Annotated in this window: 55 protein-coding genes and 2 pseudogenes (2 of these 57 only partly in view); 10 read left to right on the top strand and 47 right to left on the bottom strand. The window is 45.1% G+C overall.

Annotated elements, in window-relative coordinates; translation table 11 throughout:
* The 3 genes in view from ID165_RS23795 to ID165_RS23785 are tightly spaced (at most 19 nt apart) and all read left to right on the top strand, a layout consistent with a single transcriptional unit that may run on beyond the window.
* A protein-coding gene (locus ID165_RS23795; RefSeq protein WP_144603963.1) for a SusC/RagA family TonB-linked outer membrane protein crosses the window boundary here: on the top strand, positions 1–298 show its end. Its footprint begins 3,401 nt before the window's first position; the window shows 298 of its 3,699 coding nt (coding positions 3,402–3,699); the start codon falls outside the window, past its left edge; its stop codon occupies positions 296–298.
* A 19-nt stretch (positions 299–317) separates the two neighbouring features.
* A complete protein-coding gene (locus ID165_RS23790; protein WP_144603964.1) occupies positions 318–1,679 on the top strand; it encodes a RagB/SusD family nutrient uptake outer membrane protein in 1,362 nt (453 codons plus the stop codon).
* Positions 1,680–1,687: 8 nt separating this feature from the next.
* A complete protein-coding gene (locus ID165_RS23785) occupies positions 1,688–2,515 on the top strand; it encodes a trypsin-like serine protease (RefSeq protein ID WP_144603965.1) in 828 nt (275 codons plus the stop codon).
* On the opposite strand, the gene ID165_RS23780 is transcribed toward ID165_RS23785, so the two are convergent.
* The 8 genes from ID165_RS23780 to ID165_RS23745 all read right to left on the bottom strand — a co-directional run bounded on the left by ID165_RS23780 (position 2,512) and on the right by ID165_RS23745 (position 8,229).
* Positions 2,512–3,552, bottom strand: coding sequence for a hypothetical protein (locus ID165_RS23780; protein ID WP_192347894.1), 1,041 nt, complete (start codon positions 3,550–3,552; stop codon positions 2,512–2,514). The genes ID165_RS23785 and ID165_RS23780 overlap by 4 nt on opposite strands.
* 54 nt (positions 3,553–3,606) lie before the next feature.
* The gene (locus ID165_RS23775; RefSeq protein WP_144603967.1) at positions 3,607–3,822 is read right to left on the bottom strand and encodes a hypothetical protein; all 216 of its coding nucleotides are present in this window, start codon (positions 3,820–3,822) and stop codon (positions 3,607–3,609) included.
* 225 nt (positions 3,823–4,047) lie between these two features.
* A complete protein-coding gene (locus tag ID165_RS23770) occupies positions 4,048–4,488 on the bottom strand; it encodes a MauE/DoxX family redox-associated membrane protein (RefSeq protein ID WP_144603968.1) in 441 nt (146 codons plus the stop codon).
* A 109-nt stretch (positions 4,489–4,597) separates the two neighbouring features.
* Positions 4,598–5,548, bottom strand: a complete 951-nt coding sequence (locus ID165_RS23765) for an AraC family transcriptional regulator (RefSeq protein WP_144603969.1) — start codon at positions 5,546–5,548, stop codon at positions 4,598–4,600.
* An 11-nt stretch (positions 5,549–5,559) separates the two neighbouring features.
* A complete protein-coding gene (locus tag ID165_RS23760; protein WP_144603970.1) occupies positions 5,560–6,357 on the bottom strand; it encodes a sensor histidine kinase in 798 nt (265 codons plus the stop codon).
* On the bottom strand, positions 6,347–7,000 hold the full coding sequence (locus ID165_RS23755) for a hypothetical protein (RefSeq protein WP_144603971.1): 654 nt from the start codon (positions 6,998–7,000) through the stop codon (positions 6,347–6,349). The genes ID165_RS23760 and ID165_RS23755 overlap by 11 nt, the downstream gene beginning before the upstream one ends.
* A 16-nt stretch (positions 7,001–7,016) precedes the next feature.
* Complete coding sequence (locus ID165_RS23750) at positions 7,017–7,520, bottom strand: hypothetical protein (RefSeq protein WP_192347893.1); 504 nt, start codon at positions 7,518–7,520, stop codon at positions 7,017–7,019.
* Between the two features lie 7 nt (positions 7,521–7,527).
* Entirely contained in the window at positions 7,528–8,229 is a 702-nt protein-coding gene (locus ID165_RS23745; RefSeq protein ID WP_144603973.1) for a response regulator transcription factor, read from the bottom strand.
* Positions 8,230–8,592: 363 nt separating this feature from the next.
* Between ID165_RS23745 and ID165_RS23740 the strand changes: the two genes are divergently transcribed.
* Both ID165_RS23740 and ID165_RS23735 read left to right on the top strand, forming a co-directional pair.
* Entirely contained in the window at positions 8,593–9,429 is an 837-nt protein-coding gene (locus ID165_RS23740; protein WP_192347892.1) for an RteC domain-containing protein, read from the top strand.
* A gap of 27 nt (positions 9,430–9,456) precedes the next feature.
* Complete coding sequence (locus ID165_RS23735) at positions 9,457–9,711, top strand: YciI family protein (protein ID WP_144603975.1); 255 nt, start codon at positions 9,457–9,459, stop codon at positions 9,709–9,711.
* A 175-nt stretch (positions 9,712–9,886) separates the two neighbouring features.
* Here the strand turns inward: ID165_RS23735 and ID165_RS23730 are convergent, their stop codons facing one another.
* The 39 genes and pseudogenes from ID165_RS23730 to ID165_RS23550 all read right to left on the bottom strand — a co-directional run bounded on the left by ID165_RS23730 (position 9,887) and on the right by ID165_RS23550 (position 50,140).
* The gene (locus ID165_RS23730; protein WP_192347891.1) at positions 9,887–10,900 is read right to left on the bottom strand and encodes a hypothetical protein; all 1,014 of its coding nucleotides are present in this window, start codon (positions 10,898–10,900) and stop codon (positions 9,887–9,889) included.
* A 289-nt stretch (positions 10,901–11,189) separates the two neighbouring features.
* Positions 11,190–12,035 carry an RteC domain-containing protein gene (locus tag ID165_RS23725; protein ID WP_225586886.1) on the bottom strand — a complete coding sequence of 282 codons (846 nt, stop codon included), beginning with the start codon at positions 12,033–12,035 and terminating at the stop codon, positions 11,190–11,192.
* Positions 12,036–12,112: 77 nt separating this feature from the next.
* A complete protein-coding gene (locus tag ID165_RS23720) occupies positions 12,113–14,176 on the bottom strand; it encodes a copper-translocating P-type ATPase (RefSeq protein WP_192347890.1) in 2,064 nt (687 codons plus the stop codon).
* Positions 14,177–14,194: 18 nt separating this feature from the next.
* The gene (locus tag ID165_RS23715; protein ID WP_192351742.1) at positions 14,195–14,776 is read right to left on the bottom strand and encodes a DUF2911 domain-containing protein; all 582 of its coding nucleotides are present in this window, start codon (positions 14,774–14,776) and stop codon (positions 14,195–14,197) included.
* Positions 14,776–15,489 carry a PepSY domain-containing protein gene (locus ID165_RS23710; RefSeq protein ID WP_192347889.1) on the bottom strand — a complete coding sequence of 238 codons (714 nt, stop codon included), beginning with the start codon at positions 15,487–15,489 and terminating at the stop codon, positions 14,776–14,778. Before ID165_RS23710 ends, ID165_RS23715 begins: the two co-directional genes overlap by 1 nt.
* Positions 15,486–16,799 carry an APC family permease gene (locus tag ID165_RS23705; RefSeq protein WP_192347888.1) on the bottom strand — a complete coding sequence of 438 codons (1,314 nt, stop codon included), beginning with the start codon at positions 16,797–16,799 and terminating at the stop codon, positions 15,486–15,488. Before ID165_RS23705 ends, ID165_RS23710 begins: the two co-directional genes overlap by 4 nt.
* 144 nt (positions 16,800–16,943) lie before the next feature.
* Positions 16,944–17,632 (bottom strand): annotated as a pseudogene (locus tag ID165_RS23700) (VIT family protein).
* 25 nt (positions 17,633–17,657) lie between these two features.
* The gene (locus ID165_RS23695; RefSeq protein WP_192347887.1) at positions 17,658–19,964 is read right to left on the bottom strand and encodes a multicopper oxidase domain-containing protein; all 2,307 of its coding nucleotides are present in this window, start codon (positions 19,962–19,964) and stop codon (positions 17,658–17,660) included.
* 15 nt (positions 19,965–19,979) lie between these two features.
* A complete protein-coding gene (locus tag ID165_RS23690; protein ID WP_192347886.1) occupies positions 19,980–20,423 on the bottom strand; it encodes a hypothetical protein in 444 nt (147 codons plus the stop codon).
* Between the two features lie 44 nt (positions 20,424–20,467).
* Positions 20,468–21,304: a carbonic anhydrase gene (locus ID165_RS23685; RefSeq protein ID WP_192347885.1), complete on the bottom strand. Its 837-nt coding sequence runs from the start codon at positions 21,302–21,304 to the stop codon at positions 20,468–20,470.
* Positions 21,305–21,386: 82 nt separating this feature from the next.
* Positions 21,387–21,962: an AraC family transcriptional regulator gene (locus ID165_RS23680; RefSeq protein ID WP_192347884.1), complete on the bottom strand. Its 576-nt coding sequence runs from the start codon at positions 21,960–21,962 to the stop codon at positions 21,387–21,389.
* Positions 21,963–21,969: 7 nt separating this feature from the next.
* Entirely contained in the window at positions 21,970–22,647 is a 678-nt protein-coding gene (locus ID165_RS23675; RefSeq protein WP_225586884.1) for a class I SAM-dependent methyltransferase, read from the bottom strand.
* A gap of 39 nt (positions 22,648–22,686) precedes the next feature.
* A pseudogene (locus ID165_RS27185) lies at positions 22,687–22,863 on the bottom strand (GDCCVxC domain-containing (seleno)protein); the annotation flags it as partial.
* 19 nt (positions 22,864–22,882) lie between these two features.
* Entirely contained in the window at positions 22,883–23,569 is a 687-nt protein-coding gene (locus tag ID165_RS23670; protein WP_192347883.1) for a hypothetical protein, read from the bottom strand.
* Between the two features lie 19 nt (positions 23,570–23,588).
* Positions 23,589–24,053: a nuclear transport factor 2 family protein gene (locus ID165_RS23665; RefSeq protein ID WP_225586883.1), complete on the bottom strand. Its 465-nt coding sequence runs from the start codon at positions 24,051–24,053 to the stop codon at positions 23,589–23,591.
* A 24-nt stretch (positions 24,054–24,077) separates the two neighbouring features.
* On the bottom strand, positions 24,078–24,515 hold the full coding sequence (locus ID165_RS23660; protein ID WP_192347882.1) for a hypothetical protein: 438 nt from the start codon (positions 24,513–24,515) through the stop codon (positions 24,078–24,080).
* 93 nt (positions 24,516–24,608) lie between these two features.
* The gene (locus ID165_RS23655; RefSeq protein WP_370539767.1) at positions 24,609–24,935 is read right to left on the bottom strand and encodes a 5-fold beta-flower protein; all 327 of its coding nucleotides are present in this window, start codon (positions 24,933–24,935) and stop codon (positions 24,609–24,611) included.
* A 179-nt stretch (positions 24,936–25,114) separates the two neighbouring features.
* On the bottom strand, positions 25,115–25,627 hold the full coding sequence (locus ID165_RS23650) for a DUF3347 domain-containing protein (protein ID WP_184493614.1): 513 nt from the start codon (positions 25,625–25,627) through the stop codon (positions 25,115–25,117).
* A 181-nt stretch (positions 25,628–25,808) separates the two neighbouring features.
* Positions 25,809–27,590, bottom strand: a complete 1,782-nt coding sequence (locus ID165_RS23645) for an efflux RND transporter periplasmic adaptor subunit (RefSeq protein WP_192347880.1) — start codon at positions 27,588–27,590, stop codon at positions 25,809–25,811.
* A 21-nt stretch (positions 27,591–27,611) separates the two neighbouring features.
* Complete coding sequence (locus ID165_RS23640; protein WP_192347879.1) at positions 27,612–29,024, bottom strand: TolC family protein; 1,413 nt, start codon at positions 29,022–29,024, stop codon at positions 27,612–27,614.
* Between the two features lie 10 nt (positions 29,025–29,034).
* Entirely contained in the window at positions 29,035–32,859 is a 3,825-nt protein-coding gene (locus ID165_RS23635) for an efflux RND transporter permease subunit (RefSeq protein WP_192347878.1), read from the bottom strand.
* Positions 32,860–32,965: 106 nt separating this feature from the next.
* Positions 32,966–33,370: a hypothetical protein gene (locus tag ID165_RS23630; RefSeq protein ID WP_192347877.1), complete on the bottom strand. Its 405-nt coding sequence runs from the start codon at positions 33,368–33,370 to the stop codon at positions 32,966–32,968.
* 263 nt (positions 33,371–33,633) lie between these two features.
* Positions 33,634–34,932 carry a hypothetical protein gene (locus ID165_RS23625; protein WP_192347876.1) on the bottom strand — a complete coding sequence of 433 codons (1,299 nt, stop codon included), beginning with the start codon at positions 34,930–34,932 and terminating at the stop codon, positions 33,634–33,636.
* Between the two features lie 172 nt (positions 34,933–35,104).
* Positions 35,105–35,485: a hypothetical protein gene (locus tag ID165_RS23620; protein WP_192347875.1), complete on the bottom strand. Its 381-nt coding sequence runs from the start codon at positions 35,483–35,485 to the stop codon at positions 35,105–35,107.
* Between the two features lie 149 nt (positions 35,486–35,634).
* Positions 35,635–35,847, bottom strand: coding sequence for a GDCCVxC domain-containing (seleno)protein (locus ID165_RS26810; protein ID WP_073094976.1), 213 nt, complete (start codon positions 35,845–35,847; stop codon positions 35,635–35,637).
* Positions 35,848–36,447: a mercuric transport protein MerTP gene (gene merTP / locus ID165_RS23615; RefSeq protein WP_192347874.1), complete on the bottom strand. Its 600-nt coding sequence runs from the start codon at positions 36,445–36,447 to the stop codon at positions 35,848–35,850.
* Between the two features lie 42 nt (positions 36,448–36,489).
* Positions 36,490–36,693, bottom strand: coding sequence for a hypothetical protein (locus ID165_RS23610; RefSeq protein ID WP_192347873.1), 204 nt, complete (start codon positions 36,691–36,693; stop codon positions 36,490–36,492).
* A 34-nt stretch (positions 36,694–36,727) separates the two neighbouring features.
* Positions 36,728–37,117 carry a metal-sensing transcriptional repressor gene (locus ID165_RS23605; RefSeq protein ID WP_192347872.1) on the bottom strand — a complete coding sequence of 130 codons (390 nt, stop codon included), beginning with the start codon at positions 37,115–37,117 and terminating at the stop codon, positions 36,728–36,730.
* Positions 37,114–37,482, bottom strand: coding sequence for a metalloregulator ArsR/SmtB family transcription factor (locus ID165_RS23600; RefSeq protein ID WP_225586882.1), 369 nt, complete (start codon positions 37,480–37,482; stop codon positions 37,114–37,116). Before ID165_RS23600 ends, ID165_RS23605 begins: the two co-directional genes overlap by 4 nt.
* A gap of 80 nt (positions 37,483–37,562) precedes the next feature.
* On the bottom strand, positions 37,563–39,515 hold the full coding sequence (locus ID165_RS23595) for a heavy metal translocating P-type ATPase (protein ID WP_192347870.1): 1,953 nt from the start codon (positions 39,513–39,515) through the stop codon (positions 37,563–37,565).
* A gap of 13 nt (positions 39,516–39,528) precedes the next feature.
* Positions 39,529–40,146: a hypothetical protein gene (locus ID165_RS23590; protein ID WP_077353380.1), complete on the bottom strand. Its 618-nt coding sequence runs from the start codon at positions 40,144–40,146 to the stop codon at positions 39,529–39,531.
* 14 nt (positions 40,147–40,160) lie between these two features.
* Positions 40,161–40,529, bottom strand: coding sequence for a DUF3703 domain-containing protein (locus ID165_RS23585; RefSeq protein WP_192347869.1), 369 nt, complete (start codon positions 40,527–40,529; stop codon positions 40,161–40,163).
* 109 nt (positions 40,530–40,638) lie between these two features.
* Entirely contained in the window at positions 40,639–41,055 is a 417-nt protein-coding gene (locus ID165_RS23580) for a Fur family transcriptional regulator (RefSeq protein ID WP_111390978.1), read from the bottom strand.
* Between the two features lie 14 nt (positions 41,056–41,069).
* The gene (locus ID165_RS23575) at positions 41,070–42,272 is read right to left on the bottom strand and encodes an efflux RND transporter periplasmic adaptor subunit (protein ID WP_192347868.1); all 1,203 of its coding nucleotides are present in this window, start codon (positions 42,270–42,272) and stop codon (positions 41,070–41,072) included.
* Between the two features lie 14 nt (positions 42,273–42,286).
* Positions 42,287–46,663: a CusA/CzcA family heavy metal efflux RND transporter gene (locus ID165_RS23570; protein WP_192347867.1), complete on the bottom strand. Its 4,377-nt coding sequence runs from the start codon at positions 46,661–46,663 to the stop codon at positions 42,287–42,289.
* Positions 46,664–46,810: 147 nt separating this feature from the next.
* Positions 46,811–47,209, bottom strand: coding sequence for a hypothetical protein (locus ID165_RS23565; RefSeq protein WP_192347866.1), 399 nt, complete (start codon positions 47,207–47,209; stop codon positions 46,811–46,813).
* 72 nt (positions 47,210–47,281) lie between these two features.
* On the bottom strand, positions 47,282–48,508 hold the full coding sequence (locus tag ID165_RS23560; RefSeq protein WP_192347865.1) for a hypothetical protein: 1,227 nt from the start codon (positions 48,506–48,508) through the stop codon (positions 47,282–47,284).
* Positions 48,505–48,945: a Rieske (2Fe-2S) protein gene (locus tag ID165_RS23555; protein ID WP_192347864.1), complete on the bottom strand. Its 441-nt coding sequence runs from the start codon at positions 48,943–48,945 to the stop codon at positions 48,505–48,507. Before ID165_RS23555 ends, ID165_RS23560 begins: the two co-directional genes overlap by 4 nt.
* A gap of 10 nt (positions 48,946–48,955) precedes the next feature.
* On the bottom strand, positions 48,956–50,140 hold the full coding sequence (locus ID165_RS23550) for a di-heme oxidoredictase family protein (protein WP_192347863.1): 1,185 nt from the start codon (positions 50,138–50,140) through the stop codon (positions 48,956–48,958).
* 306 nt (positions 50,141–50,446) lie between these two features.
* Between ID165_RS23550 and ID165_RS23545 the strand changes: the two genes are divergently transcribed.
* The 5 genes from ID165_RS23545 to ID165_RS23525 form a co-directional block, all read left to right on the top strand.
* Entirely contained in the window at positions 50,447–50,881 is a 435-nt protein-coding gene (locus ID165_RS23545) for a hypothetical protein (RefSeq protein WP_192347862.1), read from the top strand.
* A 192-nt stretch (positions 50,882–51,073) separates the two neighbouring features.
* Positions 51,074–51,346: a DUF4134 domain-containing protein gene (locus tag ID165_RS23540; protein WP_225587162.1), complete on the top strand. Its 273-nt coding sequence runs from the start codon at positions 51,074–51,076 to the stop codon at positions 51,344–51,346.
* Between the two features lie 32 nt (positions 51,347–51,378).
* Positions 51,379–51,822 (top strand): hypothetical protein, encoded by a 444-nt coding sequence (locus ID165_RS23535; RefSeq protein WP_192347860.1) that lies wholly within the window; start codon positions 51,379–51,381, stop codon positions 51,820–51,822.
* Between the two features lie 56 nt (positions 51,823–51,878).
* Positions 51,879–57,488 (top strand): helicase-related protein, encoded by a 5,610-nt coding sequence (locus tag ID165_RS23530; RefSeq protein WP_192347859.1) that lies wholly within the window; start codon positions 51,879–51,881, stop codon positions 57,486–57,488.
* Positions 57,489–57,506: 18 nt separating this feature from the next.
* Positions 57,507–57,671, top strand: the 5' portion of a protein-coding gene (locus ID165_RS23525) for a DUF4133 domain-containing protein (protein ID WP_192347858.1). It continues 150 nt past the right edge of the window; the window shows 165 of its 315 coding nt (coding positions 1–165); it begins with the start codon at positions 57,507–57,509; its stop codon lies off the right edge, out of view.

Raw genomic sequence — 57,671 nt, 5'->3', positions numbered from 1 at the left:
TTCCCTTCCCATGTTGGCTAACACTGCCAGGAATGATTTTTACCAGTACACAGACATTACAGTTCTTAATGCCTCTCACGCCAGGTTACAAGACATTCGCATTAGCTATCGCTTCCCGTCTGGTTTAACCGCCGGAACCGGGCAAATGCCTGTGGAATTATACCTCTATATGAACAATGTCGGTATTATATGGAGGGCGAACCGGGAAAAGATTGACCCGGACTATGTGCCTGTAAACAATGCTACAGCATTACCATTACCACGCACTATCGCAGCAGGCTTTAGAATAGCTTTCTGATCAACTTAAACCTAATATCATGAAAACTCACAGAATCCTAATATACATGACGGTTATCATTCTGTTCTCCTGTTCCGGGGAATGGCTGGAGGAACGCCCCAACAAGGCATTGGTGGTACCTGAGGATATAGCAGATTATGAATTACTGCTAAACAATCCGAACAACTTTAATTTATTTCCTTCCTTCGGACAAATATCTTCTGACGATTATTACATACCGGACGAGGCTTTTTCTTCAGTGAGTAACCAATTTGAAAGAAATCTATATCTCTGGGTAAAAGAAGATGTATATGCCGGCAGGCCTTCAAATGACTGGTACGTGCTGTACAGAACGGTTTTTGTCGCCAATACAATTATTGGAGGTGTGGAAGAAAATTTCACAGAATCCGAGGCCGAAAACTGGAACCAGATAAAAGGTGCGGCCCATTTTCATAGGGCAAGGGCCTTTCTACAGGCCGCTGATTTATTTGCACCTCCATATAAGTCATCCGAAGCAGCAATTACTCCCGGCATTCCGCTCAGGCTTAATCCGGAAGTTAGCGAGGTTTCAAGCCGGGCAACTATGGAAAGGACATACGATCAGATTGGTGAAGACCTGGAAATTGCCATTGCTCTGCTACCAACAAGTGTTTCTATTAAAACCAGGCCTTCAAAAGCCGCAGCCTATGGATTGGCGGCCAGGTATTACCTGGTATTAGGGGATTATCATTCAGCCTTGGAAGCAGCGAACAATGCCCTGGAAGTTAATAGCACCTTACTGGATTACAACCTGATCAACAGTGGGGGAAACGCTCCTTTCACGAGATTTAATGATGAAGTCTATTTTGATGCTGCACTGGCCAACTATTCTATTTTATCCAGCTCATTTAGCCTGGTGGATACATCACTGTATCAATCTTATGAAGATGGCGATATCAGGAAAGAGGCTTTTTTCAGATTGGGCCCGATGGGCATGATGTTTAAAGGGACTTATAATGGCAATAGAGGGCCCGGAAGCTTGTTTGGTGGCATCACCACCGCTGAAATGTACCTGGTAAAAGCCGAATGTGAGATAAGGACCGGAAACCTTGAATCCGGAATAGCTGTACTAAACGCTTTGGTTGTCAACCGTTACCGGTATGAAGAATTCAAGCCTTTAAAAGCAGAAACCGTCAAAGATGCCATTCTGATGGTCATAGATCAAAGAAGAAAAGAGCTGGCGTTCCGAGGCCTTCGTTTCTCCGATTTACGCAGGTTCAACCAGGAGCCTGATTTTGCAGTATCCATTTTCAGGTATTTTGAAGATCAGGTATATGAATTACCCCCCAATGACTTCCGGTACACCTTACCTATCCCCGATGAAGTTATTTCAGCAACAGATATGGTTCAAAATCCAAGATAATCGTACTTATGAAAAAATACCTTTTATTACTTTGCCTGCCTTTGGTTATGGCAGGTATATTCAGAGATGATGTAAATGAGCGGGAGTATTTAAAACTTGCTAAAGAGCCTCAATTCGATTGTGTGGGGCGTATTGTAAGCTCAACAGGAAAAAGAGGTGGTTCCTGTACCCTGATAAAAGAAGATTATGTCTTGACAGCGGGGCATATTGCACTTTTCAAGGATGAAAAGGTCAGAAGCGGTGAAACCGAAATTTTCATAGAATTTAATGAAGAGAAATACGCCGTAGCTGAAATTTTTATACACCCTTACTTTCATATAGACTCCATCAGGACGGATTTAGCGGTACTCAGGCTTTGCCACCCCGTGAAAGGCATCGCCATTCCAAAATTAAATCAAAGTTTACAAGAAGTAGGAAACATCGGTTACGGGGTCGGGTTCGGAGCGTCCGGCCCTGCTAAACCAAGAGGGCTGGTTGAGTTTTATGATAAGAAAATCGCCGGAATGAACATGATTGATACCCTTAGCGAAAACAGGGACCCTGATACAGGAGCCTTTCTGGCATTCTGGACAGATTTTGACAGTCCCCATGATCCGGATTCTTGTAATATTATGGGAGACAAAGAGCCCTTACCTCTCGAATACACACCTACCGGAGGGGACAGCGGCGGAGGCATGTTTATTATTAAAAATGATGAGTACCTACTGGCGGGTGTTTGTAGTTCTTCAGGATATGACAAGCTCAGGGCTGAAGACAGGTACGGTACATCTGCGGGCTGGATGAGGGTATCCGTCTATTACGACTGGATACAAAGTATCATTAACCCGGGCGCTTAATGTACAAGTCTATACATGATGATCTTTGTTCTGGTGCAGGCCAGGAGCAGGTCGGAGTGGATCAATATTTTCCTGATCCTTTCACCTTTATCCTGCTTCAGATAAAAGCTACCTTTGTATTGACCTGTAGTCAGGGCATAGGTGTCAATTGGGAGCATTCCTGAACCGGATGCCAGGCTGTCGTTAGAAGCATAAATATTGGAACCGATATATAGTGTCCCTTTAAAAGCTGTAGTCATGGAAGTTACTCTTTCCGGCACTCCTTCATAGGTATATGCGCTTCCTGTTTTAGTGACCCGGGCGCCTATACCTTCCCTTTGGTCAATTGTCTTGGCTGCATATTTTAATTTCAGGTTAGTATCCAGGGAAAGAAACCCATTTTGATAAAGAAAGGCATAAGTTATGGTCGAGGTATAAGGGTCATAGGAAAATACGCCATCCTGTAATAAGCCGGCATCCTGGTAATCATCGTGAAAACTGTATTCCTGAAGGGCGGCTCCGTCCTTCAGGTTAATTTTCTGTAGTGTTTGGGTTTTACCCGCCCCGCTGATCCCCCGGGCAATCAAAATGTCATTTTTGAGTAACAGGGTACGAGAAATGGCATTAGGTAAAGTTACCTCATGGCAAATTGGCTCATTGTTAATAAGGACATGGTTAAAGTCGTTATGGGCCTTAGTCGCGATGAAGAACATTTCACCCTCGAGGTAATGTGAATGGAATTTATTGGTACTGAAATATGGATTCACTGTTGCGCAATCAATTATCTCTATCGAATCTCCTTGAAAGGGAGCTTTTATGAATTTACCCGGTTTCGATGTCCTGAGGTATATCCCCGTGCTGTCACACCCAGAAATATCAAAAATATCCTCAGTTACATCATGTTGAAACAACAACTCAGGGTAGGCCTTTGCAGGATACCTGGTAAAAGCTTCAACGGGCTCAGCACTCAATTTCATTTTCAGCAGGAAATAAAAGATGAGAAAGAACAACAGGCAACCTATTGTAGCAATTGCAAATAATTTTGTGGATCTGGTCATAAAAAAATAATAGCGGTGCTTCGGATTTCCGAAGCACCGCAGTGAAAAAAATAATTAAGGACGCAGGTCCCCTTGTTGGTAGTCCACAACCTGTCCACCTACTATAACCGCACAGCAGATTTCGTCAGGATTGAAGTCGCATAATGTTTGACTGGTACAAGGATCTGTAGGTCCTGCAACCACAGGGCTGGTTGCCACAGCAGTTCCGATACCCATTAGCAATGCGAATACCATCAAAGAAAAACGGGATTTTAAAGCAGTCTTTTTCATACTTAAAAGTTTAGAATGTTTGAAAATAAATACTACCCTTGGTTTCTATTTTAAAACTTCAGAGCGGTTAAACCATGCCTGCTTATATTTTCAGTCAGAAGATGGCAGGAAGTTCATCAGTGACTGGTTTTCATCTTTTAGAAGGATCGCGTAGTTACTGGGCAGCACCCGCCCTGGGTTACTCTTCCATTAAGATGAAATATGTTTTTATAGTGCTAAGCACTTCTATTCCTTTTTCCTGTTTAAAAAAAATTCTTTGTTAATAAGTGTCATTCGGATACCCCAAACGGACAAGCCTATAAAGAAGAGGTTAAATATTATATGGCTGTCCCAGGATAACCCTTCCAGTATCCCTCCACAACTACAAGGAACATAACTGCTATGCCGGGTGATTACAAATAAGTATATAGTGAAAGCAGACATCAGGAGAAATGAGCCGATTAAACCCATCAACCTGAATACCGGAACCGTGAGTAAAACAGCCAGGATAATTTCCACGCCAGGAACCAAAACTGCAAGTAAAGCTGCATTGTCTCCAAGTACAGGGGATTTTGTCAACTGGACGCTGAAAACCTCGAAGTCGAGTAATTTGCTCACAGCGGCATAGATCCAAAGAAGGATATACAAGGCTACGATTACTTCAATTATTCTATTACGGACAGGCATACAATTTTTTTAAGTTGCTATTGCAAATCTAAATCCAGCCTTTTCCAGCCCGTATTGCCATTCCTCTCAAAATCAGATGGCCATTCCTGTATTTTTCATGTGTCCATTTTTAGCAATTAAACGACTTCCTGAATTCAGTTGGTGTTGAACCAGTATGCTTTTTGAAGACCTTTAAAAAACCGGATAAGTCCTCAAACCCCAATGCCAAGGCTATAGTGCCAATCCTGGAATTTGATTTCAACAAATACTCCTTTGCTATTTCCACCCGCTTATGCTGAATAAATTGATAAGGGCTCATACCCAATTGCTGTTTAAATAGGCGGTGTACTTCACTTTTACTTTTATGACAGTACCTCGCCAGTAATTCAATGTTCAACGGCTGGTCAATATGGCTTACTATGAACTTTACAAGTATGGAAATATCGTCTTTGATTTCATGATGTTTCCGAAGGTATCTTAACAGAAGCCTTCCGGCAATATGGCTGAAGTGCCTTTGAGAAGCCGCTGTATCTTTTTCAGACCAAAGTAATTCCATCAGGTCCGCCCGGTCATCCTGTGTTATTTGGCCTGCTATGTAAAGTGATATTTGAGATTTTTTTGGAACAATACTAGCCAGCAATTGCTTTAATCTCAGTTTGTTCCCGATGATTGTTTTGAGGTAGTCAGGATCAAAGTTAAGGTGTATGTTATGATAGGTTCCGGGGATAAATGAAACCGGATGTCTCAACCGGGAAATATAAAAAAGCCTGTAATTCCCTTCTTCCACAGGATCTCCACGAAACCCCGGGATTTTGCCGGATGGGTTGCCTTTAATCATAAAATTCAGTAGGATAGTTGGTCGTAAATTTTCCAATATCAGATTGCAGGCTTCATGGATAAAAAAATGATGCTGCCATACCACGATATCCTTTTCCCCGATATACTGGGACAGTATCCACCCAAACTTCCCTTTAGTTATATAGGCCTTGGCCGAAGGCAGTAGCAGGTACCTGCTTTCCTGGGGCAGGTCCATATGCTTCGCCTCAAACACTTCACCAGGTGAACCAATATAAAATAGCATAGTGTGGATGTTTACGTCATTGGACTTTTCAGTTTTTTAGTGGGTTGTATATTCAATTCCCGGGTATTGAATAAGATTTCGCACCCCTCACCCATATGGGTAATTATCTGAAGTTCGCCTTTCAGGGAATTGGCCCTGCTCATCATATTTTTAAGCCCGTTTCGCTCCAAGGCTAAAGCTTCATTGAGTTCAAACCCTTTTCCATTATCTCGAATGATTAATGTAAACTCCACTAACGACACATGAAGACTGATATCAATCCGTTTGGCTGAAGCATGTTTTAATATATTATGCACTGCTTCCTGGGCAATCCGGTATACGACTAATTCCTTATTGGGGTCCGCAGGCTTGCCGCTTCCCGTAATATCCAGGTTCACTTCGATCTCTCCCGAGTTCCGAATATGCTCGATATCCTCCTGGATCTTAAAGTATAAGCCATGCCTCTTGATATACTCACTGTTCAGGGAGTTACTGATATTATGGGTATAGAACAGGACTTTTTCAGAAAGCTGGCCTGCGGAGAAGAGCAGTTGTTCCCGTTCTACTTCATTGGTTACTTTCCTGGCCCTTTGAATCGTCATATTCAACAGGTAAGTCAATTGACCGATATTATCATGGACTTCTTTTGCAATCTGGCTCATAGTACGTTCTCCTTCCTCCAGGTTGGCCGCTAATAATTGCTCTCGCTCCAGGTAATAGTTGTTTAGCCTTTTTCGGGCAGCAACAACAATTCCTATAGCCATCATGACGAATGCCGTAAAGAGGATACTTAAACCTACGGCAAGTGCTAATATTCCTTTACTTTCCATAAGTTGGGTTTAACCGGTTATAAAAAATAAATACCAATGTGAAGCCGAGGTTGGCCAGCACCCCACATATCCATATATATACCGCCAGCAAATACACGCTTCCGCTTAATAGGTCTGCTAAAAAATCATAAAGGGAAAAATTGACTAAAGTCAGGCTGTTAAACAGTACCAGGATCAGCACCAGCCAGAAATGTACTGATCTGTAGGTGTTGACGTAGCCTTCTTTCAGCAATAGCTCTGTGTATAGGAGAATACCTAACAATAACACCAGCACTGCCTGGTAAGTAAGATAGAAGGTGTTGGTTTTCCCCAGTGGTTCGAAATAAAGTGCATTCACTATGCCGAGTATGATGCTGGCTACTGCCAGGTAAATACCCAGGTGTATTTTCCTGAAGCAGTAAATACTAAAATTAAAGTACAGGCAAATCAAGGCCATTTGCAGCCAACCTGATACATTGTAAATAGCCAGATTGTTTTGATAGCGAATGGCCGAAAAAGTTGCCACGCATTCCACAGCAAACACAAACCCCAGCAGAACAGAAAATATTCTGCTGGGTAAATCCAGAGTCTTCCACCTGAGAAGGCTTATCCCAAAAGGCAACAATGAAAACAACAAGACAAAAACGATACCTGCATAATACATAAAAGCTTCAGTTGGTCTAATTAGTTGGAAAAGTAGGTGAACCCGCAGCACCCGGCGGGCAAATCGGGGGACAAAAAGTGGCCTTATTTAAAGCAGTGCTACCTGGATAAAGAATGTAATCCCCATCCTCATCATACCCAGCTATGATGATGGTCAATGCACCGGTCTGATACCCGGCATTTACCCCCTGGTTTCCACTATTGATATAATCCAATGAATGCGCGAACATCAGTTTAACATGGGTGATATCCCCGCTACTTGCCATATCATTGAGGTAGTACCGCAATGGTTCGGCATCAAAAATCAGGGATTGGATCTTGGTTGTATCGGTGCTGGCATTGATGCTTGTGAGGTAACTGTTGATCATTTTATTCGCCGAATCCAATGGGATGGCTGACTCTGTCGGAAATGCAGATTGTAAATTACCTGACGCATTGCTCCCGGTAGAGGAATCACTTTGAGCAGGTTCGCAAGCCATCAGAAAAATGGTAACACCTAAAAAAATCTTGTACTTGTTCATATATACTTCAGTTTTTGGTTTTAATGATTGGTACAAAGTCGTCCCGGTCTATATGAATATCCAGGCAATAGATGCCTGTTTGAACGGCATACATGACCAGGCCGGGCCTGCTTTTTAAGTTGAGTTTATTACATACCCGTTCACGGTAGCTTTCTACTGTTTTATAGGTGGTTTCCATTTGCTCTGCTATTTCGTTATAGCTTAGTTCGGAACAACAAAGGCGGATAAATTCCAATTCTCTTGGGGATAGGTTTTGTGATTTCAGCGATTTGGAATGTGCAAGGTGAAATACCGCACTGTCCGCCCATTCTGAATAGTAATAGCCGTCCTGGTAAATGGCATACAATGCGGTTTTGATCTCCTCGATTTCACAGGTTTTCTTCAAAAACCCATTGGCTCCTGCCAGGATCATCCGGATAATATAATTAGTGTAGTTGTAGGTACTAAGAGCCAGCACTTTGATTTCAGGCCACTTTCGTTTCAATTGCCCGGTCAGGGTAAACCCATCCATAGAAGGCATTGCGATATCGACAATACAGATATCCGCTTGCTGCTCCGCTTTCGCTAATTCTTCTAAGAGTTCTTTCCCATCCCCGGCTGAGGTCACCACCTTAAATCCACCCAGGCTTTCTAAAAGTGAAATAGTTCCTCTCCTCGTAACCGCATGATCATCGGCTAAAGCAATTTTTATTACTTGAGTTTCTGTCATTGTGTAAAAGTAAATCACCCGAACTAAGCAAAGTAGGGGTAAATCACCCACAAAAATTTGTGGGTGATTTACCCCTACTTTTTTTGAAAAAATTTACAGGTCAGGGATTTGGCAAAAAATCAACCCGAAAAAAAGCAGGATGACATTAATAGTAATATTTTTACTATAGCATCCTTCCTATCCCGGAGGTGTTCCTGGTAATTCGCTGCCGCTATACACTACCTCAAGTTGAGTTTTTATACTTCACCCTGAAAAATCCATACCCTGTCGTTTCCTGCTGGCTGGCATAAGGTAAGTTCTACTATGCGCTGATAAATTTGACCATGCCAAACATCAGGCATTTACTCACCAAAACCATGTGTGATGAAAGAGTTTGCGGAAAGGTTACTAGATGAAATGCACAGGGAGTTAAGCCAGTTAGCGCTTAACACCACTCATGAGCTTCAAAGGACTGAACAGTCCTTCCAGATTGCCGAATCAGCGATGCAGCAATTGAAAGCTTACATGAAAGACTATGAATTTCAGAGCGTCCAGGAGGAAATCCTGTTCTTCAAGGAAATCAAACCACAGTTTCAGCGGGAATTGATTTACTACTGCGAGCTGATGTATATAGATGCCAACAAGCCGGTTGGCTCCAAAAAATGCATGATCAAATACTATCACCAGGTAATGGAGCAGATCCAGGCTTTCTTCGGAAGAAACCACTTGTTGTATACTTACTACCGCATGGGACGTTCGGACCAGGACGAACTTTTATATGTCCGGGAAACAGACTGTGTCCCTTTGATCCCGGATTATTCCCTGGATTTTGACAGCAGCTTCACTACTATCAACAGCAGTAAACTTGGTAAGATTATGGCCTTTGAACGGGTATGCGAATACCTAACCCAAACTATCCAGGCACTTGAATACGGAGTCCCTGTCATTCCAGAACAAAAATCTAAGCACCTTTGGACGGAATCCAAGGCCGCCCTGATTGAACTCGCCTATGCTTTACATTCCAGGGGAGCAGTAAATAATGGTAAATGTGACGTGAAAGCGATTATCAATTCACTGGAGCAGCTGTTCAATGTCGAAGTCGGGAATTTCTACCGTACCTTCCAGAGTATGCGTATCCGCAAAAAGAACAGGACCTCTTTTTTGGACAATCTGAAGTTAAGCCTGGAAAAACGTATGGATGAGACGGATTTGGAGTATTGAAACAGGGAGATTGCTTATCTTTAGTTGATGAAATACTTCATACTTACATATACCACTGTTGAGGATTACATAGAACGAAGAATGCCTTTCAGGGATGTTCACCTGGGTCTTGCTGCTGAATTTCAGCAAATGGGGGTGTTGATCATGGCCGGGGCTCTTAACCCTGCGGATAAAGCGGTTTTGGTTTTCCAATGTGACGATGAGTCGCTGGTAGAAGAATTTGTTTCAAGAGACCCCTATGTTAAAAACGGGTTGATTACCACTTGGGAAATCAGGGAGTAGAAGGTGGTTGTGGGAGGATAAAAAAGTATTTTATACAATATTGAACAAATTTTAATTATCCGATACATTCACTTCTCTCTTGCTTAATCTTATCAAATTTTGATTGAACAGCGAAGGTGTTACCGTTTGGTGAGTTTTATTCACAAGTCAAACCGAAGTTGGGAAAGATTTTTTCTTAAATGGGCTCTTTTTCAAATAATCCCCATGTTTTCCATAATGCTCCATAAGCGCACACGTGAGGATCGTTCCACCTTTTCCATGGTGCGGAATTACACCTTTGATCCACATTGACATTCGTCATGCAATAATGCTTCAAATCACACTTCTTTGTTCCGTATTCAAACAGGTTGAATATTTCCATAATTGCAGCAAGCCTGTCAGGTTGAATGTTTTTTTGAGCAATAGCTTGTGGAGGGTGAAACCAAGCATCACCATTGATATTCATCATTAAGGGTGTACCTAATTTGCTGAATACCTCAATGAACTTGGCTGAAGGCATAGTGGCTTGGCGAAACATCTCTAAAAACAAACCCGAGCTCTTCAGCCTTATTGATTCACCTTGTGATAAAATCTCATCTACCCAATTTTTTTCCGCCAAGTACACATCAGTAGTAAAGTAGCCACCTAATAGTTCTTTTGCTTTTTTAATCTGAGACTGAAAAATCTCAAACAGTGACTTTGAATCAGCCGATACATTGCGTAGAACAAAATCATATACATCTTTGGCATTTTCAGGCAAGTATTTTTGTGTCTTCATGATTTCGAGTATTGAAACAAAAGCTTCTCCGGAATGCATTGACATTAGAGATGCTTCACATAAAGCCAGTACGTTTTCCAAATTAGAGGCAAACTGAGGGTGAATGTGTGAAGCAACATATTCTGCTGCTTTATATGGCCATGATGGGTGATTGGTTACTCCAAAAAACTTTTCTTGCAAAATGTGAGCAATATTCTCCAAGATGCAAATCCCCCCAAATTGGAAGGTTTCGTTTGAACCGTTTAAGGTAAGATTTACTCTAATTTCCTTAGCATACTTCGAGAATGGGTCGGGAAGAAAAATATTAGAATCATGAATGGCCACAGAAAGAATATTAAGGTCCTGAACGCCAACTCTCAGATTCCCAGTTCCAAGGTATAGATTCTGTAGTTCGGCATTCAACTTTGAGTTAGCTCCACTTTGATCGATCAAAGGGATTTTTACTTTGATAAATTGATCTGTGGGAGTTCTAAATTGCTCATTATAGTACCTAAGGCGATTGGCAATAATCGAAGCATTTGTAACACCGAAGGTGGTGGTTAAATCCTGGAGAAAATGAATGTATTCATGGAAAAACGTAGATAAATGAGCCTTGCTAAGCCTATTGAGATCAGACAAATCACAATCAGCGTTCACTGTCAGTTTTAAAAAAGAGGGATTGTAGTAGCCTCTTGTCGTTTCGAGCTTATTGTCCATCTCTGAATATAATGAATTGATTGTGTTATTTCTCATCAGCTTCATCCATTCTACGGATAAGGCTTTCATGAAGTGAATCGAGGAATTTTGTCCTTCCTGTCTTTCTGATGCGGATTTCGAGGAAAGTGCGGTGGTATTGCCCTAAATCAACTCCAAAAGTGTCTTCCAAACATTTGGAAATTTCTTTCAAGTCTGCACTGCCATGGTTAAAGACTCCACGGGCATGGAGTGCGTACATTAGCTCAATCAGAGCTACTTTGGAGTCTGTCCATGTCATTTTCACTTTCGGTTCGACTTGTGATTTCCCGTTATTTAAATCTCTCAAGCTCAGCTTGTTCAACTCATCTTCCAGATAGACATTGAGCAAATCATTGGCAAGGATATTGGAAACCTTGAAATCGTGGCTAGTAGAGAAATCTGGATCGGTTTCAAAGAAGAAAGAGTCAAGCGTTAGTCTTATGTCCTGTTTGCCTCTGACAAAATATTTGTGATCCAGATAATTACTGTGGGTACGAAAGTAGCGGTAAAATTCCAAGTTGTTGTCGAAGTACCGTTTGAGCTTATCTAACTCATTTTGATAGTATTTACGTTTTACCTTGATTCCTCCGTTAGGTTTGTTGGTTTCAATATTGAATACGCTGAGGTGGTAGATGAGCTTACTAACGAATTTCGGTTTGATCTCCTTGAAAAAGTAGATTTCATCGGTTTGTGAACACAACCGATCACCCTTCAAATCATCTCTCAACTGATTAATTGCCTGAAGGGCTATTTGAAAGCTTTGCTCTGATTTTTTGAGAATGTTGTCCTCTTCCAGATCAATCATTCGAAGCTTATCTTCTAATTCTCCATATTTTAATAAATACTCCTCCAAATTTGAATTATAGAAAGTTTCTTATTTCGCATAGTATCTTAATAAAATCCCCTTCCACAGCGGAAGGGGGTATGGCCTCAGCTTATCATCTTCCTTTTCAGCAATTGCGCATTAATGGCCACAATGACCGTACTCAGGCTCATGAATACTGCACCTATTGCAGGACTGATCACCAGACCTGGAATAAAGCCTGTGGCCAGCGGCAATGCAATCGCGTTGTAGCCGGTAGCCCAAGCGAGGTTCTGGATCATTTTGTTGTAAGTGGCCCTGCCAAACAGTACCAGGTTGGCAATGTCTTTTGGGTTGCTGTTGACCAATATGATATCGGCTGTCTCGGCAGCCACATCGGTACCGGAACCTACAGCAATGCCCACATTGGCTTGTGCCAATGCAGGGGCATCATTTACCCCATCACCCGTCATAGCCACAAAGTGGCCTTCCTTCTGAAGCTTCTTGATAATCTCTACTTTTTGGTGTGGAAGCACCTCGCTATAGTAGCCATCCAGCCCAAGTTTATCGCTTACTGCTTTGGCCGTTTTCTCATTGTCACCAGTGGCCATATACAGTTTCATACCTTTTTCCCGAAGCGTTTCGATGGCCTTGGAGCTTTCTTCCCTGATCTTATCCGACAGGGCAATGAACCCAATAAGTTTTTCTTCCCTGAGGGCAAACACTATGGTTTCAGCTGCATCAGAGCCAGCTTTTTCTGGTATCTCTATTTTGTTTTCCTTCAGGTACCTTGGGCTGACCACCTTCCAGCTTTTCCCATCGATCTTGCCCTGAATACCCTTGGCCGTCAGCGATTCAAAATTTTCTACCTTTTTCAGTTTTAGTTTTGCCTCTTTCGCTGCTTTCACAATTCCCTGCGCTATGGGATGCTCCGATTGCTGTTCTAGCGAAGCGACAAATGACAAAAGCTCCTCTTTGGCTATGTCATCCGACAGACTCTCATGGCGGGAAACCCCAAACTTTCCTTCGGTCAACGTACCTGTTTTGTCAAACACCATTGCGGTAATCTTCCGGGCATTTTCAAAAGCAGTACGGTTACGGATCAGCAAGCCTTTTCCTGCTGAAACAGCAGTGGAAATGGCTACTACCAGCGGTATGGCCAAACCCAACGCATGTGGACAGGATATAACCATGACGGTCACCATTCGTTCCAATGCAAAATCTAAAGGCTTACCCAAGCTGATCCAGGTAAACAACGTAATAGTACCCGCACCAATGGCGATGAAAGTGAGCCATCTGGCGGCAACATTGGCCAGGTTTTGAGTTTTCGATTTAGCTTTCTGAGCTTCTTCTACCAGCGTGATCACTTTGTTGAGGTAGCTTTCTTTCCCGGTTTTGGACACCTTTACTTTGATCGACTGGCTGCCATTTACCGATCCGCCAATGACCTGGTCGCCTTTGGATTTTTTCACCGGCTTGCTCTCACCGGTGAGCATGCTTTCGTCCAGATGACTTTCTCCATCCACCACTGTGCCGTCCGCAGGTATTTTCTCATTGGCTTTTATCAGGATGATGTCTTCTTTTTTCAGTTCATCCACTTTGATGTCCTTGATTTGGTCTCCCTGTACCAGATGCGCCTCGGAAGGCATCATTTGCACCAGCAATTCAAGTGCCCTTGATGCTCCCATTACAGATTTCATCTCGATCCAATGCCCCAGCAGCATGATGACAATCAGTGTGACCAACTCCCAGAAAAAATCCATCCCTTCCAAGCCAAACACCACAGCCGAGCTGTACACATAAGCCACGGTAATGGCCACTGCAATCAGGGTCATCATGCCGGGGTTTTTGTCTTTCAGCTCGTCCCAAAGTCCTTTGAGAAAAGGCCAGCCCCCATAAAAGAAGACTATGGTGGAAAGCCCAAAAAGGACGTACTGATCACCGAAAAAGGTAAGCTCAAACCCCAGTAATTGCTGGATCATGTGAGATAATGCAAGGATTGGTACGGTGAGCACCAATGAAACCCAAAAACGCTTTTTGAAATCCTCGATCATCATGGCATGGTGGTCATGGTGTTCATGCTGATGGTCTGATTTGTTGTTGGTTTGATGATCTGATAATTGGGACTTTTTAGTCTCGCTACCATGCTCATGATGGTGATGCTTGTGATGATCGTGGTTATGCTTTTCCATGAGTAAAAATTTTAGTGGTTAATCTGTTTTAAAGGGAAGGGAAATACTGAGCTTTTCCCATGACATGCGGATAGCACCCGAGCCTTCACCCTTGTCTTCAATGGTATAAGTTAGCCGTTCTGAAAGCGGCATTTCCGTTTCTGCTGTTACCTCAAACCTGATGACATCATCTGCCTGATCGTAATCATCGGCCAGGTGCTGCTCCCAGTTTTTGTTTAGGATCAATGTCCAACGGTCCTGTCCGGGAATGGTAAAGAATGCATACTTCCCTTTTGGTATCGTAGTTTCTACGACCTGGATTGCTTTGGAAAATTCTATATTGGTGGCACTGTGTGCACCTGTCACCCAAACTTCGCCATAGGGTACCAAACCTCCCCAGATGACCCTTTCCCGCACTGCGGGTGAGTGGTACTTGATGGTAATGTGCGTATCACCCACATTGCCATGCGCTTCCTGAGGGATGCTCTTTTTCGAGTTGTCCGATTGCTCAGTAGGTGCTTTTTCCGGCTGATGGTGTTCGTGACCACCATTTTCACCTTTTTTGTTTTGGCAGGATACGATCAGCAATCCCAGTGCAAGTGTGTAAATCAGTTTGTTCATCATTTATTCTTTTTAAGTTTTGAAGTGGTTTTTAAGAAAGTTTTAGAGGATACTGCGTAAAGTGTAAAGCCTGATAGCACTGTAAATAGGCCAAAGACTGAAAATGCCCTGAGCAGCCAATTGTTAAAGTTGTCCCGCCCGGCATAATCCATGGTGTGGAACATCCAAAGAAAATCGAACCAACGCCAACGGCTGTGGCGTACCCGTTCGAAGTTGCCGTTACGGGCATCTACGTAGGCCGTAAGGTTTTCGGGATGCTCAAAGTGGACAGCCCAGGCTGGTAGCGGCCTGCCACGGTATTCATGATGGTTGTCGGTTTCAGTAATCCATTCTGTTTTCAGGATTTCCAGGTTTTTCACGAGATGGTTCTGTGCGATTTCGGCCGCCTCCGTTTCGGTTATGCCCTTTTTGATTTGCCCGGTCAGGGCATTGTAAAGCAGACTATCGTTGACCCAATAATGCGGTTGGTGATTGATGTAGCGAAGCTCAAGGGATGAAATACCAATCGTTGAATCCAATTGTGCCGGACTGATCAGGTTCCGGGGTGAATGGGTCGTGACATGCTCATGGTGGAACTGGTCTCCATGGATTTCGTCAATATCCGTCCAACTGAAATAGAGGCCGCTGACCGTCCACCCAATAAACTGAATGCCTATAAAAATCCCCAGATACCGGTGTATTTTTCGGATGTAGTAGTTTCTGTTTCGTTTCATTTTTGGGTAGATTTATCTGCTCGACTTAAGAACCATTTTTCACCTGCGAAAACTAGTAGCATCACAGATGCAGAAACAATAAGAACCAAAAGGTCAGATGATGCCTTGATCCATAAGAAAGCTGCCAATACGATGAAATCCAACACCATCGCTGTGAGTACAATTGTTCCATTGGCTTTCACCTCTTTCCTCAAATACTTATATACACCCCAATGAATAATGATGTCCATCACCAAATAAAAAATGGCTCCTATGGAAGCAATTCTGGACAGATCAAAGAAAATAGTCAGGATGATAGCGATAAACACCACATACACCAACATATGCTTCTGTATTCGGCCTGACATGCCCAAATGACTATGTGGAATAAGTTCCATATCTGTAAGCATAGCCGTCATACGAGAGACTGCAAAAATGCTGGCAATCACTCCCGAAATAGTAGCTATTATGGCAATAGCAACGGTAAAATGAAGACCAAAATCTCCAAAAGCAGGTCTGGCAGCTTCAGCAAGGGAGTAATCTTTGGCTTGAATAATTTCAGAGATTGTAAGGCTTGAGTTTACAGCGAAAGCAACCAGAAAATACACCACTGTGCATATCAACAAAGAAATAATAATAGACAGGCCAACATTTTTTTGAGGTTCTGTAATTTCGCCACCACTATTAGTTATTGTAGTGAATCCTTTGTAGGCCAAAATGGAAAGTGCTAAAGCCCCAATATAACTGGTTGCTGAATAATCAGTGTTTTTGATGGCTTGTGGTATCAACCCTTCCAGAGAAAAACCCACTGCCCAGAGAGCTCCTATGGCAAAAATCAGAATTCCGATAATTTTGATAAATGACATGAACTGTGATGACTTTCCTATCAGCTTGTTGCCAGATATGTTAATCAAAAAAGCGCTAACCAAAAGAGCAACACCCAATATGGGAATCCAAAGTTCCTTGTTTTCAACTTCGAACAGTTGTAGGGTATAAGAGCCAAAAGTTCTGGCAACCAGGCTTTCGTTGATTACCATGGATAGTGCCATTAATAATGATGCAGAAGCTGTTATGGTTGATTTACCATAAGCTTTTTTCAAAATCATGGCTATCCCCCCAGCCGAAGGATAAGTATTAGAAACTTTGATGTAGGAGTAAGCACTGAAGGCTGAAATGATGGCTCCCAAAACGAAAATGTAAGGAAACCAGGTCCCTGACAGTTCAGCCACCTGGCCCAATAATGCAAAGATTCCAGCACCGATCATTACACCAGTGCCTAAAGCAATTGATCCTAATAAACTTAAACTTCCTTTTTTATAACTTTCTTCCATAACTTCCTAATTAAAACATGACAGATAATCCGCCCCCTGCTCCGAAGCGGTTGTCATAGCTTGTCATCAGTGAAAAATTCTTAGACAGCATGTATTGTGCACCGGTACTCCATACAATTTCTTCTTTGTAATTTTGGCCAGCCTCTAGGCTGTTAACCCCATTGCAATCGTTCCCCAAAATGTAATCCTTACGATGGCTTTTCCAATGCTTGAGCCTCCTGTTTTAGCAGCTAATGCACCTAAAATTATAAGGAAAATTATTGCAAACGCATATAAATAATATTCCATGTTTTTTAAGGGAAGAAATACTGTTACGAAAAGAGGGAGAACAGCACCTGACGTAAATGCAGCACCTGATGCAAATGCGGCTTGTATGGGTCTAGCCTGACTTATTTCATTCAAACCTAGCTCATCTCTAACATGTGCCCCCAAGGCGTCTTTTCCAGTTAACTCCTGAGCAACCATAAGAGCTGTTTCCTTTTTTAACCCCCTTTTTTCATAAATTTCAGCCAAACGTCTTAACTCAGTTTCGGGCATATCTTTTAACTCCTGCTTTTCACGTTCTATATCTGCTTGCTCAATATCAGTTTGAGAACTCACAGACACGTATTCTCCGGCAGCCATGGATAAGGCTCCTGCAACTAATCCTGCAAGTGTTGCGAGTATAATTGGCGCACGAACTTCACTTGCTGCTGCCACACCAATCGCAAGACTTCCGTGGATAAAATCCCGTCATTGGCACCAATCACTGCTGCTCTCAACCAGTTACTGCGACTAATGAAGTGTGGTGCCAGGTAATTATCTGGTTCTATATTGGTTTTGATGGTTTTCATTTTCAATCCTCTTGGATGGAATATCCTAAAACCTCCAGGTCAATCCACCCCCACCGCCAAAGCGGTTATCGTAAGTACCAGTGAGCGAGAAGTTTCGGGAGACTACATAGTCTATACCTGCGTTCCATACTTGCTCAAAAGCATAGGATTTACCTGCTTCCAGGGTATTCACCGCTCCAAAGTCCGAACGGTATTCATAACGTCCAAATACTGCTACTCTTCTAAATATTAAATACTCTGCAGTAAACCGCACTTGAGGTCGCAACTGATTGTCTATGCTTAGATCTGCATTGATAAAATAGGGTAACAAGTATCGAATACCGACCTGTGCAACAGACTTGAATTGATCTAAGCTTTCCGGGGTTTCGTTTTCCACATTTACACCACCATACACCCTGAAATAATCGCTTAAATATCTTTCGTAAGAAAAGTCTGCTTCAAAGTTTTGATTCCATCCAATTTCTGCACCGAGGTTCCATTGATTCCTGACATTTGAGGAGACCAACTCTAAAGATGACATATGACTGGCGCCATAAGCCGTTCCCCAGGAATAATATTTATTGGTTTCCTTTATAAGGGTAGAAAGAGGATAGCGCTGAAGTTTTGGATCTCTGGGTGTTCCGTAACTAAAAACCCGGGCCATTCCAGCTTCAAGGTGATACAGTATGTGGCAGTGAAAAAACCAATCCCCATATTCATTGGCATCAAATTCGATGGTAATACTTTGCATTGGCGCAACATTCAACGTGTGTTTGAGGGGTGAGTATTCGCCATTTGTGTTAATCACCCGGAAGAAATGTCCGTGCAGGTGCATTGGATGGTTCATCATGGTCAGGTTCGTCATTGTAATGCGTACTACCTCTCCTTTACTGATCTTGATGTTGTCGGCTTCTGCGAGGGGTTTACCATTCATACTCCATATATAACGCCACATGTTTCCATTTAGAGTGAATTTGATTTCACGGACAGGCTTGTCGGTAGCGTAGTTCGTAGGTTCTGCCGACTTTAGAAAATCGTAAGTTTTATCCGGCCCCATACCCGCGCCCACTAAAACGGATTCATCTTTCCCCTGGCTCATTTTCATGCCTCCATGATCCATGCCTGTCATTCCTTTTTGAGTACTATCCATTTTGTTCATAGATGGCATATCCATTCCCTCCATATCATCCTTTTTAGTGCCCTCGGGCATTTTCATGGAATTCATATCACCTTTCATTTGCATGCCATACTTCTTCATTTTCTCCAACCCATCATTCTTTTTAGGGTTAGAAATCATGGCTGGCGCACCCATTTTCATGTCCATTTTTGACATGGCTTTCATGATGCCGACATAGTCAGGTCTTGGCACATCCGGAGCTTTAAGCAATTCGCCTTTGCCCAGATAGGCTGAAGTCTGTCCTGCTCCGTCCATTGAAGAAGCACGAATTTCCAGTTTGCCACTTTCCGGAATGGTTATCAGGTAGTCATAAGTCTCAGCGATTGCAAAAAGCAACTTCTCTTTTTTGACAGGCACCACATCAATTCCATCAGCAGATATCAGAGTTGGATCGCCACCCCCAAATGTTATCCAATAATACGTGGATGCTGAAGCGTTTATCATTCTGACCCTTACCTTTTCTCCGGCCTTAAATTCAGGATACTCTTTTACCTGTGTGCCATTGGTCAAAAATGCTCCGTAGTAAACGTCTGCGATATCTGCTCCGGGCATTCGTTGTTTCCAAAAGTTTAGCTGGGCTCCCAAACCGCCTCTGGCTATGACTTTTCCAAGTGGGGTTACTGTATTCCGCTTGATCGAGTACCACTCATTTCTACGCTTAAGGTTTTTTAATACATGCATCGGATTTTCATCCGTCCAGTCTGAGAAAACCAGTACCAAATCTTTGTCGTATTCAAATTTTGGTTCTTTTGGCTCTATGACAATGGAGCCATAAACACCGAGTTGCTCCTGAAGCCCTGTATGCGAATGGTACCAATAGGTTCCATTGTGCACCAGAGGAAACTCATACTTTTGTGTATGGCCAGGTTCTATCGGAGGTGTTGTCAAATAAGGCACTCCATCGTAGAAGTTGGGCAATATGAGACCGTGCCAGTGTACAGAAGTTTCTTCATCTAGCTCATTCTTAACATAAATGACAGCATAATCACCCTCTTTAAAGCGAAGTGTGGAGCCCGGTATCTGACCATCAATGGCCAAGGCCTTGCGGTCTTTCCCCGTAATATTCAGGGTCTTTTCACTTATTGTGAGATTGTATACTGTGGTATCCGTTTGTGCATGGGTTGATATAATAAATAAAATAACCAATGCGGTACTTAGTAGTATGATTTTTTTCATAATATTAAATGTTTTTTAGATCTTTCTTATCTCTGTATGGCGAATTTCACCGCCTGTAGTACCTGTTTCTTTTCCAAAAAACAAGACAACCAATGCGAATACTAACGTTCCAATATTAAGTATGCTTGAAAAGGTTTTTTGCTTGAAACTTGCCCAAAGGGCGAACAACGACAGCCCTCCTAAGATATAAGATAACAGAGCAAAAGTTTCGGCCATTGTTTCGTGGTTTTCAATATAAATTTCGCTAATACCGCTAATCTTTTCAACTACCTCTTTTGCGCCCTCGCCTGTAATTATAGCTACCATTGCTGTTAAGGCACCCATTATGAATATCAAATGAGCCGTCCGTTTTACGCCTCTTGATTTTGAGATTAGCCCTGTAATCATCACGATTACACCCACAATAGGAAAAATGATAGGTAAATGATTTACGACTAAATGCCAATGTGCTTCATTCATAACTATTAATATTTAAATTTTTTTATTCCAAACAGACAGCCTAATTAATTAAATGTTTTAAAACTCACGATACGCCCATTCAATGGCTGAGCCAGTCGGTAATTGTTTATTGGCATCAGGTCTTTTAATCTGTCAATTTGTTCTGGTGCTAACCCAAGGGGCTCCTTCAATATATACCAGGATACAGATTCTGTGCACGGAGGGGTAGTTAATGAACCTTCATAATGATAGAGGGTTCCTGTTTTCAATGTACTAAGCGGATCCTCAAAATCGCAGAGTGCACTGACTTCCTTCGATTCACCTATATCAATAGGTAAATAGTCAAGCAAAAACCGGAAAGTTTTGCTTGTTTCACCCTGCTTTGCGAATAAGGCTAGTACTACATAACTGTTAGTCTCCGGCTCAAAATGAACCATGTGAATTTCCAAGGGGAATCTAACTCCATCTAAGGTGTGTTCTGAAGGCGAATGGAAATGAAATTGTTTTAGAATGTACTGACGCTCGGCAAGCTTCAATATATTGTTTTCAGATTCAAATTCGTATTCGATAGTATGACCATTATTTATTACATTTTTAACTTCAGTAGCATTTTCATAATGAAAGTCACTAAGGCGGAGATCAAAATCTCCTGCTATTGCCTTAAAAGTGTTGATGTTGATAGGTGATTGTCTGATGCCTCCGCATTCTGATCCTTCTTCAAGTCTGGTCCAAAACTTGGGGCCTGTTTCACCCTGATATGCCCACACATCTGTTTTATTAATAGCCTCTACTTCATTACCCTTTCCTTCAGTACTATTTTTTGTGTCTTTCCGACTACCATTACAACCAAAAATGAACAAGATGACTATGAGCGAAAACAATTTTGGTATTAATCTTTTCATAGTATGAAATTAAGTTACATTATATTATGCAAAACTGTACATATCCATACACTTTTTATTGCCATATTTCCAATATTGTTTATCATATTCTATCAATTGGTACTCGTCTACTTTCACCTAAACTTTTATATTCTTTCAACGTCATGCCTGATTCTTTTTTAAACAGTCGGGACAAGCCCGAAGGATTCTGATAACCCAATTCATAAGATATTTCGCTAAAGCTCAACTTATCATTCTCAATCAGCTCCTTGGCTCGCTCGATCTTCAATAAGATACTGTAGCGCTCTATGCTTTTGCCGAAGGTTTTTGAAAATATTCTGCTCAAAGTATTATAATTTGTGTTGAGTTTTTTTACCAGGTATTCCGATAGGTTCATCTCCTGACTCGTACCCCATAAATAGTTAACGACCCATCTCTTTGTCTGTTCTGCCTGAATGCTTTCTTTGTTCCAGATAATTTCAAACTCGTTTTCATTGATGATTTTCCGGATCAATGATTCATGAATTTTGGCAGAGTTGTATCGAATCAATATTCTGCCAAGTTCGATTTCTACAACTTCAATTGCCATTTCTTTTAATTCCGAGTTTAATACCTTCAAGCAACGACTGCAAATCATTCCTTTTATTTTAAACTCTTGTGAGGTTAAATCCTGTTTCATAATGCTTTTATTTGTCACCGACATAGTAACAGAATGAGCCGATTTTGGTATTTATATGATCAACTTCCTGAACGTCGGAAAATCCAGATTCTTGAATATACTCCGGCAACAACCCTTTGACATTGTCATTGGTGGTTTTAAATCCATCGAGCACCTGAACCAGATAAAAGGCCATTCGCATCATCCTGGACTTAGCCTGACCCCAGTCACCAATGACCAGCTTTCCCCCCGGTTTCAGTACCCGATGAATTTCTTTCAAACTTCTCAATTTTGCCTCCTTATCCAGATGATGGAAGACCAGGCAACTAACTACTTTATCAAAAGAATTTGATTCAAATGGAAATGTGGTTCCATCATATAGATTCAGAGTAATGCTCAAGCTATTTTTTGTCAGTTTATGTTTTGCTATTTCTCTTATTTTCGGATCTATGTCGAGCCCCGTGAAATGACTATTGGGTGCCTTTTTTGCTGCAATCAGCAGATTGGCAGCTGTACCAAAACCAAACTCAAGAATATGTTCTCCATTAGCAGGATTTAAGTGATCGACCAGCAAATTTCTAAACTTACGTTCCGGCATGGTGATGCGTATGGTAGCATCGTACCATGCTGTAAGAAAATCATACCCCAGTGCGGGGATGATTTTCTTCTCAGTTTTATGCACATGATCTTTCATTTTTTCAATCATTTGTTTTTGTTCTAATTTTTCCCAGCTTTGGCTGACCAAGCATTTATGTGAACCAAATGCACAAAAAATGCAACACTGATCACCCTGAACAGTAATCTTACATTCACAGCCCTTACAATAGAAGCTATTTAGCTGCTCGTTATAAGGTATTCTGCGAACCTGCTGCTGGCCGCATACCGGACAGGTAAGTACCGAATCAAAAAACAATCCGGGCATACAGGTGATTTAAAATCAGTTAATGTCCATGTTCCAATTCCAAAAACTTACCTTCCGGCCCTACACCTTCTATGTGTACCAATTGTGCTCCGTAATGTCCTGCCTGTGCCACGGCATAAGCTGCGCTCAATAACACAACTGCCACAATAGCCATAGCCCATCTTTTTGATTGGAAAATGAACAGGTTGATTCCTTGTAACAGCATGCCAATAAACCCAAGATTGATTGTCCAGTCAGCCCAGAAGTCGTGTTGTTCCAAAACGAGCTTGGCATGTTCTGTTAGTCCGTGAGTATGCGGATGGAAGTTTCTGCCAGCTAAGTAGGCAGCTACAAAACCTACCAGCACCATAGCGAATGCTGTCCACGCCAATTCCCTTTTGATGAAATAGATGTTGACGACCGCCAGAATGGCCCCCACAATCAGTAATACGATAGCGAAATGGACAATTAGCGGGTGGATTGTAGGGAAATCGGCCAGGTCTGCGGTGACCTTTTTTTCGTGGTGTGCATCTTGTGCATGTGCATCGTGGCTGTCTGCCTCGCTGATACGGGTGTGGTCTGTATGCTCTTCCCCGGTGGACTGTGCATTCACCACGGTATCCGCCTGTAAGGCGGTACTGTCTTGTTTGCTTTTGTGGCCGTCATGAGCCGATACGGTTGCCGTAGCAAATAGTACCAGTACAACTGCTTTTAGAATATTTTTCATTGTCAAATTATTTAGGTGATTAATGATTGGTCTGTGGTTTTCTTGCTGATGAATGGGTTTGCCATATTTTCCATTGACCGTTTTCTTTTTTCAAAATGCTGGTGGCAACTCCTTTTCGCTCAATAACTGATTTGTCATTGCTTAGCACAATGGTGTATATGTAGGTTTCAGTGGCAAAGGCAAATGGCAAAGCGACTTCAATGGCTACTTCATAGTCACTAAACTTGAAAGATTCGAAATGATGGAGCTCCGGGCCCAGGTGGTTAGCTAGATAGTCCTGATATCGGCCTTCAACTTTGCCTGATTCAACAACAATTGATTGTGATACAAATAAATTACCTATGCCCGTTGTGTCGAGGCTTTCAATGGCCTGTTTGTATGATTCCAGGACTTGTTTTACCTGGTTAATTTCATCCGACTGTTGCGCTTGAGTCTTCACGGCCACTATGGCAGCAAGACCTAAAAAAAGCAGTTTCAATTTCATGGATTTTGGGTTAAAGGATTGTTTTTAGTTTTTCTTAAATGCGTTGTAATTGGCCTCTGATTCAAAGTAGGCAACTGCACCTTGCGGGTTAGTCACTACTATAAATGCTTCTGATTTATCTACCGGATTACCACTAAAAGGGTCGATGGCGATCCTTGCACTTTCTATATTGTTGAGCTTATCCACGCACATTTCGCAGCAACCATAATAGGTTTTGCCATTGACCGGTACCGGGATTTGCGGCTTGCCCATGTAGGCGTCATTCACCATGCATACCAGGCTTGGTTCCACCGGTCGCTCAATTTCATCTGGGCTATAGCCTATAGAAGGCTTTAGCTGCTGATGGTTAATCCAATACACCAATGCTGTGGCTGTCACTAATAATGCCGCAATGGTCAGGTAGACATACACCAGATTCCGGGTAGATGTCTTAGGGTTGTCCTTGTTGGTTTTCTTCTTCATGACTTTTCCGTTTGGTGCCTGATGGAAGAGTGGCGGCAGTGTAGGATGCAAGACTACACCTGCACATGCCACTCTCCAACAGGGCTTTACTTTTTACTTATCTTCCTCTTTTTTCATTTCCTGTTCCAAGAAGAAACAGTGAGCAGCACACGCATGTAGTTTATAGTTTTTGTGTACCGTGCCTTTTTTGTGACCTTCTGGATCCAGAATTTCACATTTATCACCAATCGTTTTGGTGCTCAGAATGAAGACTCCATCGTTGTTGTAATAGCGACCATCTTTTTTGGCTTTGCCAAGGGGATTACCTTCGGCATCATACACTTTGCCGTTTTTGATAAAGCCCAGTTTTTGATTCTGATTGTTGAAAACAATGTCTTCTTTACTGATGTATCCGAGTTTGGTGCCCCGGTCATCCGATATCTCACCTTTTCCATTGATATGTACAAGGCGTTGCTCTGTCTTGCTGTGCTGCCAGCAATATTCCTCCCAGGAATACTATGCTGAAAATAATGTGCTTTTTCATTTCTCATTGATTTGTGCCTGGTGTAAGGATCGGGCTCAGCTTATCGTGAACCCAATCCCTTATGCCAGGACTTGTGTCAGTTAATTGTCTCTTTTACGCTTCCGCACTTCAGCATCTTGTCACCGAAGTAAGGGTTGCGGATCTCCTTTTCGTTGGAGAGCCAATAGCCTCCTGTGTTGCCATTGGCCATTGGGCAGTATTCCAGGTAGAGTTCTCCCATGCTTATATCAGCGCCCTTCACCAAAGTGGCCATCTCATTGCTTAAGGCGGTAAAAGCCTTTCGCTGGTTTTCCAGTGAACCTGCCTGTGCAACTTTGGCCGCCTCTGTATGGACTTTATCACTTCCTTTTACATTGTGAAGAGCTTTCACCAAAGATTCAGAAGCAGATTTTGCTTGCTGAAAATCAGAGGCCACCAAAGCATTCTTCAAATGAATGTAGTGCGTGTAGGAAGATCCCAGCGCCTTGTCTTTGAACATGGGTTCCATCTTTTCACTGCTTGCTTGTGCGCCATGCGCTGCATGGTCGTGTTGTGCGGTTGCTCCCCAGCTTACTAAAGCCAGGCATAGCATGATCATTGTTTTTTTCATTTTTCTATTTGTTTAAAGGTTAAATACTTGGATCAGGACTAAACCAGTGACCAGAAGAATGACTATTCCCCAGGAAATCCAGCTGACCCATTTTTTTATTTTAGATGGAGATCTTTCATCTCCTGTTTTGCAGCAACTTTTCATCGAATTGGAATTTCTAACCTGAATTTATCCGTATTTTTTAGTGATTATGCCCACCGGCTGCCTGCCTGGCAGGCCCGCCTTCTTCAAAGACTTTTTGGCCTTTGAGATACGTCTCTTTCACCTCCCCACAGGAAAGCATGGCCTCACCGAAGTAGGGGTTGAGAATCTCTTCCGTTTCACTGAGCCAAAATGCGCCCTTATTGTCAAATGCCATCGGGCAGAAATCCTTGTACACTTTGTCCTTTTCCAGTCCGAAAGATTCGGTCATCTCCAGCATATTTTCAGAAAGCATTGAGAAGTGTTGCCGCAGGCCATCCAGGCTTTCTTCAGCCTGCATCATTTTAGTTGCTTCTGAAAACTTCTGTTTCAAAGCCATCCAGTGATCGTGTGCCTGGCCTTTCAGCCCGGCCATGTCAATCTGGTCCAAAGCTGCCTCCAACTGTTCCAATGCGGATTGTGTAGCCTTTGGATCATCAGCGACCAAACCATTCTTTACTTTGAAATAAGCATCGGCCAGCGCTGTGATTTGTTCCCTGAAAGCCTGTGGTACGTCCATGGTTTTCACATCCGGACGCATGAGCATACTGTAGTTTCCGGAAAGTTGTGCAGCCGCATCGATGGCAAATACTCCATTGGTCACTATCTCTTCACCCGCTTCCAGTCCGGCTTCCACCAGCCACATTTCGCCCATACGTGGGCCAATGGTGATTTCACGCATTTCGTAGGTAGGGAATTCTGTGTCGGGTACCTTGACATATACAATGGAGCGTTTGCCCGACCAGAGCAAAGCGGTACGGGGTATGGCCAGGGATGATTGTCCTTGTCGAAGTGTGGTTTTAACCTGTGCATTGACAAACATTTCAGGCCGTAGTTCCCCACTTCTGTTATAAGCTTCTGCACGAACAGAAGCCGCCCGTGTATTTGGATTAATCACCGGGTCTATGTAAGTGACCTTTGCTGTGAATGTTTGTCCGGGGATCCCGGCAGCCGTAAAGCTTACTTCATCACCAATTTTTACAAATGGCAGATCGGATTCGTACGCATCGATCATGATCCAGACTCGGCTCAGATCGACCACATCAAACAATACTGATCCGGTACCCACATAGTCGCCCACGGCAATGTTTCGCTGGGTCACTATACCTCCTTTGTCTGCGAGAACATCAAATTGATCCCTTACTTTTCCTGTTTTTTCTATTTCATCGATTTGGTTTTCATTGAGTTTCCAAAGCCTGAGCTTCTCACGTGCAGCAGTATAAAGCTCAGGGTAGGTCTCTTTCGTGGAGGCAGCTTCCAATAATTCCTTTTGGGCTGTAACCAACTCAGGCGAATAAATGGTGGCCAATCGTTCCCCGGTTCTTACCACCTGCCCTGTGAAGTTTACAAAGAGCTGCTCTATTCGCCCGGGAAATTTTGCCGTAACGGAAGCCAACTGGCGTTCATCGGCCTTCACTTTACCGGTAAGGAAAAGCTCACCTTCAGGTGACACTCCTGTAACTCTGGAGGTATGGATATTGGCCATGGCCACCGCTTCAGGGGTCATCTCATGAATCAATGGATTCGAACTGGCTGATGACCGTTTAGTGGAAGCTGGTATCAGGTCCATTCCGCAAATGGGACATTGGCCGGGTTCCGATTGCCTGATCTGCGGGTGCATAGAACAGGTCCAAACCTCATTACCTTCATCATGGTTATGCACGGCTGCTTCCGTCTCCTGATGACCTGAAGATGGTTTTACCATCCAGCCGAGTACGCCTCCCAATGTCAGCGCTACGAGCACGATCAGTAGGAGTTTTTTATTTTTAAATATTTCTTTCATCGTTTTAACTTTTTAGATCAATTAATTCAGTTCTGTTGCTGCCAGGTTTTCCAGCATGGCAATGGTGACGTGCTGATCTACTATTGAAGTGATCAGCTTGAGTTGATAATCGAGCAATTGCTGTTGTACCCGCAGCACTTCCTCGAAATCCCGTCCGTCAGTAGCGTAGCTGGTCATCAGCAGGTTCAGAGTTTGCCTGGCCAGGTCGGTTTGCTCCCGGTACAGCTTTGTCCTTCTGGTTGCATCGTCCAAATCCCGCAAGGCGGTTGACCATCGGGTGGTCAACTGATTGACGGTGTTTTCCCTGCGCTGCTGAACGGCCAATTGTTTCAATTCCGCCTCTTTCTGTAAAGCATTGTACTTTTTCCGATAGATGGGTATAGTCAGCCTCAACATGGGCATCACCATGTCATTGCCGCCCATCGGCATTCCATTTTCTGTCCTTGGACTAAAGGGTATATAGTTGACGCCTGCCCCCAACATAGGCCTGCCTTCCAGCCGAGCCATCTTTTTCTGTGCCTCATAGGCTTCTTCCTCGGCATCCAGCATTTTCAACATGGGATTGTTCTGCGTAATGCTGTCCAGCAAAGCCTGGCGCTCCCAAGAGACTACTGATCCGCTCAATGAATCGGCTATGCTTACCACTTCATTGATATCCCGGTTAAGCAACTGATTGAATTCGGCTTTAATGGGCAGTCGGGAGTCTTCAAGCAAGGCAAGTGTGTTTTCCAGTTCCTTGATCTGAATCCTTACCCTGAGCACATCACTCATGCCTGACCCGCCCCCGTTCATTGATGAGGAAGTACCCATTGAAGAACCACCTTTTGAACTGCTTTTACCGGAAGTGCCACTGGTCATTCCACCCATTGACGATGCTGATGAGGTGGAGGAACCGCTGTTCATGCTTGTAGCTTGCTGCATATTGCTAGGGCCGGAACCGGTTCCTATATCTGCACTCTGAAAACGAATGAGCGCCAGCCGCTCATACTGTTTAAGAATCTCAAGGTTTTCCTCCGTAATGCGGATTTCCTCTTCTAGCCGATACAGTTGATACCAGGTGTTTTTTACCTGATAAAACAAGCGGTATTTGGCATCCTGAAACACTTCGTACTGCGCCAGTGCCATTTTGCTTGCTTCATCCTTTTGGGTTTTCAGCATGCCGAACCAGGGAAACATCTGCATCAACTGGATGTCGGCTTGCTGGTTGCCCATGAACCGCTCCATTGGTTGAAAGAAGAAACCCATGGTCAGTTCAGGATCAGGAAGTGCTCCCACCTGAGGTACTTTTTCCAAAGAGGCCAGATATTCATTGAAGTAGGCTTTTAACTCCGGGTTGTTTTCTGCTGCTACTTTCAGGTATTCATCCAGGCTTTGTGAAAAGCTTGTGGACTGAACTCCTAAAAACAACAGGAATATGATTGCTATTTTTTTCATCTTCCTCTATTTATGATTCAGTAAATACTTCGGGATTGCGTTTAATCTTGCGCTCTGCCCACCAACAGTATAGGACTGGCACCAGCAGAACCGTCATAATTTCGATGATCATGCCCCCGAATGAAGGAATGGCCATGGGTATCATAATGTCGGATCCTCGCCCGGAAGATGTGAGTACAGGTAAGAGGGCCAGTAAAGTGGTGGCGGTGGTCATCATGGCCGGGAGTACCCGCTTTTGACCAGCCTCCAATACAGCTTTGCGAACCTCCTTCACGTTTTCAGGTTCCCGTTTCTCAAAGCTTTGCTTGAGGTAAGTAGCCACCACTACGCCATCATCGGTAGCGATTCCAAACAGTGCTATGAAGCCTACCCAGACGGCCACACTCAGGTTGTAGGTCTTCATCTGGAAGAGTTCTCTCATATTGGTGTCAAAGACCGAAAAATCCATGAACCAACCCTGACTATACAGCCAGAGCATCAAGAACCCACCTGAAAAAGCCATAGCAATGCCTGAGAATACAAATAAGGTGGTAGAGATGGCTCGAAACTGAAAATACAGGATCAGGAAAATGGCCATAAGGCATAGCGGGACTACAATTGCGAGTCGTTTCTCTGCCCGCACCTGGTTTTCGTAGCTTCCCGAAAATTCATAGCGGACACCAGCAGGAATGGTCAGTTCACCTGCATCTATCTTTGATCTCAGGTAGCGTTGCGCATCCTCTACTACGGTAACCTCTGCAAACTCCTTTTTCCTGTCCAATAGCACATAGCCTACAAGGAAGCTGTTCTCCCCACGGATCATTTCGGGCCCGGGGCGATAGGTGATTTTCGCTAATTGACCCAACGGAATGTAGTTGCCTAAGGGCGTGGGCACCTGCATGTTTTCAATGGATGAAGGATCATCACGGTATTCACGGGCATAGCGTACCCTTATCGGAAAGCGCTCCCTTCCTTCCACCGTGGTGCTCAGCTTCATGCCACCGATGGCTGTTTCTATATAGTCTTGCACGTCCCGTACGTTCAATCCGTAGCGGGAAATCTGATCCCGGTCTATGTCAATCTCCAAATAAGGTTTTCCCACAATCCGGTCAGCAAAGACAGCTTCACTTTTTACCGATGGCACTTCTTTCAGGTATTTCTCGAGTTGAAGGCCGAATTCTTCAATGGTCTTCAAATCAGGTCCATACACCTTAATACCCATAGGGGCCCGCATACCCGTTTGCAACATCACCAGGCGTGTCTCAATAGGCTGTAATTTGGGAGAGGAGGTTACGCCCGGAATATTGACGACACCAACAATTTCGTCCCAAATGTCATCCGGTGTTTTGATGTGATCCCGCCACTGGCGGAAATATTCTCCATCATGATCAGGAGTGAGATGCTTTATATCTATTTGCTCAGGGGACATGGTTTCCGGGTCATAAACGTCTCCATTTTGAAGCAGAAACTGACCATCATCATTCACCCGAAAGCGTTGCTTGGTTCCATCGATATCCGAAACATATTCGCTTTTGTAGCTGATGGTATTTTCAAACATGGAGATAGGGGCCGGATCAATGGCCGTTTCCGCACGGCCTGCCTTACCTACCACCATTTCCACTTCGGGAATGGCTGTTACCATCATATCCAGTTTTTGCAGTACCTCACGGTTTACTTCTATGCCGGAGTGCGGCATGGATGTGGGCATCAGGAGAAATGAACCCTCATTGAGAGACGGCATGAACTCTTCGCCTAAGCCCGGAAACACGCCCATCATGGTTTCCCAGCCGGAGGTTTCCCTCAGGTTCCATCCCAGTTTTTCTGTGGTCTTTGGGATGATACCAAAAACCCGGTCAAAGCCCAGCCACACATTCGCACCTATCAGAATAATGATTACAGGAGTAATAAGAAAAAGCCCTTTGTTATCCAGGCACCACATGAGGATTTTAGGATACAGGCGCAGAAATAAGGCAAATGTGCCCAGCACAAAACCCAGTATGGCCGCAATGAACAGGAAGTTGACCAGCAAGCTGTTGGACACACCCAGCGGAACCCATTCGGTGGCCAACAGCCAAGCAACCGCAACCACTGTAACTCCTACCATCATCAGGTCACGGTACTTACCTAATCTTTCAGGAAAATGATGCAGTAGCACATTGATCAAACCAAAACCAAACAGCAACCATCCTGCCCAAGACCAGACGGTGAAGGCTATCACCGGGCCGGCAATGAGTAACAGGTAATTCAGGTACAGACTTGTTTTGCCTTTGCCTTTTTTCATGGAGAATATCCAGTGAGAAAAGGCAGGCATGATGATGAGGGTAAATATCAGAGCAGCAACCAAAGCAAAGGTTTTGGTGTAGGCCAATGGCCCGAAGAGCTTACCCTCAGCTGCCTGCAAGGTGAAAACTGGTAAAAAACTGACAATGGTGGTACTCACTGCGGTAACAATGGCGGAAGCTACCTCTGTAGTGGCATCATAGACAGTTTTTAACTTGGACTGGCCTTCCGGGGCAATTTCCAGGTGCCGCAAAATGTTTTCATTGAGGATAATACCAAGATCGACCATGGTGCCGATGGCAATGGCAATACCGGACAGGGCTACAATGTTGGCATCTACTCCGAAGTATTTCATGAATATGAAGCACATGAGTACCGCCAGTGGCAAAAGCGCTGAAATGAGGATAGATGCCCGCAGGTTGTACACCATCACAATGATCACAATGATGGTAATCAATATTTGCAGGCTGATGGCTTCATACAAGGTACCAAGGGTTTCGTAAATCAAGCCGGTGCGATCATAGAAGGGTACTATCGTTACTTTAGAAACCGTGCCGTCTGCCAGTGTTTTGGACGGAAGTCCATCGGCTATTTTTTCAATTTCCGCTTTTGTCGCATTGATGATTTTCAAGGGGTTGTCACCGTAGCGGGCAATGACCACTCCGCCCACAGCTTCAGCTCCTGACTTATCCAGGATTCCGCTCATGTTGCGGGGCTGTGGGCCAATGTTTACCACGGCCACATCCTTCACCCGAATGGGTACATTATCGGTTACTTTCACCACGGCCTTGTCCAGGTCGGCCAGCTCCTCCACATATCCCAGACCTCTGACGAAGTAATCCACCCGGTTTACTTCAATAGTGTTGGCACCTACATCGATGTTGCTGTTTCTCACTGCCTGCATCACGTCCATGAGCGTAACCCCATGCGCTTTTAAAGCTGCCGGATCGACATCTACCTGGTATTCTTTGACATAGCCACCTACGGAAGCTACTTCGGCCACACCCTCTACAGCAGTAAGCGCATAACGGATGTAATAGTCCTGGATGGTACGAAGTTCGTGCAAGTCCCAACCTCCGGTAGGGTTGCCGTCTTTATCGCGACCTTCCAGCGTGTACCAATACACCTGGCCCAGGGCGGTAGCATCCGGCCCCAGTTTGGGTTGTACATCCGGTGGCAATAGTCCTGACGGAAGTGAGTTCAGTTTTTCCAGTACACGTGAACGGCTCCAGTAAAACTCTATATCTTCATTGAAGATGATATAAATACTGGAAAAGCCGAAGGCTGAACTACTTCGAACGCTTTTTACACCGGGCAAGCCAAGTAGGGCAGTGGTAAGAGGGTAGGTGATCTGATCTTCCACATCCTGTGGAGAACGTCCCATCCATTCAGTGAAAACGATTTGCTGGTTTTCGCCAATGTCCGGGATGGCATCAACCGGAACCGGGTCACGTGGGAGGAAACTTGTCTCCCAGTTAAAAGGAGCAGTGACTATGCCCCAGGCTACAATGAGTAGCAATACGAGAACGGTAACGAGCTTATTCTCGAGAAAGAATTTGATTATGGAATTGAGCATTTTTCATTCAATTTTCTTTAAAACTGGATTGACTTGAGCGCATACAAATGCATGCACTTGTGGCGCAGCAGAATGCTATGCCAAGTGAAAGAATTGAATGAAGAGCTTAAATAAGGAAGGATTGAACGAGCACAGGTATGTCACGCTCAATCAGAGGGGGGGAATAATCGTTATACGAATAATAATCAACAGCAGGAGCGCTGAAAAGAAAGGATACCACAGCGTAGAGAACTGCGATCATTTGAAAATCAGGAACCGCAACTTTGGACACTTGGGTAAGGTCTTCATGTCCTTCCATTACTACAGTCTGGTCTTCGCAACAACCCTTTTTAGTGACCTGCTGATGTTCGCAATCTGGATCATGCTTATCCGTGGCACAAGGTGATTTCTGTGTGGCCATTTCGCAGGGCTCAGCACCTGAAAAAAGTGCAATGTTCTCCAATTGCCCCATGCAAAAATGCAAGCCAAAAGTGAGGCTCGTTGAACTGAGCAACACTAAGGCTGAAAGCATGATGGCCAATATTTTTCTAAAACGCTGCACTATGGTAAAAGTCTAAAGTGAATTTACGAAATTTAGTTTAGAATGTTCGATTTTAATATCAAAAATGATGGTTTGTATTTCAAATACCTCAATATGTAGATGTTTGAGATTTATTTTCCATCTAAAAATTTTGGTCTGTTGATGCTTATTTTTAAAGTCGTTATCTCTTATTCAGGAATGATCAGGAATGAAAAGAACCCCGTGTGGGTGAACTCATCCACACGGGAGTTCCGTCAGAAACTAATCACCGCTTCAACCACGACTCCACTAAATTCAGCCCCGGCAAAACGCCCTGTCCAAGCATTGCCTTCATATTGCTGCTTCATGTACTCAACTTTTGTTAAAACGTTCTTTGAAAGATACCAGCCTCCACCAAAATTGACCCTGCTGATTTCCAAATCTTCTGTGGCACTTTCACGCATTTTACCAGTTACTGTATTATATCTACCCCCAAGATAGAAACGTTCATCAGCTCCAAACCTATACAATACCTCAGCTGCTATTTGTGTGAATGCACCCTCTGTGTCAGCTTGAGGTGTTGTGAATTCATTGCTTCCATCAGCCAGCTCATAAATACCAAAGAACTCCAAGCCTTTGTACTTGATGAATGGGTTAATCTGCAAGGCTGTGAGTTTTGTGAACCTGGCATTGAACTGACCATCACGAGGGCCACCTTCGGTATTGCCATCCACATCCGGTACTGTAAAAAGCACATTGTAATACCTAGAGCCTCCTCGGTCTCCACCATAGAGATATGTGCCAGTTGAGGTACCTTTATTGATGTACCAGGATCCGGTCAATCGTACCCTCAAATCCTCACTCAGTTGTTTGTCGTACCCCAACTTACCGAAGAAAGAAGGCTTATTGTCTGTATTGTCGTTCACAGTTACATTTTGATTTAGCTTGCCATTTGTCAACCCGACCACTGCCAATAAACCATTCTTTTGAATTGTAAGCTCTCCGAATGCCTCAGTGGAGAATGCATCCATAAGATAATTTCCTACAAAAGGGTTGAAAATACCTCTCGCATTGTCCGTTCTCCTGAAATGTGCGTCTCCATAGTTGAACTCATCTAACCCTATGGTGATGCTTGCATATTTCATCACTCCGTCCAGAAACCCGGGTTTAACAAAGTCAAAATTATCCACTCTCATGTATCCGCCCTTAATCCATGCTTCGTTGTGTGCTCTGGAAGAAAGATAGGTTCTGAGGTGCATCCGAACACCTTCCATTACCTGAACGTCAAGGTTGAGGTTAGCTGAAGGCAAATTGAAATCGGAACCAAGCTCAACCAAGGTACCAGCATCATTACTTTGGTTAAGGCCCTGAAATTGCATGGCGAAATCACCCCCTACCCGGACTTTTACTCCGTCAAAAGCAACGGTATCTTCCTTTGAAGGCTCAAATACATTCAGGCCGTTTTTATCGTTTGGCCTGAAATATTGCAAGCCTCGTTGTTGGGCGTATGTGGTATTGATCACTATCAGTGTCAAGGCAATGAATACCAATTGAATTTTATGAAACGTTTTCATGATTTTAACATTTTGTTGAAAGTCTGATTAAAGAAATTTGATGATAGTTTTGTCAGATAGATCGTGTCTAATGCTGTTCGGATATCCCGGAGCAGTTATATTATACTGAACTATTTCCGACATTGCCCAAGGGTTTCGTAACCCCGGCAACTAACTGATAATCAGATGTCAGCTAAAGAAGAAATGACTGGAACAGGATAGAGCGATACCGCCCTGACCAGCCGGGGGGAGCCTTTTTAGGAGTTGTGTAGTTTCTTGACTCGAAAAAATGTGTAGAAGGCAAATGGAAAGATGGCTGAGCCATTGCCGCATGTAAAAAATCAATGACCAGAATGTCAGAATGAGGTGTCCTGAAATCATCGAGAGAGAAGATGGCTTCCTGATCCTCACAGCCATCACAAGGGTTGCTGTGATCGTCACAGCATGGTTCGTAGTGTTTTAGAAAAAGCTCGAAGCTAATCAGTTCGCCCCCGCAAAAGTGCTGAAACACTGCCATCCCTTTGCCAGGGAGGAGCATTGCAATGAGCAGGACGATATATAAGTTGCGCTTCATGAGCCTTTTGATGTAAAATGCCATCTAGTGAAGGGGTATATGTTTGTTATCCCCTTCAATATGACTCGAAAGTACGCAACGGTTATTGAGAGGGCTATGACATTGCACATGTCAAAACATGATGTATGTCACATAAAGCATTGTCTACCCTAGCAACATGCTTGATCAGAATCCAATTGTACTGGTGGACAAGGTGCTGAACCATAGCTGCAATACACGCAGCAATCCCCTTCCTTTGGTTTTAGCACCTGGTGGCAGTTTTCACATTCATAGAAATACTGACAGGCGTCAGTCGGCATAGTTTCTTCTTTCTGATGTCCGCAGTTGGGGCAAGTGATGGTAGATTCTAAGATGATTTCCATTTATTTCTCTGTTTTATTGGTCACTGAATATCCGGTTGAGTTGATGGCTTGTTCAATTTCAAGGACATCCGTTTTGGATTTATCAAATTCTACGATGGCATTGCCCTGGTCGTAGGAGGCGGTTACATTCAGGATGCCGCTGAGCTTATTTACTTCATGCACAACATGCGCTGCACACCCTTGACAAGTCATGCCTTTGATTTGAAAATTTACGGTCTGAATGTCTGACTTATCAACGATGATCACTTGCTTTTCAGATTTAGGGTAGAAAATGTGAGCATAAAGCGGGAACGCCAACATCAGGGCAGCAAAGACCGTGATTATTGAAAGGAACTTTCTTGTTTGCCAAAAGGAGGGCTGAAGGTCCTCCTCACAGGCACATTCTTTTTCCTCTTTGGCCTTTGGTTTGAGTTTCTGATACCAGGCAAAGCCGAATACAACCACTGTGATGCCGACAAAAAAGGGTCTTGCAGGATCGAGCCATGAGAAAGTAGAAGCCAGGCCGGTGGTACCGGCTACCAGTGCCAGCACCGGGGTGATGCAGCAAAGGGAACTTACTAAAGCAGCTAAAAGGCCGCTGGTTAAAAGGGAATTTTTCATATACTTAATTTTCAAAAAAAGAAGGGCTCTGCGCCCTCCCAGTTACTTTTTCTTACAGCAGGCGGGTACTTCCGCCACTTTCAAATCATAAGGACATTCCGGAGTGCCTGCCAAAGGGCAGCTAACTTTTGGACAATCTGGAGTACCTTCCAAAGGACAAGCTTTTGGAGATGAGTTGATCCCGTAAGCAAGGCCACCAATTGCGAGAATACCCGCTGTGGCGAAAATCATGAGTTTACTTTTCATATCAATCTATTTTAATGAAACATCTCTCCAAAGGTCAGTCACGGGGGGAGGGGGTGTCCAAACGTTCGGATAAAAATTTCTTCAATTCTTCTTCCACCATGCGGGCTTCTCGTAGTTTTTCAGGCACTTCTTCGAGTCTAAGCTCTGGAAATAGTTTTCTCAGCTTTTCTATTGTTTCTTCATTACCACAGTTACCAGGGCAGCTCTGGTAAGCTGACGAGATCCTTTCTGCTAGTGCTTTCCTGTAGGCATCATCCAATAACTCGTAAGTAGTCTTAGCAAGCATGGACTGCACAGCTTTTAGCTGCAAAAGGATATTTTCAACCTGGTCCGCATCATCTAATTTGCTAAGGATGTATCCCAGTTGACCAGTTGCTGTTTTTAAGGAAACTTTTATGCTTTGGGTGAGATCATGGGGTATCATAGGGCTGGAATTGAATTTGGGAGATTAAACAAATCGAGCACTGATGAAATGATTCGCTGACTTTGCCCTTCTACTGAATAGAATATGGTTTGTCCGGATTTTTTGGTCGTCACGATCCCAGCATCCTTCAGCTTTTTTAAATGCTGGGAGACGGCCGGCACGGTCATGCTCAGGATGTCTGACAAGTCGCACGGACAAAGTTCATTTTCCTGTTTCAGAAGATATAGGATTTTGAGGCGAACAGCATTACCAGCTAGATTCAGCACATCTGCCAGTTCTAAAAAGCCTTCTTCCTTGCTCTTCAAGTCTTTCCTGCACCTATTGATCTGGTCGCTATCGGCAAAGACACGGATACATGTATTCATAACTTCGTATTTAAGCATTTGCTTAACAAAGCTAAGGAATTATTCTTATTTAAGAAAATGCTTAAATATTTCATCGCGATTTAGTTTCTCTGTATCCTTACCGCATTTAAAATTGCCAACAGCGCCACTCCCACATCAGCAAAGACGGCTTCCCACATGGTGGCCAGGCCTCCGGCTCCCAGTGCCAGCACAATAAGCTTCACTCCAAAGGCCAGGCCTATATTTTGCCATACGATCCGTTTGGTCTGTTTGCCTATCTGAATGGCTGTGGCAATCTTGGAGGGTTGATCTGTTTGGATAACAACATCGGCCGTTTCGATGGCTGCATCGCTTCCCAGCCCGCCCATGGCCATGCCCACATCCGCCAGAGCAAGGACGGGAGCATCGTTGATACCGTCCCCCACAAAAGCGATGACACGGCTGGTATCCTTTTTCAATTCTTCTACTTTTTCTACCTTTTGCTCAGGAAGCAGGTCACCAAAGGCTTTATCTATTCCGAGTGATTTTGCCACTTGTTGGGTCACTGCATTCTTGTCTCCTGACAGCATGATCAGTTCCCGAACTCCTGATTTGTGCAATGCATTGATTGCCTGGGCAGCATCCTCTTTGAGTTCATCTGCTATCACCAGGTAACCGGCATATTTTTGATCCACTGCTACATGGATGACGGTATTGACCTCTCCGACAGCATCGGCACAGGTTACGATCCCTTCCTTGTCCATCAGTTTTTGATTGCCAATCAGCAGATGCTTGCCATTTACTTTTCCTTTCAGGCCGTGTCCGGCTATTTCTTCCTGTTGCTCGGGTTCTGAAATTCCTCCTCCTTGCTTTTTAGTATATTCTGTAATGGCTTTTGCGATGGGATGGGTGGATTTGCTTTCCATTGCTGCTGCGAGACTAAGCCAATCTATTGTGATACCGTCCATGGTCACGGCTTTCTGAACTTCAAACACTCCCTTGGTCAGCGTACCTGTTTTGTCCATTACCACAGTATTGACTTTTGTCATGAGGTCAAGAAAGTTGGAACCCTTGAATAGGATGCCTTTGCGGGAAGCTGCGCCTATCCCTCCGAAATAACCCAGTGGGATAGAAACGACCAACGCACAGGGGCATGAGATCACCAAAAAGATCAAGGCCCGGTAAAGCCATGCTTCAAACACATAGTCTTCCACAAAAAAATAAGGCAGGAAGGCCAAGCCTATGGCCAGAAAGGTGACAATGGGTGTATAGACCCGCGCAAACTTACGGATGAACTGTTCAGTTTTTGCCTTGCGTGAGGTGGCGTTCTGGACTAGTTCAAGGATTCGTGCAATTGAACTTTCATTGAACCGTCTGATAACTTTCAATTCAATCAGCCTATCGAGATTCACCATTCCAGCCAGTACATTTTCTCCTTTGTTGAAGGTCGCAGGTTTGCTTTCGCCGGTCAAGGCGGAGGTATTGAAACTGCCTTTTTCACTGATCATTTCCCCATCGAGGGGTACTTTTTCTCCGGGTTTAACCTGGATGGTTTCCCCAATTTGTACTTCCTCGGGGTGTAAGACCACAGTTTGGCCACCTCTAAAAACCGAAGCCGAATCGGGGCGGATGTCCAACAGGGCTTTGATGTTTCGCTTGGCCCGGTTCACGGCCGCATCCTGAAACAACTCACCGATGGCATAGAAAAGCATCACCGCAACCGCCTCGGGATATTCCCCAATGGCAAACGCCCCCAATGTGGCTATGCCCATGAGGAAAAATTCAGTAAACACATCACCTTTTATGATGGACTTCCAGCCTTTGACCAACACCGGCCATCCCACGGGCAAATAGGCCAGCACATACCAGCCAATGCGAATCCATCCCTGGAAAATTGCAGGCTGTCCCAACTGGTCAGCGGCAATTCCAGCAAGTAGCATGACAAAGCTCACCATACCACTTCCCCAAGTTTGCAGAAAAGTTGGAGAGGTTTTTTCCTCTTCCTTTTTTGGTTTGCCTGGATGCTGGTCAGTGCTGCAGCAGGCTTTATCGTCTAAGTGATTTGTATTAGTCATCGTCCAATCTGTTTTAATCTGTGAAAAAGGAAATGATGCCAGTGAGAATAAGTATGCCACCGGAAATCAGTCCTGCATTATGTTCCAATTTGTGCCAGTTGAATCGGTGCAGCCCTTTTTGGGCCAGGTAAACCCAAAAAGTAATCCCTAACACGGAAACAATGGTGTAGAGCAGTCCCACAGCTAGGATCATTGGAAAGCCATGAGTTCCTGCCATAAGGAAGTAGGCTTCAATTTCCAGGCAGGGCGAAAGAAACATGGTAAATACCAGCAAAGTCACAACCTGCGCTGCTCCTGCTTTTTCCAGCTTTTGTTTTTCAGCAATGTGAAAGTGGTGGTGACGGTGGTGTTGAATGACAAAATATAAGCCGATGGCTATAAGCAATCCAGGAATGACCCAACGGGTGTAAGTGTGTAGGTTTTCAGAAAGTGACAAGCTGAATAAACCCAAAAACACTCCTAACAAAAAGGTACTCAGCGAGTGAGCCAAAGCTGCCATCGCCGCAATGCGAACCGTCTTGATTCCCTCCCATCCAAACTTTTCTTTCAGGGCCAGCACCGGCAGCCAATGGCTGGGAATCAGTCCATGAAGGAGACTGAGCATAATGGTACCGGTGAGTAGAGCGGTCATTCTTTAGGACTATTTTATTTTTTGAACTGATTTATTATTGCCTCCAGATCTGCTGGTATTTCCATAGGCAAGAGAGGCGGAACATTGGCGCCCCCAGTATTCCCTACAGGTATTTTCCCTACAAAGGATTTTACTCCGCCTACAAAGAGCCTGAGAATCTGACCCCGTATTTCCTTCCAGTCTTTGATTTTAAAACCAATCCGAAGCATGAGCCAATGCACTTCAGAGTGCTGGTAAGGATAGGGCTGACCAAGGATGTGGGCCCGCTCCAGATGCTGCCAAGCTTCCTGTAAAAACCACTTCCCCAGTTTATCCCGATATGCATCCAGTTCTTTTTGATAATGTGGCTTTAAGCCATTCGGCGTGGTGATGTTAAATTTCATATCCGTATAATCATCCTAAGTTGTGAAGTTTTCCATGTTGCATGGTTTCATTTCATTGGATGTTTGACTTAAAATTACTAGTAAACCCAATGCATAGTACTTGCAATATTCATCCTGCACATTTCCCGCAAATCCCCTTAACTACTAAGTTGGCTTCTTCTCCTTTGAACATGCTTGGCAGTTCAATTTCCGGGATTTTATACTTGGGCAAACAGAAGGTTTCGCTACACACCCGACAATGAAAATGCACATGCAGGTCCCTTTCGATATTACACTCGCATCCCTCTTCGCATAGGGCGTATTTAGGCGCTCCAGTACCGTCATCGATACTGTGCACAAGTCCATTTTCCTGAAAGGTTTTCAGGGTGCGGAATAGTGTCACCCGGTCTGACTTTTCAAAGGCCTTTTCCAAGTCGGAAAGGCTGATGGCCGTCTCTTGACCTGCCAGTGCTTCCAACACCAACAGCCTCATGGCTGTTGGTCGGATGTCTTTCTGCTTGAGTTTATCTTCGAGTTCTTTGATCATAAGGATGATTCATTTTAATGTCCGTGTCCTTCTCCTTCTTCTTCGGTATTTTTGGCTTTAGCCAACAAGGTGAAAGCACCTTTGGTGACCAGTTGAATGGTACTCAAGTCCTTCGTTGTATCTGCCAACGAAATCTGGGTATAGCCGTCTTCAGTATATCCTTTAATGACTTCCAGCATTTCAAAATCGTGTACGGTTTCACCGTTCTCTGTTTTCTTACCCGCATAGGAAAAAACGTACTGTTTGCCGCCAAACCGCACAATAGAGACTTCCGGAGCAGCAAGCACTTCATTACTGTCGGTTTCGATTCGGGCAGCTACATACATGCCCGGCTTCAGGTCTTCATGCATCTTTTTCAAATGCCCGTGTACGGTTACGGAACGGTCTTCCCTGACCCCACTACCTATCAGGAATACTTCGGCCTCACGCCACTCATCGGGTGAATTTGCAAGGGCAAAACGGATACGTTGACCTTCATTGATCCGTGGGATATCGTTCTCATAAACGGTGAGTTCCACGTGCAGGTCTTCGGAGTTGGTAATGTCCATGATGACGTCCTGTGGGTTGATGTATTTGCCTACGTTGGTGTACACCTCACGAACAGCGCCTGTTACCGGTGAATAAATATTGACGGACGTAGAAACGTTACCTTCTTTGATCTTGGGGATGCTGAAACCGATTAATTTCAGCCTTTCCTCCATGCTTTTGATACGAGCTTCATTGGCCAGAAAGTCACTTTTTGCCTGTTGAAAGGCTTTGCCGGAGGCTACCTTTTCATCAAATAACTCCTTCTGACGGTCATATTCTGCTTTCAGAAATTCCTGGTTGGCTAAGCCTTCCAGGTAATCCTGCTGAAATTGGATGAACTCCGGGTTTTCAATCACCACCAAAAGCTGACCTTTTTTCACTTTGCTGCCTGGTAGCATTTCAGTGTATTTCACAAAGCCACCATAGGGCATGTTGATGGAAACATTGCTTTGCGGAGGCACGTCAATCACTCCGTTGACCCTAAGTTCTGAGCCTATAACCCGCTGTTCCACGTTTCCTATTTTGATACCCGCCTGCTCAAATTGTGCCTGCGAAAGTTCCACAGTATTTTCACCTTCTTCGTGGTGCTCTTCTGTTGTTCCTTCGTTTTTTGAACCACAGGAAGCAATGGTCAATCCCAGGAGAAAAACCATTGAGATGCTTTTGATGTATTTGAATGTATTTTTCATTGTTGATTTCTTTTTTATTGAATGCCTGAGATGAACTCGATCTGAATGATGGTTTGGTTGTATTGGTTGAGGATGTCCAGGTAGTTGAACCGAACGGTTAAAGCCCGGTTGAGTCCCTGTATGTATTCCACATAACCAATTTCCCCTCTTTCAAAACCTCTTTGAGCTTGGTTGAGAATTAGCTCTGCCTGAGGCAGGGCGTTTTGCTCATAGTAATCGAGACTGGTTTGAAATTTTTGGTACTGCTGAACGAGCGACCTGAATCTGCCTTGCAGTTCATTTGTTATAGCTTGCAGCCGTGCTTCACTTTCCTGTTTCCTGAGTTCAGCAGCTTTGATGACCGACCCTTGTGCTTTTGCTCCAAAAAGGGGAATGCCCACACCCACCTGAAAACCGGTAAAACGGTCGCTGGGTGTGAATGTGACCGGATTGCCATCCAGGTCTTGATTCGGCCCATTGAGTGACTGGTTAAAATAACCCACTGTCAGGTCTGGCAGTAGTCGAGACTTTTCTACTGATTTTTCCGTTTCGGCCACCTCCATTTGTTGGCGGAACCATGCCAGGGTAGGGTTATTGGCAATGCCCTGCGTATCGATTAGTGCACTACTTTCTCTTGCTTCCAGATTGCCAACCGTGATGTCCACCGGACTTTCTACATTGAGTAAGGTTTGTAACTGCGTCTGGTAAATCTCGATATCAGACAAGCTTTGTTGCAGCATGGCCTTGATCTCAGCGACCTGCGATTCGGCTGTGGCCTTTTCAAGCAGGTTGCTTTCCCCTGTTTCGTAGCGAAGGTTGGCAGCCCTTACGAAGCGCTGGTAAATGCTGTCCTGCTCCAGCAACAATTGTCTTTTGCTTTTCTCCAGCCAGAGGAAATACCAGGTTGTTTTTACCTGCTGCACCAGTTCATTTTGGGTGGCGTTTTTTCGCCACTCACTGGCTTCTATTCTCGCTTTGGCCAACTTGCTTTGGTTGGCATAAACCGTTGGAAAGGCTATGGATTGTGAAATATTGAACTGGTTATCATTATTGTAAACACTGTTGTACTGCCCGTGCGTAAGGCTGAAACTGGTCTTAGACAGGTTCCAACTTGCCCCTTTTAACGCCCGTTCCTGCTGGGTTTGCAGGTCTGCTGCTTTCAGGTTAGGGTTATTTTGAATTGCTACCTGAACTGCCTCATCCAACGTGTGGTAGTTAACCGGTGGTTCCTGCGCCTTTACTTCCGTAAACTGGAAGAAAAACAGACCGGTGATCAACAAAGGTGCTACTGCTCGCGGTTTTACTTTTATTCCTCTTTCAAAATAGTAGTAAAGGATGGGCAGCACCACAAGCGTTAAGAAGGTTGCTGTAATTAAGCCGCCAATAACCACAGTGGCCAATGGACGTTGAACTTCCGCACCCCCTGATTGGGAAAGCGCCATAGGCAAAAAGCCCAGGGAAGCTACGGAAGCCGTCATGATCACTGGTCGCAGACGTATGCTTGTCCCTTTGTAAATCCGCTCGAAAATATCTGTGACCCCTTCTTTTTTCAGGTGGTTGAACTCGCTGATCAGTACGATTCCATTCAGTACGGCCACCCCAAATAAGGCAATGAAGCCAACGCCTGCCGATATACTGAAAGGCATATCCCTTAGCCATAAGGCGAAGATGCCCCCGATGGCAGAAAGTGGGATGGCTGTAAAAATGAGGAGGCCCTGTTTGATGGAACCAAAAGTGAAATAGAGCAAAACGAAAATCAGTAACAAGGCCAGAGGCACGGCAAAAGCAAGGCGTTCACGGGCTTCCACGAGGTTTTCAAACTGACCTCCGTAGGTAACCGTGTAGCCCGGAGCGAACACTACGGATTCATCAATTTTTTGCCGAAGTTCCGTCACAATGCTTTCTACGTCACGATTACGTACATTGAAAGCTACAATAATTCGTCTGCGGGTGTCGTCCCGCTGGATTTGGTAGGGCCCTTCTTTGATTTCCACTTCTGCCACCTGATGCAGCGGAATCTGGTGTCCATCTTTGCGGGCGATGTAGAGGTTGCGAACTGATTCCACATCCTCCCGGTTGGTCTTATCCAGCCTGACCACAAGGTCAAAACGTCTTTCATTTTCATACACCAATCCTGCGGAAGCCCCGGCAAAGGCTGCCTGTACCGATCGGTTTACATCCCGGATGCTCAGGCCATACTTGGCCAGCTGGTCTCTCTTGTAGTTAATGACGATTTGCGGAATACCCGTGACCTCCTCTATGTACAGGTCTACTGCACCTTCTACAGACGAAGCAAGCTGACCAATCTGTTGGGCATATTCAGAAAGCTCGTTGAGGTCTTCTCCGTAAATTTTTACGGCCACATCCTGACGAACCCCGGTCATCAGCTCATTGAAACGCATTTGAATTGGCTGCTGGAAACCGAAGGTCACTCCAGGTATCACTTCCAAAGCTTCGGCCATTTCATTGGCCAGCTCTTCCCGGTTGCTTGCAGTTACCCATTCCTCCTTATCCTTAAGAATGATCATCAAATCTGCGGCTTCTACAGGCATAGGATCAGTGGGTATTTCACCTGCTCCGATTTTTGAAACTACTTGTGTAACCTCAGGAAATTGTTCCAATAAGATTTTTTCTGCCTGAGTTGTGGCATTGATTGTGTTTTGCAATGAACTACCTGTCATTACCCGGGTCTCCACAGCAAAGTCGCCTTCTTCCAGGGTAGGCACAAATTCACCGCCCATATTGGAAAATACCCAAAGCGATACCCCAAATAATCCCAATGCAAAACCTAACATCAATGGTCGTTTATGCATAGCCCAACGAATGGCCGGATCATACAAGCGGTGGAAGAAGCCCATGATCTTGTCTGAAATATTGGGCTTGTATTCCGTCTTTTTGCTCAGTACAAGTGCCGACATCATGGGCACATAAGTGAGTGAAAGAATAAAAGCCCCAAGAATGGCAAAGCTCACCGTTTGTGCCATTGGGCCAAACATTTTTCCCTCTACACCCACGAGTGCCAGAATAGGCAGGTACACAATAAGGATGATGATCTCCCCAAAAGCGGCTGAATTCCTGATCTTACTGGCAGATTGATACACTTCCATATCCATTTCCTTCTGGGTAAGTTTCCTGCCCAGTTTCAACAAGCCCAGATGGTGCAAGGTGGCCTCCACAATGATTACCGCTCCATCTACGATTAGCCCAAAGTCAATCGCTCCCAGGCTCATGAGGTTACCCGAAACACCAAAGAGGTTCATCATGCCAAAGGCGAAGATGAGCGCAAGGGGAATTACAGAGGCTACGATCAGGCCAGCCCGAAGATTTCCCAGCAACAGTAAGAGGACAAAGATTACGATCAGCGCGCCTTCTGCCAGGTTTTTGGAAACTGTGCCAATGGCGGTATCGACTAGTTTGGTGCGGTCCAGAAAGGGTTCGATGGTCACGCCTTCAGGTAAAGTTTTGCGGATTTCGGCAATCCGGCTTTTTACATTTTCAATGACTTCCGCTGAATTTTCTCCCTTTAGCATCATCACAATGGCACTCACCACTTCGCCCTCACCATTGCGGGTAGTGGCTCCATACCTTACAGCACTCCCCAATTGCACCTTGGCGACATCTTTTATAAGGACAGGAATCCCATTCTCGTTGTTCTTGATCAGCATGTTTCGGATGTCGTCCAGGTCACCCACCAATCCCTCGCTTCGAATGAAATAGGCACTCAGGTTTTTCTCGATGTATGCGCCTCCGGTATTTTCATTGTTCTCTTCCAGTGTCTGAAAAATATCGGTAATGGAAACATTCATGGCCTTGAGCCTGTCGGGATCAATGGCAATTTCATATTGTTTGAGGTAGCCTCCAAAACTACTTACATCGGCTACTCCCGGAGTGCCGAGGAGTTGTCTGCGCACAATCCAGTCCTGGATCGTACGCAGTTCACGGGCGTCATATTGATCTTCATAACCCGGCTCTGTTCCCACTACATATTGGTAGATTTCTCCAAGTCCGGTAGTGATGGGCGCCATGCCCGGCTGACCTATTCCTAGTGGGATTTGAGCTTGTACATCAGTCAGGCGTTCGCTTACCTGCTGACGAGCCCAATACACGTCCACATCTTCTTTAAACACAATGGTCACTACTGACAGTCCGAAGCGGGAAAAGGAACGAATCTCGTCCAGTTCGGGAATGGTGGCCATCGTAATCTCGATGGGGAATGTAATTAAACGTTCTACCTCCTCGGCAGCCAGTGAGGGAGAAGTAGTGATGACCTGCACCTGGTTATTGGTAATATCCGGTACGGCATCAATGGGAAGCTTCGTCAGTGAATAGCCCCCCCAAATGATCAGGCCCAGCGTAAGCAGGCCAATGATCAGTTTGTTCTTGACTGAAAATTGAATGATTTTATCCAGCATTTATTTTGCATTTTGTATCCTGATTTAATGAATTGAATGGGGCGAAAATGCCCGTCAGAGGGATGCCGGACGGCAATAGAAAAAACAATACCTTACTTCATTGCGCAGTGCGATGAAATAAAGGCTCATTTTAAAGTGTCCGGTAAATCAGGCCTTGGGGGGCTGGAAGGGGGATTCTGAGTACTCAGAACAAAGAGAAAAACTATAGATACCTGTTCTTATCTGGATAGAAAAATTAAGTGTGGACAACTCAAAAAGTTCCATGGGTGGAGCTATGAAGATATAACCATGGCAGCACTGGTGCTGACCGTGAAATGGAAGGTCATCATGATCAGAATCATCGTGATGGCCTTGGTCATCACCATAATTATTCAGGTAGTCCTCAACTAAAAACTGAAAGAAAGAATCACCGTCAAATTTTTTGTGTTCTTCATAGTGATCAAAAAGATTAGGAAGTTTTTGCAGTTCACAGCATATATCCATATTAGGCCACATTGACTGCATCAAGAATAGCAAACCAAATGATATGGATATAATAAAATTCATTTTGCATCAAATATAGGTTATATTTCGGTGCAAGGGTATTGCAATTTTTTAATCTCGGCACTGTAGCAACATTTAAAAATAACTAGACAAGCCAACTTGCACACCTCCAATTTTTGACGGCGGATTGCCCAAAATATCCTGCTGCTGAATATAACGGTAGTTTAATCGAAGGACGGTCTGAGGTGCCGGACGGAAACTGATTGCCGGCACTACTGCCCAAAGATCATCCGAAATATTACCTCCAGTTTCAATGAAGGTGCCCACGTTCCAATCCACATATTCCAACCTGCAAGCCAGGCTCAAAACCGCTTTATCAAAGCCAGCCAGCTTTCTCCTCAGAATAGGTTGCACTATATCTACAAAGCCGCCCTGCTGCCGGTCGCCAAACTGTTGACTGTAGGTCTCCGGTACATCCACTATTACCCACGCCCATTCGCCTACCAGGTAGGTATTGGTTACGGAAATGGTCGTGTTGAAGTCTAGTGCTACAACATCCAGACGTCTTTTGCTGTCAAGCACCAGGCCGTCTTCCTCAAAGGAGTTGTAAATGCCCCCCATGTAGGATAGCCCGATTTCGCCAATCTTATTGTTTCTAATGGCTACTTTAAAGGTGAGCAGTGGCTGGCCATTACTACTTTCTTCGAAACGTTCAGCATTTTCTTTGGAGGCAGGAAGGAATGTTTTGTTTTGATCATTGTTGATGATACTGTTGTCAAATCCATTGGTCAGGTAGGCTTCATAGCCGAATGCCCAATCCTTTGCGTAGTATTTACCATACAGTCCAAATCCGACATTGCTCCACGTGGCTGCCAGCATATTGGTCATGGCAATGGGCCGATCCACAAATTCCCATTTAGGCCCGTCATGATTCTGGTTAAATGCCCCGATGGGATTCATTAATACACCACCTCTGAGGTTAAATAGCGGATGGAAATTAATGTCCAGAGCTGCAAACTCGATGGATATTTGCTTTCCACCTTCTTCCAGCTCTATCTCTGAGAGAAACTTAATTTTCCGGTGAATGGAGGAGGCCACAAAAAGGGTAAAGCGGGGAATCCGAAAACTGTGCCCCTCAGTGATCCCATCTTCACCCATGTATTGATAATCAGCCTCTACATAGCCGCCAATAGAGGCAGGCAAATTGCCCAACTGAAGAAACGGACGGTTGTAGACTGCATCCATGTTCATGGTTTGAGTACCGGAGGTGTCAACGGGTGTTCTTGTCAGCAGGGTACTGTCGATCTGGGCTTTCGTTCCAAAAGAAAACAGGATGGCAGGAAGAAGTAAATATTTTTTCATTTTAAGTCGATTTTTAAAGTGTTTGATTCGATCCGAACCGGGAAGGTTCGCAAGGGACTGTCTGCAGGGCCGTTTTGTACGAATCCGGTATTGGTGAATTCACTTCCGTGAGCCGGGCATTGCAGGCGGTCACCAAATACCTGAAGTTCCGTGCCCTGATGGGTACATTTCATCAGAAGTGCGGAATATGCTGCTTCAGAGAAGCGGTAAACGCAAATCGGGTATTGCAGTTGTTCATTATGAATGACAATATATTTTCTAAAACCCTGAATCTTTTTGTTGGTATAAGTAAAAGCATCTATCGGTACGGTTAAAAATTCTCCCTCAAATGGTACCTGAAGGTATTTTGTTCCCACACAGCTTTCCAGCAAAGTGGAACCTCCCAAAAGAGCAAGACAACCGTAACCGCATGTTTTCAAAAATTTTTTCCGGTACATATCAGATGCTTTATAGGGACTCCAGAAATTTGATCAATGCTTGTTGCTCAACTGGCATTAGTGCTTCATACTGCACCTTGCTGTTTAGGGCCTCCCCTCCATGCATCAGGATAGCTTCTTCAATGCTTCCTGCCCGGCCATCGTGCATCAGGAAGTAACTTCCACCCTGTGAGACCGGCGAAAGGCCCAAACCCCAAAGGGAAGGTGTTCGCCATTCGTAAGTTTCGGCAGAGCCTTCCGTTACACCATCATCCAGACCAGCCCCCATGTCGTGCAGGAGGAGGTCAGTGTAAGGGTAAAATGTTTTGTTCGAAATGGAGGCAATATCCGATGACGGTGTAGTCCATTGAGGAATGTGACAAGCTCCACATTGGATTTGATTGAATAAGGCTTTACCTCGAATCACCTGCTGGTTTTCCCTGGAGCGCTGGATGGGGGCTTTGAGCGTCCTGAGGTAAAAAACCACATCTCTGATCGTTTGGTCACTCACCTCCGGATCGACCGTAAATCCTGAAAATGGATCAACAGGCTCAAAAGTGGAGGTAATGCCCATGTCCTGGTTGTAGGCGGTGACTGTCTGCTGTTGAAGATCAATAGCAGCCGCTTTTTTACCAAAACGCCCGATGTACCGGCCATTTACCTCCCGGTGAAACCACTTTGGGACAAAGTAATCAGGCGGATTGACATAATTGGGAACTCCCGAAATTCCATCACCGTCCAGATCGTCAGGGTCGGCATAGGCTAGGATCTGCTGATCTGTAAGGGCTGACAGCAAACCCAACCCGGTTACAGCCGGAGGTGTCATCTTCATATAGGGGACACCTTCTGGAAGTTTTTCAGGAGTGTATCCTGGTATCGCCCTGTTTTGTAGCTGAGGGCCACCAATTGACAAATTGGGAGGGACATTGGGCAAAGTCTGGCCAAAACGTGTCAACGTGGTAAAGGGATGTCCTTTTCCATCCCCTGCATGGCAGCTTCCGCAGGAAGTAGCCACAAATGTTGGCCCCAGACCAGAGCTAGTGGAAAATACCTCATCATTAAAAGCCACATCCCCGGCCAGAAATTGAGCCTGCTCTGCTGTATTCAACCCTTGCAAAGGGCCGTCCAGAATTTCGTTTTCTGCTGGTGGCTCGGGTATGATTTTCTCACAGCCTAAAACCGCACAGAAAATAAATATCAAAATAAAACTCTTCATAATAAAAATATTAGATTAACAAAAGTAATAAGTTAGTACAATCTAACAAATTTGTTATAAAATATTATTATTGATAAAATTGACCCTTAGAACATGAAATGGCAACAAAGATTATCCACGAAAAATAAGGATCAGAGGAAGTAGAAGAGATTACCATATATCCATATAGATTAAACAAACATGGATCAAATAATTTATTTTTTTTTGGTAGCTACCATGGCGGTGTAAAAAACACCTTCCAAACCACCCCACATTTGCTTTTGTCAATAAGGCACAAATAGCCTTTTCAATCTAAACACAAATGTCATGTTGGAAGGAATAACCTGGAAAGAATACTTCGCCGCAGTCGGGATACTGGCTACGGTTTACTACACGGTGATAGCGGTCATGTATTACAGGAAAGAAATCCGCGCCCTGCTCTCCGGCAGGTTCAGGCAGCCATTGGAAGGGAAAAGGGAAGCAGAACAGGAGACGGCTGCCAGGGAGAAAGATCCCTTTGAAGAGCTGGAGGCAGTGGTTGCGGAATTACACGGCATCCTCGGGAGGGCGGGGAAAGGGGCAGGTAAGGCTATGCTATTAGAGCAGATGCGGCCTGTACTGTCCAGCTATACCGGGCTTCGGGAGCCCGCCTACCGGGTTGCCGTTACCAATTTCATTATCACACATGCCGAAGAGCTGTGCGGAGCGGTGTTCAGTGAAGAGGAACTGGAAGAGGAATGGAGGACACTGCTCCGGCAATAAGGCTGCCCGGGATGTGAGGAAAGACAGGTGTGAAAGGACCTGGGCAGCCACCTCCCGGGTTCCTTATCCCCCGTAAGGGATGGGGAATACCGGGAGTTTTAAAAGGACTATTGAACAAACCAAATATTAAAGAACATGAAAAAGAGACAACAGTACATTTCAAGAACCAAACTGAAAGCTGCCATTGGCTCAATGATACTCGGGCTGTTTACAATTCAGGCAATGGCACAGGACGGCATCGCCGGCATCAACGAAGCTAACAGGCAGGTCAGGAGCTACTTCGCTGCCGGCACCAACCTGATGTATGCAGTAGGTGCCTTGCTGGGACTTATTGGCGCAGTCAAAGTCTACCAGAAATGGAATGCTGGTGACCCGGACACCGGCAAAGTGGCGGCGGCCTGGTTTGGCAGTTGCGTATTCTTAGTCGTAGTAGCAACCGTAATCCAGTCATTCTTTGGGGTTTAGTACATTTGAGCCGTTACCAAAGACGATTAACAATGAAAGAATCGCTGAAATCTAAACTGAGGGCTTACCTGGCAGAGAATAATATGGACCTGTTCCTGGAGCTGCAGGACCGAAGGGGTCTGACCCAATACCTGGACCAACAGGTGTCCTCGGTCCAACCATTACTGGAACAACTGCTCGGGGATGGTAAACCGGGCTATATCATCGAGGAAACCTGCCTGCGGGAAATGACCGCTTCGCTGCGCCCTTCCAGGTACAACTACGTGATGGGTGTTTTGGAAGAAGAGTTTGAAGAGGATTATGAACGCTTAAGGGATATGGGGGTGCTTACCTATGAAGTGGTGAACATGACCAGGGCCTGCGCCCCCTATTTTGATGAATTTGGGTTCAGCGAAGCTAATGAAAACAGCAGGCACCTGAGATACATCATCATCGGGACGGTCAGTACCTACCTGGAGAACAAAGGCACAGGTTAAGGCAAACCACGATAGTGGTTGAAATAGTGAATTGTGTGCGGAAAGGAAAGTGAAGAATGGGATACAATGCATTACATAAACTGAATGGCAACATAGCGGCCATACGCATCGCCCTTGGGCATCAGCCGGGCGAAAAGCTGAATGAAGCCGATAAGACTTTGCTCAGCGCCTATGCGGGATTTGGCGGCATCAAAGCCATACTGTACCCGGAATGCAGCAAGGAGGAATGGATAGCCATCGGGGCTACCGAAGCCGATTTGCGTCTGCATTCCCCCATGATGGAGCTGCACCGCCTGTTGCGGGAACATTTTTCAGAACAGGAATATAGAAAAGTAATAGCCTCCCTGAAGGAAAGTGTACTATCCGCTTTTTATACGCCCCCCGTCATTCCGAAAACCCTGTACAATACCCTGAAAGAAAACGGCATCCATCCCCAGAGGATCTACGAACCGTCCGCAGGTGCGGGTATATTCATTACCGAAGCCGTAAAAACATTCCCGGAGCTGCAACAGGTAACCGCCGTAGAAAAAGATATTCTAACAGGTAAGGTACTTCAGGCCTTGAACAGCGGAAGCGAGGTGCCGGTTAACGTACATATCTGCGGGCTGGAACAGACACCTGCATCCGAAAACGGCAACTATGACCTGGTAGTCAGTAATATCCCCTTTGGTAATTTTTCTGTCTATGACCCGGGTTACCCGGACAAAGCCATTTCAGGCAAGATCCATAATTATTTTTTCGCCAAAGGGCTGGACAAACTCGGTGAAGGCGGTATTATGGCCTATATCACCACCAGCGCGTTCCTGAACAGCCCGTCCAACAAAGAAGCCAGGGAATACCTGTTCGGTAATTCCGATTTCATCAGCCTGCATGTTTTACCGGACAACCTGATGAGTGATACGGGCGGAACGGAAGCCCCCAGCCATTTGCTGGTCGTTCAGAAAAACACGTCCAAACAATCCTTATCCTCCAATGAGCGTTTCCTGCTGGAGACACAGGAAAGGAGCAACGAATACGGACGTTATACCATCAACAGCCTGGTAGCCCTTCGGGAACATGATTTTATCACAGGCAATGTAGTAAGGCCGGGCACCAACCAATACGGGCAAGCTACCCAGGTAGTCAGGCAGGAAGGGGATATCAACGAAACAGGCATACCCATCGCCAACGAGCTGTCCATCCGGCTACAGCATGATCTTAACCGGGAAGCTTTTCAAAACCTGTATATCGGCCTGGCTTTAGAAGCCCGTAATGAACATAAAAAACTGACCTTGCTGCCTGTGCCGCCATCCCGTCCCACCCATACCAGGGTACAACTGGGTTTGTTTGATGCCGCCCCGGCTGAAAACACGGGAAGGGCGATGGCTTATATCAGCGAAGCTGATGAGCGGAAAGTGCAGCCGCAATCCATCAGGCTCATCAGTACCATTTCCACTACAGCAAGGCCGGAACATGAAAGTATCGTATTGATCACCGCCCAGGAAAACGGTTCGGGAAAGTATGCATATCAACTGCATTCCAATCTCAAAGAGATCACCTGTCCCCCTGTATGGCTGGATGCACAAGGGTTGAAAAAGGAACTGGCGGATATAGCCCATGCGCTGCAACAGTTCGGCTATGACTATATCTACCGGGGGGACGAAAGCCTGAAAGCGGCCTTCGGGCTGGCGCAATTGGAACAGTATCCCTTAAAGGGTCTGGGTAGTTTCCATAAGGACAATATGCTGATGGTACGGCATGGCAAAGTGGGTTTGCTATCCGAAATGGACGAAGAAAACCGCACCGGTACTTTTACAGAACTTCCCCGCCAGGAGGATATAGATTTTTACAGGCGGTACACGGAAATAAGGGACTGCTATCTGAGGTTGACTACGGGAGAAAGCGGGGATGAAGCATCTGAGCGGGCAAAGCTCAATGAGTTGTATGACAGGTTTGTATCGGTATATGGCCTCTTTAACCAACCCAATAACAGCCTGCGCATTACCGAAGACGGCGCCTATGGGTTTTCCATGCTCGCCTCCCTGGAACGAAGAGAGGGGGAGCGGTTCGTGAAGGCTGATGTGCTGCAGCAATCATTAGCACAAAGCACTGAAACCTTTACCACGGATAATCCAGTGGAAGCCCTGGCACGCTGCCTCAATGACAAAGGCGTGGTGGACCTTCCTTATATGCAGCGTATGACGGGGCAGGAAGAATTTGAATTGCTCTCCGGGCTGGAACACCATATTTACCTGAACCCTGTCAGCAACAGCTGGGAGACCACCGACCAGTTTTTAAGCGGCAACGTAGTGGAAAAACTGGAAGCGGCCAGTAAGATCACACGGCAACAGCCGGACAACCCTTATTTCATCAAAAGCGTAGCCGCGTTGGAACATGCGCAGCCGGAGCGTATCCCTTTTGAACTGCTGGATTTCAACCTTGGGGAAAGATGGATACCTACTGAGCATTACAGCAGCTATCTGAAAGAAGTCTTTGAACTGGATAACAGTGTCGCCTATTTCCCCTCTATAGACAGCTTCAAAGTCGATTTTGAAGGCGGCAACCCCAAGACCTATGAAGAATACGCCATCAGGCCCAAAAGCGGCAGGAATATGTATGCCGCTACACTGGTGGAACATGCCCTGGAAAACACCGCCCCGTATTTCACCTATGAAGTGGAGATCGGTGACAAAAAGATCCGCCGCCCGGACAATGAGGCTACCCAACTGGCGCACCAGAAAATAGAAAGCCTCCGCAAGGGGTTCGTGGATTGGCTCCGGGAATTGCCCGCGGAAGAAAAAAACAAATTAGAGCAGCTGTACAATGATACCTTCAACTGCTACCGCCTCCGGGAATTTGACGGCGGCCATTTAAGTTTCCCGGGGCTGGACAAAAAAGCCCTGGGTATCTCAGACCTGTACAGTTCCCAGAAAAACTCCGCCTGGCGCATCATACAGAACAGGGGCGGCCTTATTGACCATGAAGTCGGTCTGGGTAAAACCCTGACCATGGTAGTAGCCTCCCGTGAAATGAAAAGGCTGGGCATAGCCCACAAACCCATGATACTGGCGCTTAAAGCCAATGTCAACCAGATAGCGGAGACCTACCGAAAAGCCTACCCAAAAGCCAGGGTACTTTCACCCGGGGAAAATGATTTCACACCTGCCAAAAGGCTCCGGTTATTCCACGAGATCAAAAACAACAACTGGGACTGCATCATCCTGACCCATGACCAGTTCGGTAAGATCCCGCAGTCAAAAGATATACAAAGAGAGATCTTTCAAAATGAACTGGATAATGTAGAGCGCGACCTGGATACGCTGCGGGGCCTGGGTCATAACATCTCCAAAAAAATGCTCAAAGGGCTGGAGATACGCAAGAAGAACCTGGAGAACAGTTTACGCGCCATAGAACAAAAGATAGCGGATAAAAAAGATGAAGGGATAGATTTCCGGCAGATGGGTGTGGACCACCTTTTTATTGATGAAAGCCATAAGTTCAAGAACCTGGGCTTTACCACCAGGCACAACCGTGTAGCGGGGCTGGGCAATACCGAAGGCAGCCAGAAAGCACTGAACCTGCTTTTCGCTGTCCGCACCCTACAGGACCGGTTTGATTCAGACCTTTGCGCCACCTTCTTGTCCGGCACCCCTATTTCCAATTCCCTGACCGAACTCTACCTCATCTTCAAATACCTGAGGCCGAAAGAAATGGAGCGGCAGCGTATTGAGAATTTTGACGGCTGGGCGGCTGTGTTCGCAAAGAAGACGACTGATTTTGAATTTTCCATCACCAATGAGATCATCGCCAAAGAGCGGTTCCGCCACTTTATCAAAGTGCCTGAGCTGGCTCTTTTCTATAACGAGATCACTGACTATAAAACCGCCGCCCATATACAATTAGACAAACCGGCCATTGATGAAGAACTGGTCAATATCCCACCTACCCCTGACCAGGCCGACTTTATCCGTAAACTGATGGAGTTCGCCAAAACAGGTGACGGCACTTTATTGGGCAGGGCCCCGCTGTCAGATTCAGAAGACAAGGCGAAAATGCTTATCGCCACCAATTACGCTAAAAAGATGGCGGTGGATATGCGGTTAGTGGATGAAAACTACGCTGACCATCCCGGAAGTAAAGTGAATGTCTGCGCCCGGAACGTGGCTAAGATCTATTTTGAAAGCAGCCCGCATAAAGGAACACAACTGGTTTTCTCGGATATCGGTACACCTAACGGTAAGGGTTTTAATGTCTATGACGCATTAAAAACCAAACTAACCCGGGATTATGGTATCCCGGCCCACGAGATCAGCTTTATCCATGACTGGAGCGATAAGCGTAAACCGGAACTCTACGGGAAAATGAATAAAGGCCAGGTGCGTATCCTGCTCGGCAGTACCGAAAAGGCGGGGACGGGGCTGAATGTACAGGAGCGCATGTTAGCCATGCACCACCTCGATATACCCTGGAAACCATCTGAACTCGACCAGCGCAACGGGCGGGGCGCCAGGCAGGGCAACAGGGTCGCCAAAGAACAGTACGGGAATAAGGTGAAGAACTTTATCTACGCCGTGGAGCAGTCATTGGACAATTACAAGTTCAACCTGCTGAAAAACAAACAGCTCTTTATCTCCCAGATGAAGAACAACGAGCTGAATGTCCGCAGTATTGACGAAGGGGCGATTGATGAAAAGAGCGGGATGAATTTTTCCGAATACATCGCCATCCTTTCCGGGGATACCAGCTTGCTGGAAAAATCCAAGCTGGACAAAAAGATAGCCGTGCTGGAAAGCCTGAAACACGCGCATGTGAAAGAAACCACCCGCAGTAAATACGACCTGGACAACCTGGAAACGGAACGGGGCAACGCAGAACGAACTCTGGCTATACTCCGGGAAGACAAGCAGGCATATACTTCCGTACTGCGCTTTGAAAAAGACGGCAGCAAGGCCAACCCCATCCAACTGGATGGAATAACAGGCAATGACCCGGAAACGATAGGCAAACAACTGATCAAACTGTACCTGCACTGGAAACCCGTCACGGAAGACGGGGCCGGCATGAAGAAAATAGGGTCCCTGTATGGATTTGAACTCTTTATCAAAGCCAACCATGAAAGCCTCCTGGATGAAGGTTCCCTCAACACCCGCCGGTACAATACCTTTTATGCGGAACGTCCGGGATCCGCTATCAAATACACCTATAACCAGGGGCATGTAAACGTGGACAATCCCAAACTGGCTGCCAGGTACTTTATTAATGCCATAGACCGTGTGGGGACATTGACGGCCCAGTATGAAAAAAAGATCAAAGAAATGGAACAGGACATAGGCATGATGCAACGCATCGTAGCCAAACCATTTGGACAGGAAGAGGAATTGAAAAACGCGAGGGCCGAAGCGGAAAGGCTGGAAAGGGAAATAACCCTTGACATCCAGAAAAGGCAGATGGCGGAGCACCCTGAACTGTTCACGGATGGAGAAGCCACAAAGGAAGTAAAAGATATGACCCCAGTGAATGGCAAGGCCGTCATCACGGCGGAAGGGCCGGGTAGCCGGGAGCTAACCTACAGCCCGGTAGTTACAGCGGATACCAGAAAGGTGGTTATCAACGGGGTCAACAACGGGGCGCAGGAAACAAACGGGGCCCATGTCCCTCGCCAGCGCAAAAAAGGCATAGGGATATAAGGACAAAAATCAACAGCTATGGCAGTCAGTATATATAAAATCAACAAGGGGATCAACAAGAGTATCGAGTTCAAGGGCCTGAAGGCACAGTATATCTGGTACCTCGGCGCGGGGGTAATCGCCCTGCTCATCCTGTTCGCGGTGATGTATATAGCCGGGTTGAACCAGTTTATCTGCTTAGGC

It is taken from the genome of Algoriphagus sp. Y33, assembly GCF_014838715.1.
In the GTDB taxonomy this organism is placed as follows: Bacteria; Bacteroidota; Bacteroidia; order Cytophagales; family Cyclobacteriaceae; genus Algoriphagus.
This window is presented reverse-complemented; position numbering and strand designations above follow the sequence as displayed.

Bases quoted from the DNA above. Each gene is read 5' to 3' on its own strand.
- ID165_RS23620 (WP_192347875.1), bottom strand. From the start codon at position 35,485: ATGAAGCGCAACTTATATATCGTCCTGCTCATTGCAATGCTCCTCCCT.
- ID165_RS23775 (WP_144603967.1), bottom strand. From the start codon at position 3,822: ATGAAAAAGACTGCTTTAAAATCCCGTTTTTCTTTGATGGTATTCGCA.
- ID165_RS23735 (WP_144603975.1), top strand. From the start codon at position 9,457: ATGAAATACTTCATACTTACATATACCACTGTTGAGGATTACATAGAA.
- ID165_RS23580 (WP_111390978.1), bottom strand. From the start codon at position 41,055: ATGATCAAAGAACTCGAAGATAAACTCAAGCAGAAAGACATCCGACCA.
- ID165_RS23565 (WP_192347866.1), bottom strand. From the start codon at position 47,209: ATGAATTTTATTATATCCATATCATTTGGTTTGCTATTCTTGATGCAG.
- ID165_RS23575 (WP_192347868.1), bottom strand. From the start codon at position 42,272: ATGAAAAATACATTCAAATACATCAAAAGCATCTCAATGGTTTTTCTC.
- ID165_RS23770 (WP_144603968.1), bottom strand. From the start codon at position 4,488: ATGCCTGTCCGTAATAGAATAATTGAAGTAATCGTAGCCTTGTATATC.
- ID165_RS23710 (WP_192347889.1), bottom strand. From the start codon at position 15,489: ATGAAACGAAACAGAAACTACTACATCCGAAAAATACACCGGTATCTG.
- ID165_RS23695 (WP_192347887.1), bottom strand. From the start codon at position 19,964: ATGAAAAAAATCATACTACTAAGTACCGCATTGGTTATTTTATTTATT.
- ID165_RS23600 (WP_225586882.1), bottom strand. From the start codon at position 37,482: ATGAATACATGTATCCGTGTCTTTGCCGATAGCGACCAGATCAATAGG.
- ID165_RS23755 (WP_144603971.1), bottom strand. From the start codon at position 7,000: ATGTATTATGCAGGTATCGTTTTTGTCTTGTTGTTTTCATTGTTGCCT.
- ID165_RS23640 (WP_192347879.1), bottom strand. From the start codon at position 29,024: ATGAAAAAAATAGCAATCATATTCCTGTTGTTTTTAGGAGTTCAGTCC.
- ID165_RS23685 (WP_192347885.1), bottom strand. From the start codon at position 21,304: ATGAAAAGATTAATACCAAAATTGTTTTCGCTCATAGTCATCTTGTTC.
- ID165_RS23705 (WP_192347888.1), bottom strand. From the start codon at position 16,799: ATGGAAGAAAGTTATAAAAAAGGAAGTTTAAGTTTATTAGGATCAATT.
- ID165_RS23585 (WP_192347869.1), bottom strand. From the start codon at position 40,529: ATGAAATTTAACATCACCACGCCGAATGGCTTAAAGCCACATTATCAA.
- ID165_RS23645 (WP_192347880.1), bottom strand. From the start codon at position 27,590: ATGAAAGAAATATTTAAAAATAAAAAACTCCTACTGATCGTGCTCGTA.
- ID165_RS23545 (WP_192347862.1), top strand. From the start codon at position 50,447: ATGTTGGAAGGAATAACCTGGAAAGAATACTTCGCCGCAGTCGGGATA.
- ID165_RS23745 (WP_144603973.1), bottom strand. From the start codon at position 8,229: ATGACAGAAACTCAAGTAATAAAAATTGCTTTAGCCGATGATCATGCG.
- ID165_RS23560 (WP_192347865.1), bottom strand. From the start codon at position 48,508: ATGAAAAAATATTTACTTCTTCCTGCCATCCTGTTTTCTTTTGGAACG.
- ID165_RS23535 (WP_192347860.1), top strand. From the start codon at position 51,379: ATGAAAGAATCGCTGAAATCTAAACTGAGGGCTTACCTGGCAGAGAAT.
- ID165_RS23605 (WP_192347872.1), bottom strand. From the start codon at position 37,117: ATGATACCCCATGATCTCACCCAAAGCATAAAAGTTTCCTTAAAAACA.
- ID165_RS23555 (WP_192347864.1), bottom strand. From the start codon at position 48,945: ATGTACCGGAAAAAATTTTTGAAAACATGCGGTTACGGTTGTCTTGCT.
- ID165_RS23660 (WP_192347882.1), bottom strand. From the start codon at position 24,515: ATGAAGAAGAAAACCAACAAGGACAACCCTAAGACATCTACCCGGAAT.
- ID165_RS26810 (WP_073094976.1), bottom strand. From the start codon at position 35,847: ATGGAAATCATCTTAGAATCTACCATCACTTGCCCCAACTGCGGACAT.
- ID165_RS23785 (WP_144603965.1), top strand. From the start codon at position 1,688: ATGAAAAAATACCTTTTATTACTTTGCCTGCCTTTGGTTATGGCAGGT.
- ID165_RS23610 (WP_192347873.1), bottom strand. From the start codon at position 36,693: ATGAAAAGTAAACTCATGATTTTCGCCACAGCGGGTATTCTCGCAATT.
- ID165_RS23670 (WP_192347883.1), bottom strand. From the start codon at position 23,569: ATGAAAAATATTCTAAAAGCAGTTGTACTGGTACTATTTGCTACGGCA.
- ID165_RS23750 (WP_192347893.1), bottom strand. From the start codon at position 7,520: ATGAACAAGTACAAGATTTTTTTAGGTGTTACCATTTTTCTGATGGCT.
- ID165_RS23760 (WP_144603970.1), bottom strand. From the start codon at position 6,357: ATGGAAAGTAAAGGAATATTAGCACTTGCCGTAGGTTTAAGTATCCTC.
- ID165_RS23625 (WP_192347876.1), bottom strand. From the start codon at position 34,932: ATGAAAACGTTTCATAAAATTCAATTGGTATTCATTGCCTTGACACTG.
- ID165_RS23780 (WP_192347894.1), bottom strand. From the start codon at position 3,552: ATGACCAGATCCACAAAATTATTTGCAATTGCTACAATAGGTTGCCTG.
- ID165_RS23790 (WP_144603964.1), top strand. From the start codon at position 318: ATGAAAACTCACAGAATCCTAATATACATGACGGTTATCATTCTGTTC.
- ID165_RS23570 (WP_192347867.1), bottom strand. From the start codon at position 46,663: ATGCTGGATAAAATCATTCAATTTTCAGTCAAGAACAAACTGATCATT.
- ID165_RS23635 (WP_192347878.1), bottom strand. From the start codon at position 32,859: ATGCTCAATTCCATAATCAAATTCTTTCTCGAGAATAAGCTCGTTACC.
- ID165_RS23680 (WP_192347884.1), bottom strand. From the start codon at position 21,962: ATGAAACAGGATTTAACCTCACAAGAGTTTAAAATAAAAGGAATGATT.
- ID165_RS23765 (WP_144603969.1), bottom strand. From the start codon at position 5,548: ATGCTATTTTATATTGGTTCACCTGGTGAAGTGTTTGAGGCGAAGCAT.
- ID165_RS23665 (WP_225586883.1), bottom strand. From the start codon at position 24,053: ATGAAATTGAAACTGCTTTTTTTAGGTCTTGCTGCCATAGTGGCCGTG.
- ID165_RS23590 (WP_077353380.1), bottom strand. From the start codon at position 40,146: ATGACCGCTCTACTCACCGGTACCATTATGCTCAGTCTCCTTCATGGA.
- ID165_RS23675 (WP_225586884.1), bottom strand. From the start codon at position 22,647: ATGATTGAAAAAATGAAAGATCATGTGCATAAAACTGAGAAGAAAATC.
- ID165_RS23720 (WP_192347890.1), bottom strand. From the start codon at position 14,176: ATGGAAAAGCATAACCACGATCATCACAAGCATCACCATCATGAGCAT.
- ID165_RS23690 (WP_192347886.1), bottom strand. From the start codon at position 20,423: ATGAATGAAGCACATTGGCATTTAGTCGTAAATCATTTACCTATCATT.
- ID165_RS23630 (WP_192347877.1), bottom strand. From the start codon at position 33,370: ATGCTTTCAGCCTTAGTGTTGCTCAGTTCAACGAGCCTCACTTTTGGC.
- ID165_RS23595 (WP_192347870.1), bottom strand. From the start codon at position 39,515: ATGACTAATACAAATCACTTAGACGATAAAGCCTGCTGCAGCACTGAC.
- ID165_RS23740 (WP_192347892.1), top strand. From the start codon at position 8,593: ATGAAAGAGTTTGCGGAAAGGTTACTAGATGAAATGCACAGGGAGTTA.
- ID165_RS23540 (WP_225587162.1), top strand. From the start codon at position 51,074: ATGATACTCGGGCTGTTTACAATTCAGGCAATGGCACAGGACGGCATC.
- ID165_RS23650 (WP_184493614.1), bottom strand. From the start codon at position 25,627: ATGAAAAAAACAATGATCATGCTATGCCTGGCTTTAGTAAGCTGGGGA.
- ID165_RS23530 (WP_192347859.1), top strand. From the start codon at position 51,879: ATGGGATACAATGCATTACATAAACTGAATGGCAACATAGCGGCCATA.
- ID165_RS23550 (WP_192347863.1), bottom strand. From the start codon at position 50,140: ATGAAGAGTTTTATTTTGATATTTATTTTCTGTGCGGTTTTAGGCTGT.
- merTP (WP_192347874.1), bottom strand. From the start codon at position 36,447: ATGAAAAATTCCCTTTTAACCAGCGGCCTTTTAGCTGCTTTAGTAAGT.
- ID165_RS23715 (WP_192351742.1), bottom strand. From the start codon at position 14,776: ATGAACAAACTGATTTACACACTTGCACTGGGATTGCTGATCGTATCC.